The sequence below is a fragment of the Streptomyces sp. NPDC033229 genome (assembly GCF_055576875.1).
Genome location: NZ_JBVIQR010000021.1, coordinates 48,023 through 103,440 on the forward strand (window position 1 = coordinate 48,023; position 55,418 = coordinate 103,440).

A 55,418-nucleotide genomic window follows, 5' to 3' on the forward strand; every position below is an offset into this window, starting at 1 on the left:
ATTTTGTTGTTGTTTCCAACGGCTCGGCTATCTTTTAACCCTCCTCCCCCCCCCCCTCCCCCCGCGCCCGCAGGGCGCTCGCCGCCGCAGGCGGCAACGGCCGGCAGCCACGCGGTGATCACGCGTTGAGCTCGGCCAGTACCCGCAGCGTCCGGAGGTCGGGCGCCGTCACCAGCAGATCCGTGACCGGCCCCGCCCGCCATGCCGTCAGCCGTTCGGCGATCCGCTCCGCCGGCCCGACCAGGGAGATCTCGTCGGCGAAGGAGTCCGGCACCGCCTCCACCGCCTCCGCCCGCCGCCCCGCGAGAAACAGCTCCCGCACCCGCCGCGCCGCGTCCCCGAAACCCATCCGCGCCATCAGATCGGCGTGGAAATTACGGGTCGCGTGCCCCATCCCGCCGATGTAGAAGCCGAGCATCTCCTTCACCGGCCGCAACCCCTCGGCGACATCGGCACACACCCGCGCCCGCACCATGGGCGCGACCATGAACCCCGCGGGCACCTCGCCCAGTGAGGCCGTGTAGACGTCCGCGCGCTCGGGCGACCAGTACAGCGGCAGCCAGCCGTCGGCGATGCGCGCGGTCTGCGCGATGTTCCGGGGGCCCTCCGCACCGAGCAGGACGGGCAGTCCGGAACGGAGCGGGTGGGTGACGGACTTCAGCGGCTTGCCGAGGCCGGTGGCTCCGGGACCGGTGTAGGGGAGGGGATGGAAACGGCCGTCGAGTGCGACGGGGGCCTCCCGGCGCAGCACCTGTCGGACGATGTCCACGTACTCGCGCGTAGCGGTCAGCGGGCTCGCCGGGAACGGCCGCCCGTACCACCCCTCCACCACCTGCGGCCCCGACAGCCCCAGCCCGAGCAGCATCCGGCCCCCGGAGAGATGGTCGAGCGTCAGCGCGTGCATCGCCGTGGCGGTGGGCGCGCGGGCCGCCATCTGGGCCACGGCCGTGCCGAGCAGGATCCGTGTCGTGCGGGCGGCGATCCAGGTGAGCGCGGTGAAGGCGTCGGAGCCCCAGGACTCCGACGTCCACACCGAGTGGTACCCCAGCCGCTCGGCCTGCCGGACGAGGTCCACGTGCCGTGGGTCGGGGCCGCGGCCCCAGTAGCCGAGTGCCAGGCCGAGTCGCATGCGGTGCCGCCCCCTCCACTGGAACTGACGAGCCGTCAGGCAGAGTCCGGCGACTGTACGGGCGACCGGCCGCCCCCGCAAGAGGGACCCGCCTCGCGGGCGGTTCCGGCGCGGCGGTCACGAGCGGGGGCGACGGTCACCGGTCGGGGCGGCGGTCAAGAGCCGGGGCGGTAAAGGCGAAGGCCCGCCGGGCAACCCCGGCGGGCCTTCGATGACGGAGCTTCCTCCGGCGCGTGCCTCAGCCGCGCTGGATGCCCGTCGTGTCCTGCAGCACGCCGCGGCGGCCGTCCTGCGTCTGCGCGACGAGCGCCTGACCGCGCTGGTCCACCGCGAGGTACCACGTGCCGGGCGCCAGCTCGGCGATCTGCGTCGGCGAGCCGTCCTCCCCGTACAGGGGGCGGGCCACCGGCACCGCGAACCAGAACGGGGCGAAGTCACCGGCGGGTGCCGCGGCGGGCTGGGCGCCCACCGGGCCGGCGGGCTGCGCCTGAGCCGGCTGGTCCTGCTGCTGGGCCTGCGGCTGACCGGTCTGGCCGGTCTGCGCGCCGTAGGGCTGCTGCTGCGCACCGTACGGGGCCTGACCCTGCTGCATGCCACCCGGACCCGGGTAGCCGTAGCCCGGACCGGCACCGTACGGGGACGGGGCCTGCGGGGCCGGAGCGCCCATCAGCGGGGCCTTCAGCGCCGGGATCCGCTGCGTGAGCAGCGCACCGGCGGCCATCACGAGCAGCGCGATGAGTGCCAGGATGCGGCCGACGCCCGCACCGACCTTGTCGTTGTCCTCCAGAGCGCCGCCGAACATCGTCCACAGCGAGGACCACGCGGCGAACACCGTCAGAGCGGTGCCCCACTGGTCGAGCGTGAGCCCGAGCAGATTGCGGCCCTGGGGCTGGAAGCGGCCCGCGATGATGAGCACCGCGCCGACGATCCCGGCGAGGACGACGGTGGGCAGCACCGGGAAGAGCTTCGAGTCCCACAGGTTGGGCAGGTCCGACTTGTCGCAGAACTGGCCACTGCAATCGACGGAGTAAAAATCGAGGAACGAGGCGATGAACAGCAACACCGCTGCTCCGATCACCACGCCGTCGCCTCGAGTGAGGGAGCGGATGTTCACCTAAAATCCTTTGTCAGAGCTGTCAGAAGTCGTCGCGGTCGCCGATACGCGAGCTGCGGGGGCGCGGGGGTGGCCGCCCCATCGTACGGGTGAACCTATCGCCTGGGCGGTCGGGGCGTCTCCTTCGTATCACCCTCGTGACACGGCCGTGGCCTGCTGGTATCTACCCTCGCAGGAAGTCCGTAATGCCGTCCGCGATCCCTCGCGCCGCCTTCTCGCGCCACACGGTGTCGGTGAGCAGAGCGGCGTCCTTCGGGTCACGCATGTTGCCGCATTCGATGAACACCTTCGGCTGGGTGGAGAGATTGAGGCCGCCCAGATCGGACCGGGTGTCCAGGCCGGTGCCGCCCCCGATGTAGTTGGACGGCGCGCTTCCGGTCGTCCGTACGAAGTTCCCGGCGATCCGCGCGCCCAGCTCCTTCGACGGCCCGACGATGGGCGCGGTGTCCGCGCGGCCGCCGCGCACGGTCGCGGGCAGGATCACATGGAAGCCGCGATTGCCGACCGCCGAACCGTCCGCGTGCACGGACACCACGGCGTCGGCGTGCGCCTTGTTGCCGATCGCGGCCCGCTCGTCCACGCACGGCCCGTACGGCCGGTCGCCGTCGTGGGTGAAGCTGACGGTGACGCCCTGGTCCTGGAGCATCGTCTTGATCCGGTGCGCGACATCGAGCGTGAACGTGGCCTCGGCGTAGCCGTCGTCGGTGGACGTGCCGGTGGTGTCGCACTCCTTGCGCCCGGTGCCGATGTCGACGGAACGGTTGATCTCGGCGGTGTGGTCGCGGTTACGGGTGTTGTGACCGGGGTCGATGACGACGACCTTGCCCTTGAGCGGACCGTCGGCGCGGGGCCGGCCGACCGCCCCCGCCGCCGTCGCCCCGTCGGCGGGACGCGACGCCCCGCCCGTCGGCTTCGACGGCGGCGTCACGAACGGCGAGGGGCGCGCGGACGACGGCTTCCCGGGCCGGCCGGACTGCCCGGACCGGTCCGACGGTGCGGGACCCGTCGCGGAGGAGGCCGCCACCGGGGACTTGGCGTCGTCCGCACCACCGCCCGCGGCGGCGTCCCACAGCAGCCAGCCCGCCAGCGAGAGCGCCAGTAAAGCGGCCAGCGCCACGAGAAGGGGGGTGCGGAGGGTGGTGCCGCCCAGGCGGCCGGGCACGCGGGAATTCCTGCCGTTGGACACCTGGCGATGCTAGCGCCGCGGCTCGCGCTCCGAGACCCCCTCCAGGGAAGTAGGGGCAGCACCACCGCTGCGCGGCGGTGTCCTCAAGCCCGTCCGGCGATTGAGGACGCGCCCGCGGGGCGCCCGCCGCAGGACGGCCCGCAGTTCAAGACCCGCCGGCCAGGCGAGAGGCGCGGGGCCCGGCCACCCGGCGCAGCACGCGCAGCGAGCGCGTCACCGACACCTCGGCGAACTCGCCGGACTCCAGGGCCCGGAGGTAGACGCGGTACGGCGCCTGCCCGCCGTCCGCCGGGTCCGGGAAGACATCGTGGATGACGAGCAGCCCGCCCGGGGCGACGTGCGGGGCCCAGCCCTCGTAGTCGGCGTTCGCGTGCTCGTCGGTGTGCCCGCCGTCGATGAAGACCAGCCCGACCGGCGTCCCCCAGACCGCCGCGACCTGCGGCGACCGGCCGACGATCGCGATCACGTGCGGTTCCAGGCCCGCCTTGTAGAGCGTGCGCCGGAACGTCGGCAGGGTGTCCATGCGGCCCACACCGGGGTCGTCGTCCACGACGGACGGGTCGTGGTACTCCCAGCCGGGCTGCTGCTCCTCGCTGCCTCGATGGTGGTCGACGGTCACGGCCGTCGTCCCGGCCTCCCGCGCGGCGGCGGCCAGCAGCAGGGTGGAGCGCCCGCAGTACGTACCGACTTCGAGCAGCGGGCCGAGCGCCGCGGCCTCCTCGGCGGCGGCGTAGAGGGCGAGGCCCTCGTCGACCGGCATGAAGCCCTTCGCCGCCTCGAAAGCGGCGAGTATCTCGGGTTTGGGGGGCATGCGGTCTCCTCCTGGCGGTGCGGGTCGTGGCGGTCATGCTGCCGCATGTCGGTGACGGGCTCCGTGTCGGGGGCCGGGCCCGGGGCCTCCCGGGGCGGGGCGGCCGTCCGGCCGGGGTGCGGTCGCACATACCAAGCCGTCCGGCGATTGAGGACAGCGCCCTCCGGGCGCCTGCCCGGAGCTACAGCCAACCGTTCTGCCGAGCCGCCCGCACCGCCTCCATGCGGTTGCGGGTCGCCGTCTTCCCTATCGCCGCCGACAGATAATTCCGCACGGTCGCGGGCGACAAGTGCACCCGCGCCGCGATGTCCGCCACCGTCGCCCCGTCCACCGCCGCGGCCAGTACGTCGCGTTCGCGTTGGGTGAGCGGGTTGGGACCGGCGCTCAGGGCCGCCGCGGCCAGGGCCGGGTCGATGACGCGCTCGCCCGCCAGCACCCTGCGGATCGCCGCGGCGAGGTCTTCCACCGGGCCGTCCTTGACCAGGAATCCGGACGCCCCCGCCTCCATGGCCCGGCGCAGATACCCGGGCCGGCCGAAGGTGGTGAGGATCAGCACCCGGCAGTCCGGCAGCCGTTCCCGCAGGTCGGCCGCCGCGTCGAGGCCGCTGCGGCCCGGCAGTTCGATGTCGAGGAGGGCGATGTCCGGCCGGGTCGCCAGGGCCTGGGGCAGGATCTCGTCGCCGTTGCCGACCTGCGCGACGATCTCGATGTCGTCCTCCAGGCCGAGCAGCAGCGCGAGCGCGCCCCGCATCATGCCCTGGTCCTCGGCAAGCAGCACGTTGATGACGCGGCTCATGCGGCCCGGCCCTCCTCTTCGTCGTCCACCGGAAGTTCCGCCACCAGGCGGAAGCCCCGCTTACCGTCGGGCCCGGCGGTAAGCGCGCCGCCCGCGGCGGCCAGCCGCTCGGTCAGCCCCTTGAGGCCCGTACCGCCCTTGGCGCCGCCCGGTTCGGCGGATTCCGAGCCTACGCCGCGACCGTCGTCGGTGATCTCCAGATGGACCCGGTCCGGCTCGCCGCGCACCTCGATGGCGCAGCGGGCCGCGGCGCTGTGCCGGACGACATTGGTGACGCCCTCGCGCACCACCCAGCCGAGCAGCGCCGCGGTCTGGGGTGGCAGGGGCGGACCCGACTGGCGGATGTCGGTGCCGATGCCGGAGGCGTCGAGGAGGGAACGGGCGCGCTCGAGTTCGGTGGTGAGGCTGCCCTCGCGGTAGCCGGTGACGGCCTCACGGATCTCGGTGAGGGCCTGACGCCCCACCGCCTCGATGTCGGCGGCCTGGTCGACGGCCGCGTCCAGGTCGCGCGGGGCCAGCCGCCGTACGGCCTCGGCCTTGACCACGATCACGGACATGGTGTGGCCCAGCAGATCGTGCAGGTCGCGTGAGAAGCGCAGCCGTTCGCGCTCGACGGCGGCGTGGGCCAGCTCCTCGCGGGTGGCGCGCAGCCGTTCCACCGTCTCGAAGAGGTTCAGTAAGGCGGCCGCGACCAGGCCCGAGAGCGCGGTGCCCCAGGCGATGGCCAGGACGTCCTCGGTGTCGTTGTGCACGGCCATCAGCACCCCGACCGTGGTGCCGAGTGTCCCCAGCGCCGCTCCGAGCCGGGGGCCGCTGCCGCGCAGCACGATGCCGGCGGTCAGGGACAGCAGGGGGAAGCACAGCAGCCAGTCGCCGCCGTAGCCGATGGTGAGCGCGTAGGTCACCGCGGCCAGTGCGGCGAGCGAGGCCAGCGGGGCGCGCGTCTCGCGGCGGCGCTCGTCGAGGCCGAGGAAGACGGTGGTGGCGTAGAGGGTGACGAAGGCCGTCAGTCCCGTGGCGCCGAGCCAGGGCAGCGGCAGCCTTCCCCGGCACAGGTCGATGACGTCGCCGGTGAGGATGAGAAGCCAGGGCAGGAACGTCCGCCGGTCCGGCGGCCTCATCCGTTCGATCCGCTGCATCGCTCCGCTCATGCTCCGACCTTAAGGAACAGGGCGGTGAGCTGCGCAGATGCATCTGTCCAAGGCGTGCGGTGACTTTTGTCATGGCATGTGACGCCCCGTCAGGTAGTGCGGTCCGCGGCCTTCCGGCCCTCACGGCGATCGGCTATACAAGGGTCATCGGACCGGCTGGAACGCGTTCCAGTGCCGAGCGCGAGCGGGCCGGCCCGGCAGCGACCCCGGCGCGGCCTGCGGTGCGGATGGCCGGGTCGGGGTCTTCGACCACACCGCGAAGGAGCAGTCGCCCCGATGCCCATCGACGTAAGCCAGGCGGTCGGGGCCGAACCCCGTAGCGTCGAGCTCTCCTGGGACCACAAGGACGTCCTCCTCTACCACCTCGGCATCGGGGCCGGCGCGGCCCGGCCCACCGACCCGGAAGAGCTCCGCTACACCCTGGAGAGCAGGCTCAGTGTGCTCCCCAGCTTCGCGACCGTCGCGGGCGGCGGCATGGCCCTGGCCGGTGGCCTCTCCGCGCCCGGTGTCGACGTCGACCTCGCCCGCGTGCTGCACGGCGGGCAGACCATCGGGCTGCACCGGCCGCTGCCCGCCCGCGGCTGTGCCACGCTCACCTCCCGCGTCGCCGCCGTGTACGACAAGGGCAAGGCCGCCGTCATCGTGCTGCGCGCGGACGCCGCCGACGCCGACGGCCCGCTGTGGACCAGCGACTGCCGGATCTTCGTCCGCGGCGAGGGCGGCTTCGGCGGCGAGCGCGGGCCCGCGGACCGGCTCCCGGCGCCCACCCGCGAGCCGGACCGGACGGCCCTGTGCCCCACCCGCCCCGACCAGGCCCTGCTCTACCGCCTCTCCGGGGACTGGAACCCGCTGCACGCCGACCCGGAGTTCGCCGCCTCCGCCGGCTTCGACCGGCCGATCCTGCACGGCCTGTGCAGCTACGGCATCGTCCTCAAGGCCGTCGTCGACACCGTGCTCGACGGTGACGTGACCCGCGTCCGCTCGTACGCGACCCGCTTCGCGGGCGTCGTCTTCCCCGGCGAGACCCTGCGCGTGCGGATGTGGCGCGAGAGCCCGGAGGCCGGCCGGGTCCAGGTGTCCGTGACGGCCGTCGAGCGCGAGGACGCGCCGGTCCTCACCGACACCGTCGTCGAGCACACCTGAACCACGCCCGTACCGCGAGTCCTCGAATCCCGGAGGGATACGCACCATGCGCGCAGCCGTCCAGCACGAGATCGGCCAGGACAAGCTCGAAGTCCTCGACGACGTCGAGGCCGTGGGCTTCGGCCCGGGGAAGGTCAGACTGCGCCTCCGCGCCGCCGGACTGTGTCATTCCGACCTGTCCGCGATGAGCGGCGTGCTGCCGCAGCCCGCCCCCTTCGTCCCCGGCCACGAGGGCGCCGGCGAGGTTCTCGACGTCGGTGACGGCGTCACCGCCGTCAAGCCGGGCGACCGCGTCCTGGTCTGCTGGCTGCCCTCCTGCGGGACCTGCCCGTCCTGCCGGCGCGGCCAGACACAGCTGTGCCTCGCCGGACTCGCGGCCGCCGGCGCCCCCAACTTCCGGCGTGCGGGCGGCTCCCCGTCCGACGTCTTCGGCTTCGCCGGCACCGGCACCTTCGCCGAGGAGGTCGTCGTCGGGGCCGTGTGCGCCGTGCCGATCCCGGACGACGTGCCCTACGAGATCGCCGCTCTCATCGGCTGCGGCGTCACCACCGGACTCGGCGCCGCCCTCAACACCGCGCGGGTCGCCGCCGGTTCCTCCGTCGCCGTCATCGGCTGCGGCGGCGTCGGTATCAACACGATCCAGGGCGCGCGGGCCGCGGGCGCCGCCCAGATCGTCGCCGTCGACCCCGTCGCCTCCCGCCGTGACGCCGCGCTGCGCTTCGGCGCGACGGAGGCCGTCGCCCCGGACGCCCTGGCCGACGCCAAGAAGCGGATCACCGGCGGCGAGGGTTTCGACTACGTCTTCGAGGTCGTCGGCACGTCCGCCACGGCCCGCACCGCGTACGAGACGACCCGGCGCGGCGGCACTCTGTGCGTCGTCGGGGCGGGCGCCCTGGACGACCACTTCCAGGTCAGCATGTTCGAGCTGTTCTTCGACGAGAAGCGGATCCTGCCGTCCCTGTACGGCGGCGGCGACGTGCTGCGGTCCTACGAGCGGGCCATCGCCCTGTGGCGGGCCGGCCGGATCGACCTCGCCGGGCTCATCACCCACCGGGTCCCGCTCGCCGGGATCAACGACGCGATCGACCAGATGCGCACCGGTGAGGCGCTGCGCACCTGCGTCGAGATCTGACCGATTCGACTCCGGGAGAGGGAGGCGCATGTCAGCGCAAGCGACCCTGCGGGGCCGGACCGCGATCGTCACCGGCGCCGGGCGTGGACTCGGCCGGGCCGAGGCCCTCGAACTGGCCCGGCTCGGCGCCCACGTCATCGTCAACGACTACGGACAACCGGGCCGCGACGGCTCGGGCGAGGCATCCGCCGCGCCCGCCGAGGCGGTCGTGGCACAGATCCGGGCGGCGGGCGGCAGCGCCACCGCCCACCTCGGCGACGTCGCCGACTTCGACGAGGCCCGCGCCCTCGTCCAACTGGCCCTCGACACCGGCGGCTCGCTGGACATCCTGGTCAACAACGCGGGCATCCTGCGGGACCGCATGGTCTTCTCGATGACCGAGGAGGAATGGGACTCGGTGGTCCGGGTGCATCTCAAGGGCCACTTCAACACCGTCCGCTTCGCCGCCGCGCACTGGCGGGACCGGGCGAAGGCGACGGGCCGGCCGGTGTACGGGCGGATCGTCAACACCTCCTCCGAGGCGTTCCTCGCCGGCTCGGCCGGGCAGCCCAACTACGCGGCGGCCAAAGGCGGCATCGTCGGCCTCACCACCTCGACGGCGGAGGCGCTGCGCAAATACGGCGTCACGTCGAACGTGATCTGCCCCCGGGCCCGGACCCGGATGACCGAGGACGTCTTCGAGAGCGTCGAGGCGGCCGGCAAAGGGCTGGATCCGCTGGCGCCCGAACACGTCTCGCCGCTCGTGGGCTATCTCGCCTCACCGGCGGCCGCGCATGTCAGCGGGCAGGTCTTCGTGGTGCACGGCGGCATGGTCGCCGTCGTCGAACGGCCCAAGGTGGCGGCCAGGTTCGACACAGCCGGGGAGGCCTTCAGCGTCGAGGAGCTCGACGGGCTGCTCACCCCTTACTACGCGGGGCGGCCGTCGAGGGAGACCTTCGCGAGCGTGGAGGTGCTGGGCCTGTCCCACCGGACGGACTGATATCGGCTGAGCTCAGCCACATCAAGCCCGTCCGGCGGTTGAGGACGCGCCCGCAGGGCGCCCGCCGCCGCAGGCGGCACAGCGGTCGGCAGTCGAAGGCCCGCCGGGCAGGCCTTAGCGGCTGTCCGTCGCGTCGCGGCGGTGCTTGCCAAGGGCGGGGGCGCCGTGGTCGTTCGGGGAAGCCGGGCCGCGGTGCCTGCCGGAGCCGGTGGCTGCGGCCTGGGCCAACGCCTCGCGGGGGCGCGCCTCGGTCGTGTCGGTTCGGGCGTCGGGCATGGGAAGAGTCACTCCGTGGGAAGGGGATGCGTGCACTGCGCGTCGGGGGCCGTGCCCAGTGGCGCACGGCATCGACGGACGTCAACACGCTGCACACGCTTCTCACGCGCGACCGTTCGGTTCACCGCCGGTGCCCGGCCGGTACAGCCGCACAGCCCCCGCCCGATTCTAACGGGGACCTTGATCGCGGAGCCACCCGGTTCGCCGAGGTGTTCGGATTTTCGCGGCGTCGGAACCGGGCGGAACGGCGGTGCCGGAACCGGGCGGAACGGGCGCGGACAGACGGGCGCCCGGCAACGCGACCAAGCGCGGTGCCGGGCGTCGTGGGCCCGTGGGGTCCGCCGGGGAGGAGCGGTTAAGGGGTCCGCCCCAGGGGTGCTTGCTGGAGTGGGACCGGCCGGGGCGCGGCGCCCGGATCCGGCTCCGGGAACCCGGTGCAGCCTTCCGTGAGCGTCGGCTGCACCGCCTGCCAGGGCGGCGGCGCCGATGCCGTGTGCGGCGCGGGCCGCGGCGCCGCCCCTGCCTCCCAGGCCGTGGGATGCGCGGGCTCGTCGGGCCCGTCCGGTTCGTCGTGCGCGATCGGCCCGGTCGGCCCGGTCGGTCCGTCCGGCTCGGTCGGCACCGTGGCGTCCGGTGGGACGCAGACCGGCCCCTGCGGTGGGCCGCCCGGCTCCTGCTCCCCGTCCTCCTCGCGGGGGCCGCGCTTGCCGTCCGCGCCGGGGAGCCGCAACCGCGCCAGCCCGCAGGGCACGTACGGCGTGACGTACGGCAGCCGCAGCTCGCCGTCGGCGGTCCACAGGCCCGCGCCCGCCAGCCACCCCACCGGCGCCGGGAACTGCTGCACCCGCCGCGCCGACGGCCGCCACACCCCCACCCAGCTGCCCGCCGCCCCGTCGATCCGGAGCGCCACCGCACAGCTCTCGGGCATCAGCACCTGACCGGGCTGCGCGGCGAAAGGGGTCACCGCCACGTCGGCCATCCGCAGGCACTCGGGAAAACGCACCGGCCGTGCCGAGCCGAGCACCCCCCAGCCGAGCCGGTCCTGCCCGGGCGCGTCGGACCGTACGAGCAATAGACCGCTGTCCGGATCGGCCAGCAGCAGCCGGTCGTTGCTCTCCTCCGTGATCTGCAGCAGCGGGCTCGTCTCGCCGCCCCGGCCCAGGTCGACCACGACGGCCTTGGTGCGCCCGTCCAGCTCGCGGTCGAGGGCGAGCATCCGGCCCGTGCGGTCGAGCCAGGCGCCGCCCGAGCAGCGGCCGGGCAGCTCGGTGACCCGCTCGGGCCCGTAGGCGCCGCCGTGCACCCGCCACAGGGTGGTCGACCGCTCGCCGTGCACGAGGGCGAAGGCGGACGAGCCGTCGGGCGCGGGGGGCAGCAGGGACAGCCGGGGGCACTCGATCGAGCCGAGCGGCAGCTCGCCGGTGCCGGGCCCGGTGGGATAGAGCAGCGAGAGCGTGTACCGCTCGGCGACCCGGCGGCGGATCAGCACCCGCCCGTCGGAGAGCGGCAGCACCTCGCTGTCGGGCTCCTCGGGCTGGCTGCCGGGCAGCGGGACCGCGTAGGGCTCGGGGCCGCCGAGCGTCCAACGCTCCGGAAACCAGCCACCGGTGCCACGGCCGAGAGCCAGCCGCGCGGCGTACGAACCGTCCGCCGTGACCGTGAACGGAGTGCGGCCGCGGTCCTTCGGCGGGCCGGATGGGGTGCTCGGTGGAGCGCTCTGGGGGACACAGACCGTCATGAGAAACGTCACCTCCGGCACTGAACGTAGTTATCGCACTACGTCCCGAACCTTGAGAGTGAGGCCGCTTCACGCGTAAGGGTGATGTTGGTCCGTATTGCCTGAGGGGCCGGGGGTGGATGTGCTCCTCACCGGACGTCTGTTTAAAGTAAGGCGAACCTAAGTGGCCGCGGGAGTGGCCGAGCAGGCTCCCTTGACCACCCTGCCGCCTGGCGCGTTTTCCGCCTACGGCTCTTCCGCCCACGGCCGGCCGGTCACCGCCTTCCCACCGACCAGGAGCACCACATGTCCCTCCGCCGCCGCGGCACCGCCGCCGTCGCCCTTTCCGTAGCCGCCGCGCTCTCGCTCGCGGCCTGCGGTTCCTCCGACGGGAAGGACAGCGGGGCGGGCAAGGACGGCAGCGGCTCCAAGTCCGTCGCGCAGGGCGGCAAGGACTTCGGCAAGGCGGCCGAGCAGACCGCGAAGATGGGCACGGACGCGAAGCCGGGCCAGTTCCCGCGCACGGTCACCCACGCGCTCGGCAAGACCGAGATCAAGGAGATGCCCAAGCGCGTCGTCGTCCTCGACGTCGGCGAGCTGGACAACGTCGTCTCCCTCGGTATCAAGCCGGTCGGCTGGGCGCCGAGCGAGGGCAGCCAGGAGATCCCCGAGTACCTGAAGAAGGACGTCGGCGCCCCCAAGAGCGTCGGCACCATCAGCAACCTCAACCTCGAGGCCATCAACGAGCTCAAGCCCGACCTGATCCTCGGCAGCAAGCTGCGCGCGGAGAAGAACTACAAGGCCCTCTCGAAGATCGCCCCGACGGTGTTCTCCATCCGCCCCGGCTTCACGTGGAAGGAGAACTACCTCCTCAACGCGGCCGCCCTGGACAAGACCGCCGACGCCAGGAAGCAGCTCGACGCGTACGGGGCCAAGGCCAGGCAGCTCGGCGAGGACATCGGCGAGAAGAAGCCGACGATCACCATGCTCCGCTACCTGCCGCAGTTCACGCGCCTGTACGCGCAGCAGTCCTTCATCGGCACGATCCTCAAGGACGCGGGCCTGCCCCGCCCGAAGAACCAGCAGGCCGACAAGCTCGCGGAAGAGATCAGCCCCGAGAACATCGACCAGGCCGACGCGGACTGGATCTTCACCGGCGTCTACGGCGACCCGGACAAGACCAAGCGCGACAGCGCCCAGGACAACCCGCTCTGGAAGAACCTCAAGGCGGTCAAGGACGGCCGTGCCAAGGACGTCCAGGACGAGACCTGGTACCTGGGCCTCGGTGTCACGGCGGCGAACAGTGTCCTGGACGATCTGCGCGGGTACCTGGTGAAGAAGTAGCGGGTCGCTCGCCGCGGGCTGTGAACGTCCGCCCGCCGCGCGGGCCTCGCCCGGAGCGGGCCTGCCGGGTGTCGGCGTCCAGCCGTCCCTCCCGGGCGGCAGCCCGACTTCCCCCCGGCGGCAGCCCGGCTCCCCCTGGGCGCAGCCCGGCTTTCCCCCGGGCGGCAGCCCGACCCGCTTCGGCCGGACCGACCAGCCGGCCCGGTGGTCGGATATTCGGCACCCCGCCCAGGGGACCCGTGGGGGCACGAGGGGCAGGTAGCCTTTCCCCGTGCCCGTACTGTCTGAAGTCATCGCCGCCCTCGAGGCCCTCTGGCCCCCGGAGCGGGCCGAGCAGTGGGACGCCGTCGGTACGGTCTGCGGCGACCCCGACGCCCCCGTCGGCCGGGTCCTGTTCGCCGTCGACCCCGTTCAGGAGGTCGTCGACGAAGCCGTGGAGCTGGGCGCGGACCTGCTCGTCACCCACCACCCGCTCTATCTGCGCGGAACGACGACGGTCGCGGCCTCCACCTTCAAGGGCCGCGTCGTGCACACCCTCATCAAGAACGACGTCGCCCTCCACGTCGCGCACACCAACGCCGACCGCGCCGACCCCGGTGTCTCCGACGCCCTCGCCGGCGCCCTCGACCTGCGCGTCACCGGCCCCCTCGTACCCGACCCGAGCGACTCCGCGGGCCGCCGCGGCCTCGGCCGGATCTGCGAGGTCGAGCCCCCGCTGACCCTCGCCGCGTTCGCCGCCCGTGCCGCCGAGCGGCTGCCCGCCACCGCGCAGGGCATCCGCGTCGCGGGCGACCCCGAGCGCCTCATCCGCACGGTCGCCGTCTGCGGCGGCTCCGGCGACTCCCTCTTCGACGAGGTACGGGCCGCGGGCGTCGACGCCTACGTCACCGCCGACCTGCGCCACCACCCCGCGTCCGAGGCCCAGCACCACAGCCCGCTCGCCCTCGTCGACGCGGCGCACTGGGCCACCGAATGGCCCTGGATCGAGCAGGCCGCCGCTCAGCTCGACGAGATCTCCGACCGCCACGGCTGGGGGCTGCGCACCCACATCTCCCGTGCGGTCACCGACCCCTGGACCGCCCACGCGGCGTCGTCCGCTTCCTCTTCCCACCACTAATCAGGAGCTTCCACTGAACGCCGCGCCCGCCGACCAGATCCGTCTTCTCGACCTCCAGACCCTGGACACCCGCCTCGCGCAGCTCGCCCACAAGCGCAGGAGCCTGCCCGAGCACGCCGAGATCCAGAGCCTCGAAGGCGATCTCACGCAGCACCGCGACCTCCTCGTCGCCGCGCAGACCGAGGAGAGCGACACCACCCGCGAGCAGACCAAGGCCGAGCAGGACGTGGACCAGGTGCGCCAGCGCGCCGCCCGCGACCAGCAGCGCCTGGACTCCGGCGTCGGCATCTCCCCGAAGGATCTGGAGAACCTCCAGCGCGAGATCGTCTCGCTCGCCAAGCGCCAGGGCGACCTGGAGGACGTCGTCCTCGAGGTCATGGAGCGTCGTGAGTCCGCCCAGGAGCGCGTCACCGAGCTGACCGGCCGCGTCGAGTCCGTGCAGGCCAAGGTCAACGACGCCGTCGCCCGCCGCGACGCCGCCTACGCCGAGATCGACGCCGAGGCCGCCTCGGTCACCAAGGAGCGCGAGATCGTCGCCGGCTCCATCCCGGCCGACCTGCTCAAGCTCTACGACAAGATCCGCACCAAGGAGGGTGGCGTCGGTGCCGCCCGCCTCAACCAGCGCCGCTGTGAGGGTTGCCGCCTGGAGCTCGACATCACCGGGCTCAACGAGGTGCGCGCCGCGGCCCCGGACGAGGTCGTCCGGTGCGAGAACTGCACCCGCATCCTCGTCCGCACCCGCGAGTCGGGCCTGTAAGCCCCATGGCGAATCGCTTCATCGTCGAGGCGGACGGCGGTTCCCGGGGCAACCCGGGCCCCGCCGGGTACGGCGCCGTCGTCCTGGACCCGGTCACCGGTGAGGCCCTCGCCGAGGCCGCCGAGTACATCGGCACGGCCACCAACAACGTCGCCGAGTACAAGGGCCTCATCGCGGGCCTCAAGGCGGCGAAGGCCCTCGACCCGGAGGCCACGGTCCAGGTCCGGATGGACTCCAAGCTCGTCGTGGAGCAGATGTCCGGCCGCTGGAAGATCAAGCACCCGGACATGAAGCCGCTGGCCGCCGAGGCCCGGAGCGTCCTGCCGGCCGGCCAGGTCACGTACCAGTGGATCCCGCGCGAGAAGAACAAGCACGCGGACCGGCTCGCCAACGAGGCCATGGACGCGGGCAAGGCCGGCAAGCGCTGGGAGCCCGGGGCGTCGGCCGCGGGTCTCCACACGCGGATGACGCCGGAGCCGGCCGCCCCGGCTTCCGCCGCACCCCTTTCCGTCTCCGCGGACACCTCCGGCACGGCGGCGCTCGCCGAGCCGAAGGCCGTGCCCGTCGGGTGGGCCGCCCCGGCCGACCTGGGCGCGCCGACGACGTTCGTCCTGCTGCGGCACGGCGAGACGGCGCTGACACCCCAGAAGCGGTTCTCCGGCAGCGGCGGCAGCGACCCCGAACTCTCGCCCGCCGGACGCCGTCAGGCGGAGCAGGCCGCGGCCGCCCTCGCCGCGCGGGGCACCGTCCAGGCCGTCGTGTCGTCGCCGGTGCGCCGCTGCCGGGAGACCGCGGCGGCCGTGGCCGCGCGCCTCGGACTGGAGGTCCGGATAGACGAGGGGCTGCGCGAGGCCGACTTCGGTGCCTGGGAGGGACTGACCTTCGCCGAGGTCCGCGAGCGCTACCCCGACGACCTCGACGCCTGGCTCGCCTCCTCCAAGGCCGCGCCGACGGGCGGCGGCGAGAGCTTCGCGGCGGTCGCCCGCCGGGTCGCGCTCTCGCGGGACAAGCTCATCGCCCGCTACGCGGGCCGGACGGTCCTTCTGGTCACCCATGTGACGCCGGTCAAGACGCTGGTACGGCTGGCGCTCGGGGCCCCGCCGGAGTCGCTGTTCCGCATGGAACTCTCCGCGGCCTCCCTGTCCGCCGTCGCCTACTACGCCGACGGCAACGCCTCGCTCCGGCTGCTGAACGACACGTCCCACCTGCGCCACTGACGTGACGGACCACCCGCGCCGGTGACATGGCGAAGGGCCCCCGCCGCATGGCAGGGGCCCTTCGCCGTACCCGCCGGGTGCCCGCCGGGTACCCGCCGGGCCTATTCCGCGCACAGCCCGATGGCGCGTTCCAACAGGGCGAGCGCCTCCAGACGCTGCCGTTCACGGTCCTCGATGTCCTGGGCGCTCTCCCCGGTGGCCGCGACCCGCGGGCAGTCCGGGCACTGCCACCGGTCCGGAGCGCCGAGAGGCGGTGGCCGCATGGCGATGCGGCAATGGGGGCACTCCACGATCACTCCTTCCACATGGCCGCACGACGCGCAGACCCAGACCGGGCCCTCGGCATCCTGCTGCCGCCAGGCGGTGCGGTGGCACTGCGGGCAGCCGGTCGTGACGATCCCGGCCCGGCTCATGACCGGCGGTTCCGGGGTGGTGTCGGCGTACTCGATGATCCGTGCCCGGACCCTGTCGTCGGTCGTGTTGGCCATCCGGAGCAGGTGGGCGACTCGCGAGCGTGCTTCGTCAACGAAATCGTTCATGGCAGCGGCAGGCTATGGCAGCCGGACCGGCCCCCGGTGCCAGTCCCCGGCCGATCACCCACGGGCCGGGGGTGCGTTCACCGGATGGAGTGGCGGGCGTTCGCCGTGCCTTCCCCGGGCGGTGTGAAGGGTGGCGCAAAGGGCGGTGTGAACGGTGGTGTGAAGGCCGGCGTCACGGGCCGCGCAACGCCGACGCCGCACGGGCGAGTTCCTCGATCCGCGCCCAGTCCCGGTCCCGGATCGCGTCGGCGGGCAGCATCCATGTCCCCCCGACACAGCCGACGTTGGGCAGCGCCAGATACGCGGGCGCCGAGCCGGGCCCGATGCCGCCCGTGGGACAGAAGCGGGCGGTGGGCAGCGGCGCGGACAGCGACCGCAGGTAGGCCACCCCGCCGGCGGCCTCGGCGGGGAAGAACTTCATCTCCCGCACGCCGCGCTCCAGCAGCGTCACGACCTCCGAGGCCGTCGACACCCCCGGCAGGAACGGCACCCCCGCCGCCCCCATCGCGTCCAGCAACCGGTCCGTCCAGCCGGGGCTCACCAGGAACCGCGCTCCCGCCCCGACCGCCGCGCTCACCTGCCCGGGGGTGAGGACCGTGCCGGCGCCCACCACGGCACCGGGCACGTCCGCCGCCACGGCCCGTATCGCGTCGAGCGCGGCTTCCGTGCGCAGCGTCACCTCGATCGCGGGCAGACCGCCGGCGACGAGGGCGCGGGCGAGCGGGACCGCGTCGGCCGCGTCGTGGAGGACGACGACGGGGACGACGGGCGCGACGTCGAGGACGGACACGGGCGAGGTGGGTGCGGCGGCGCGGGTCACGCAGGCATCCTCGTCGCGACCGAAACACACCGCAACATTCGTTGCACAGTGTGCAACGAGCTCGTGTCTACAGCTCGGTGACCACGACGTCCAGCGCCCAGGGCTTCCCGCCCTTGGCCGGAGCCCCGCCCTCCACCGCGTAACCCAGCTCCCGCAGCGCCGCGGCCAGCTCTCCCGGCCCGGCCGGCTCGACGCCGGCCGTCAGCAGGTCCCGTACGAGCCGTCCCTTCGTGGCCTTGTTGAAGTGGCTCACGACGGACCGCTTCTCCACCCCGTTCACGACCTTCGACTGGAGCACCCGCACGGTCGCCGTCCGCTCGGCGACGTCACCGGCCGGCTTCCACGCGGAGGCGTACGCCGCGGACCTGAGATCCAGCACCAGCCCGTCGCCCGCCGACTCGGGCAGCTCCCGCGCCATCGGGCCGCGCCAGTACGCGCCGAGCGCGCCCAGCCCCGGCAGCTTCACCCCCATCGAGCAGCGGTAGGAGGGGATCGCGTCGCCGATCCGCACCGCGCCCCACAGCCCGGAGAACACCAGCAGCGACCGCTCCGCCCGCCGCCGGGCCGCCGGGTCCAAGGTGGCCAGGCCCAGCGCGTCGTACAGCACACCCGTGTAGATCTCCCCGGCGGGCCGGGTGCCGGCGCCCGGCAGTGCGGCGTTCTTGGCGATCTCGCCCCGCAGCCCCGGGCTCAGCCCGAGGACCTCCGCCGCCTTCTCCTCGTCGCCCGCGCACAGCTCCACGAGCTCCGCCAGCACGGCCCCGCGCGCCTCGGTCAGCCCCGGCAGGGACAGCGAACCGAGCTCCAGCGGGGCACCGCCGGAACCGCCCTCGACGGGCGCGGCCTTCCCCTCGGACGGCGGCAACAGCACGAGCACGGTCGTTTCTCCTTCAGTACGTACGCCCGCGCGCCGTGGGCGACGCGGAACGGGCAAGGGCCCCGTCGAGCCTAACGCCGCCCGCCGCGCTCACCGTGCCGCGTGCCCGCACGCCGCCTACGCTCGGTGCCATGCCCCGTCGCCACATACATGTGACGGATACGGACGGCGCCCCCCTGCGCGCCGCGCTGCGCGAGCTGCGTGCGAAGTCGGACGTACCCGCCGAGTTCCCCGAGGCTGCCCTCAGCGAGGCGGAGCGGGCCACGCGGCGACCCCGCCTTCCCGCGCACGACGCCACGGACATCCCCCTGTTCACCATCGACCCGCCCGACTCGATGGACCTCGACCAGGCCATGTTCCTGGCCCGCCGCGACGCCGGCGGCTTCCGGGTGTACTACGCCATCGCCGATGTCGGCGCGTTCGTCCTCCCCGGCCGGGCCCTCGACGCCGAGGCGCACCGCCGGGTGACGACCCTCTACTACCCCGACGGACGGATCCCCCTGCACCCCGACATACTCGGCGAGGGCGCCGCCAGCCTCCTCCCCGACCACACCCGCCCCGCCCTGCTCTGGCAGCTCGACCTCGACACGGACGGCCGTGTCGTACGGGCCGACGTCCGCCGGTCCCTCGTCCGCAGCCGGGCCAAGCTCGACTACGCGGGCGTCCAGCGGGCCATCGACTCCGGCACGGCCGAGGAACCGCTGGCGCTGCTGCGCGAGATCGGGATGCGCCGGGAGGAGCTGGAGCGGACGCGCGGCGGCATCTCGCTGAACGTCCCCGAGCAGGAAGTCGTCCGGCGCGGCGACCGCTACCGGCTCGCATACCGCGTCCCGCTGCCCGCCGACGGCTGGAACGCCCAGATCTCCCTCATGACCGGCATGGCCGCCGCCGAGCTGATGCTCACCGCCGGCACCGGCATCCTCCGCACCCTGCCGCCCGCCCCCCAGACCGCCGTCGAACGGCTGCGCCGCGTCGCCCGCTCGCTCGGCGTGAACTGGCCCGAGGGCATGCCGTACGCCGTCGTCCTCCGGGCCCTCGACCCCCGGCACACCCAGCACGCGGCGTTCCTCCAGGAGTGCACCTCCCTCCTCCGCGGCGCCGGCTACACGGTCTTCGACCGCGACCGCCCCACCGACCACCCCCTCCCCATCAGCCCCGACGTCTCCTTCCACGCCGCCCTCGCCGCCCCGTACGCCCACTGCACCGCCCCGCTGCGCCGCCTCGTGGACCGCTACACCGGCGAACTCTGCCTGGCCGCGGCCGCGGGCACGGACGCGCCGGAATGGGTACGGTCCGCGCTGGACGCCCTCCCGCAGGAAATGGAGTCCGGCGCCCGCCGCGCCACCCGGGCCGAACGCGACTGCGTGGACCTGGTCGAGGCGGCGCTGCTGCGGGACCGGATCGGCGAGGTCTTCGACGCGTACGTCGTCGACGTCCGCGAGGACCGCCCGACGGCCGGCACGGTGCACCTGTACGAACCGGCCGTCGTCGGCCACGTCGAGGGCGACGGTGACGGACCCCCGCTGTCCCTGGGCCACCGGCTGCGGGTCCGCCTGATCGAGGCGTCCCCGGGCCGGGCGAAGGTCTGGTTCGCCCCGGCGTGACGGGGACGTCACGCCTGCCAGGTAGCATGGTCGACACGGCGGACGAGCCGGCCGGGCGGCCGCGTGGGATCTTCGGATCCCCCGAGGAACGTCCGGGCTCCATACGGCAGGGTGGTGGGTAACGCCCACCCGGGGTGACCCGCGGGACAGTGCCACAGAAAACAGACCGCCGGAGGCCGCGAGGCTTCCGGTAAGGGTGAAACGGTGGTGTAAGAGACCACCAGCGTCCGAGGTGACTCGGACGGCTAGGTAAACCCCACCCGGAGCAAGGTCAAGAGGGCCGTCGCAAGACGGCCTGCGCGGACGATCGAGGGCTGCCCGCCCGAGTCCGCGGGTAGACCGCACGAGCCTGCCGGCAACGGCAGGCCTAGATGGATGGCCGCCTCCCCGCGGGCCGCGAGGCCCTCGGGAGACAGAACCCGGCGTACAGGCCGACTCGTCCGCCCCTCACCCCGTCTGACCTGCGAAAACAGGCTCCGGCGGGGCTTCTTTTCGGCTGCTGGGGGGTTTTCTGGGGGTTTCCCGTCGGGACGCTCGCCGCAGCACTCTCCTGACACTGTCGTCGCCCCACCCGCATCGGTGGGGCCCTACCGGTTCGACTCCGGGCCGGACCACCGGGGGGCCGCACCGCCCACTGGTAACCGGTCCTCGGCCCCGCCGCCGAGGGCGAGCGACCGCCATCACCCTCACGGCCCTCCTGCCCGCATGGCTGCGCACCGCCCACCCCGACGACCAGCGCCCCGCCATCCCGCGAGGGCAGCGCATGACCGATTCTTCCCCGACGACGGCCTATCTGGTCGCCACCACGTTCGACCGCGGGCTCACGTCCGGCGCCAGAGGCGACTACGGGGACCAGGCGCGGTTCACGGACCGGGCCGGGTAGTACGGGCATTCCCTGAGGACGCGCCGCGGGTCAGCAGGGAACGTCGACCTGGTACGTGCGCTCGCCCGAGTTGATGTCGTAGTCGCTGCCGGTCCAATAGGGGCCGCTCTGGTGGAAGTTCAGAGTGACCGTGGCCGCGCCGCACTCGCCGGCCCGGCAACTGTCCTCCGCCGACCCAGCCGTTGGCGGACGCCTGGCGGAGTGCGGCCGAGTAGTTCGCCGTCTGGCCACCCTTGCTCACGGTGCCCTCGGCCTTCCATTCGGCCGGGTAGCTCGCGCTCGCGTTGTACCAGCCGCCCCAGTAACAGCTGTTGTTGTGCGTGCTCACCCGTACCTCCGGGGGGCCGCCGTCTTCGAAGTGCAGACACACCTGCACCTCGGCGTAGGTGTACCGGCTGCCGCCGTAGAAGCTTTCCTGCGCACCGCAGTAGTCGCCTGGCGGCACGGCGGCGGCACGGTGTTCTGCGGCTGTGGCGGCAGGCGCGAGGAAGCCGACCGACAGTGCCATCATCGCGACGACGGGCTTCCAGAGACGTCTGATCACCGATCGAGCCATTGTGTGGACTCCTCTCGCTGGCGGCGCGCCCTGATTCCGGGAGCATCGCCAGGAGAGCGCGGTTCGTCACCGGGGCATAGACGTGCCGCACGGGCTTCACTCGATGGGGTACACCACGCCACGTGCAGGGCCGTTGCAAGGGCACCGGTGCGCAGGAGCGGACGGCAGTGCGACGCCTTGCGTGGCCGCGACGGGGGTTGAGTGCCAGCCCCGTCGAGGAAGCGTTTCCTGATCGACATACGATACGAGAAAAGCATTCCTTGCTCGGAAAAAGTGGGTAATAGCGCATGAATCGCGCCCGTGTTCTCGCCCTCGTCGCCGCTGCCGCGATCGCGTCGGCCGTGCTGGTTTCCTCTCCGGCAGCTGCGGCCGGGCTTCCTCAGCCTCTCAGCGCCTCGGTGCTCGACCGGGCGACGAACGTCGAGGCGGGTGGCGATCGGGCCGCGATCCTCGCGATCCTCACCGACAAGAACTCGGGCGAGATCGTCCGGGAAGCGGCGCAGAAGGCACTCGACGGCACCCCTGAGGACATGCGCCGCTTCCTCGACCACGGTCTGTCGGTCGCCCGGCTGACGGACGACCGGCTCCGCGTCTCGCGTCTTGTGGCTTCCGGTGGGCCGACGATGAAGGAGATGGCGTGGAAGGCGTTGCGGGGAAGCGAGGAGGACCTGCGCCGCTTCCTCGACGAGGGCCAGCACTTTGCCCGTCTGACCGACTACCGGATCAGCGTGACCCGGATCGGCGGCACCGGTGGTCCCGCCGTGAAGGCCGCCGCGAGGAAGGCGTTGATGGGTACCGAGGCAGACCTCCGTCGTTTCCTGGACACCGGTCAGTACGAAGCCCTTGCCAAGGACGCGGCGAATGTGAACGCAAAGGCGAAGGCAAAGACAGTGGCGAAGGCGGGCAAGAAGTAACCCGTCGGATACTCGACATGGAAAGAAATCCCGAACCGTTTCTCATGCCCGTCGAGGACGTCTTCAACCGGCCCGGCCGCCGTGGCAGGTTCTTCTTCGCCGGTCGCGTCGAACGCGGCACGGTCCGGCCCGGCGACGCGGTTGAGATCGTCGGCTTCGGGCGGACGGGGAGCGGTGAGGTCGCGGCCGTCGAGGGGCGGCCCGGCGAGTTGCTCGGTGAGGCGGCGGCCGGGGCGAACGTCGCTGTGTGGCTGCGGGGGCTTCGAGCCGAGGACGTTCAGCGGGGGCAGGTCGTCGCCGCGCCCGGTACCGTCACCCAGCACGCCGGGTTCGAGGCCGAGGCTCACATCTTGAGCGAGGAGGAGGGTGGGCGCGCCGACACCCTTGCCGCCGAGGGCAAGCGCGAGGCGCAGTTCTACTTCCGCACCACCCATGCGACCGGCCATGTCCACACCCTCCTGCGGGACGGCGCGGACGGCGCGTACGCGCTCATGGCCGTCCGGCTCACCGAACCCGCCCCCATTGCGGTGGGGCAGAGGTTCGCCATCCGCGAGCGGGGCAAAGCCGTCGGGTCCGGTGTCGTCACGAAGGTTCTTGGCTAGAGGCGGTCAGGAGACCTCCAGCGGCACCTCGTGGATCTCGTCGGCCGGGTGGCCGGCCCGCTCGTGGATGCGCTTGACCGCGTCCGCCGAGGGGGCGTCGGACAGGCAGTAGACGGTCCCCGACTTCGGGTCGGCCCATGCGTGTTCGAAGCGCACGCCTTCGTCGCCCTGGATCGACGTGTCAGCCCGGTGCGCGGCGTTGAGCTGGTCGGGTGTGATGCCCTTCATGCCGTGATGGACATCCATGTACTTGGTCATGTCCCGGCACCTCCGGTGTCGTCTGTCGTCACCCCGGTGGGGAGCCCGGGGGCCCTCCCCCTTCCATCGTCCGCTCGTGGTGGCCCCGGCGCGACCCCGGTGGCTCGTTCTCGTCCGGTCCGGTTGCCGTGGTCACCCCGTGAGGACATGATCACGTGCCGTAGCGACAACGTCACCGAAAGAACGTCATCGAAAGGGAGAGAAACGTGTCAGTTCGTACCGCGTTCCGTGCCACGGCGATAGTCATGGCCACTGCGGCCCTCGGCCTCGGTCTGGCGTCGGGCGCGCAGGCCGGGACGGCCGTCGCTCCGGCCGCCCGGGACGTCGCCGCCGTGGCCCCCGCCGCCGACCACCCCTTCGAGGCGATGGAGCTGGACGGGTTGAAGGTCAAGCGGCTCACGATGTGGCCCGCGGGGCACCCCGTGTCGTTCTGGGCGCTGGTCCTCGACGAGAAGCGTGCCGGTGAGAAGTACTCCGGCGGGAAGTTCTTCGTCTACGCCCCGGCCACCAAGGAGTACGGGTGGTTCCTCAACATGGACATCGTCCGGCGCACCGTCTCCCACCCCGGTCAGGTGGTCATCGTCGACAGTGAGTTCCTGAGGTCGCACCCCCGGGTGGAGGTCCGTTACGGCAACCCGGACCGTCCCGAGCAGGCACGTTTCGTCGCCTCCGCCACCACCTGGATGTAGCGGGGCGCCCCGCGGGATCGGGTCAGCGGACCGTTCGGGTCAGCGGACCGTGACCGTGAACTCCGGGGATATGGCGCCGCCGCCCGCGACGCGCAGGGCGTTCTTGCCCTTGATGCCGAGCTTGACGCGCATCGAGTACGCGGAGTCCTTGTTGGTCGTCACGCTCGCGGGAAGCGAGACCCACTTGGCGCCCTGCTTCTGCTGGAGCGTGACGCGCGTGCCGGACTTGATGCCGGTCGCCTTGCCGCTGACGCGGAACTCCTGCCAGGCGGCCACCGTGCCGGTGCTCGGCTGCGCGGTCAGGGCGGGCTTCGGCGCGGGGGCCTTGGCGGAGGCCGCCGACTGGGCAGTCGGTGCGGCTGCCGTGGCGGTGGCCGCGGCTCCCGCGACGAGGGTGGCGGCGAGGGCCGCTGCGGTGGTGAGGCGGTATGCACGGTTCATGTCGTGTTCCTCCCTGGTGGGCCGTTTGGGGCCTGCACTGAGGAACACGTGAAAAGTGGGGCTCTGGTTGCACTGTCCATCGAATTTTCGTGCTGCTGCCCGAACAAGCTGCCCGAACCGGCTGCTCCGAACCAGCTGCTCCGAACCGACTGCTCCGAACTAGCCGCCGAACGTGAAGTTCGAGTGGTTCGTCGCCAACTGCCTGCCGTCCGGGCCGTACGCCGTCACCTGGAGCTGCCACCGCACGGCCGGGTTGCTGACGACGAACGTGGGGTGCCAGTTCGTGCTGTCCCACTGGAAGACGGGGGACGGAATGGTGCTGACACCGCTCATGACCTGCTTGGTCGCGTCGTTGTAGAGGTACCACCGCAGATAGCCCGTCCGGCCCTTGAGCCCGTTGAACACCGCGTTGACCTGCACTTTGGTGACGGACGACGTGACCGGGCCCAGGGCGCGCACCTCGGCGATCCGTGCCGAGACCGGCACCGGCGCCGAGGCCGACAGCGACGGGCCGGCCGATGGCGACACACGGACCGTGGGCGGCGATGGCGGGCGTGTGGAGACGGCCGGGGTCGTCGTACGCGGTCGTGGTGTCGGTGTGTCGTCGCCCTTGGGGTCGGGATTGTCTTCGTCCCCCGAGGGGGACGGGTCCTCGACCGGCTTGGTGGCCGGGGGTGGCATGGGCGGGTCCGAGCCGCCTCCGGCGAAGGGGCCCGCCTTCACGAACACCGGGATCACCGCCGCCACGACCAGCGCCAACCCGGCGGTCACCCAGTACTTCCAGACGTGCGCCCAGAAGGGACTGCCGGGTGGTGAAGGAGGAGGGTCACCGTCCGAGCTCACACCGCCCCACCCCCCAAGGTGTCGCTCCTCGTCTGGGAGGACGCTACACCGGGAACCGGACATTCAGGCAGGAGCGTGCATGCCGCCACGGGCGCACGGTGGACGCCGTGCGCCGGTCCCTGACCGGCCTGCCCGATGGGGGCAGTTCAGACGAGCCGGGTGGCCGTTCCGCTGACCCTGACCCGGGGGTCGCCCGCGCGCAGCCCGACCTCCAGGAGCCCCGGCCGACCGAGGTCCTCGCCCTGATGCAGAGTCACCACCGCGTCGGCGCCCACCAGTTGGTACTCCCGCAGATACGCACCGAAGGCGGCGGCCGCGGCCCCCGTCGCCGGGTCCTCGACGACCCCGCCGACCGGGAACGGGTCGCGGACGTGGAAGACGCTCTCCGACTCCCGCCACACGAGCTGCACCGTGGTCAGGTCGAGGGAGCGCATCAGGGCGCCGAGCCGGTCGAAGTCGTAGTCGAGGTCGGCCAGTCGCTCCCGGGTCGCGGCGGCCAGCACCAGGTGGCGGTTGCCCGCGAAGGCGATCCGTACGGGGAAGTCGGGGTCGAGGTCGGCGGCGGGCCAGGCCAGTGCCGCCAGGGCCTCGGTCAACGTCTCAGGGGTCACCTCCTCGGTGTGCGGCTCGACACTGGTGAGGGTGGCGCGCAGGGTGCCGCCGCTCTCGGTCACGGTGACCGGGACCGTGCCCGCCGGGGTCGCGAAGACGAAGTCCCCCGCGCCGAGCCGTTCGGCGAGCGCCACGGCCGTCGCGACGGTGGCGTGGCCGCAGAACGGGACCTCCGCCAGCGGGCTGAAGAACCGCAGCGTGAACGCCCGTCCGGGCTCCCCGAGTCCCTCGGGCGGCGCGGTCAGGAACGCCGTTTCGCTGTACCCGACCCCGGCGGCGATCGCGAGCAGCGCCGCGTCGTCGAGTCCCGTGGCGTCCGGCACGATCCCGGCCGGGTTGCCCCCGGCCGGGTCGTGGGAGAAGGCCGTGTAGCGCAGCACTTCGACGCCGCTTGTGGCGTCCGTAGTGTCGCTGTCCGATGGGTTGTTCGTCGTCATGGCCGCTCCAACCACCCACGTCCCGCTCGCATTCCCGCGCCTCCCCCCGCCCCACGGGTATTTGGCGCGGGGCGTCTTCCCAGTCGCTCCACCCGCGCGCACATTGAGAGCATGACCCCCCAGAGCAGCACCGAGAATCCGTTCACGCTGGGCGTTGCCTCCGGTGATCCGCTGCCGGACTCCGTCGTGCTGTGGACCAGACTCGCCCCCCGCCCGCACGAGCCGGGCAACGGGCTGCCGCGCGAGGGCGCGATCCCCGTCGACTGGGAACTCGCCCGCGACGAGAACTTCCGCCGCGTCGTACGGTGCGGCACGGCGCGGGCCCGCGCGGAGGACAGTCACACCCTCCACGTGGACCCCCGCGGCCTCGACGCCGACAGCGTCTACTGGTACCGCTTCCGCACCGGCTGCTGGACCAGCCCCGTCGGCCGTACCCGCACCGCCCCCGAGCCCCACGCCGCCGTCGGCTCCGTGCGCTTCGCCGTGGTCTCCTGCCAGCAGTACGACGAGGGCTACTACACCGCGCTGCGCCACCTCGCCGACGAGGACCTCGACGCCGTCTTCTTCCTCGGCGACTACATCTACGAGAACGCCATCGACGCGCGGGCGGGCGTCCGCGACTACACCGACCACCCCCTCCCCGACTTCTACAACCATTGGCTGATTGACGTCGACGACTTCCGGCAGCGCTACGCCCTCGGCAAGACGGACCCCGACCTCCAGGCCGCGCACGCCGCCCACCCCTGGTACGTCACCTGGGACGACCACGAGGTCGAGAACAACTACGCGGGCGACATCTCCCAGGGCAACCTCCCGCCCGAGCAGTTCCGCGCCCGCCGCGCCGCGGCCTACCGCGCGTACTGGGAGAACATGCCGCTGCGCAGAGCACAGCGGCCCACGGGCGCCGATCTGCGGCTCCACCGCCGCTTCCAGTAGGGGCGGCTGGCGCAGTTCGACATCCTCGACACCCGCCAGTACCGCTCCGACCAGGCCTACGGCGACGGCTGGAAGTACCCGGGCCCCGAATCCGAGAACCCCGCCCGCACCCTCACCGGCGCCGAGCAGGAGCGCTGGCTCCTCGACGGCTGGCGCGAGTCCACCGCCACCTGGAACGTGGTCGCCCAGCAGGTGGTCTTCTCGCAACGCAAGAACACCACCGCCGCCCGCTCGAAGGTCTCCATGGACGCCTGGGACGGCTACCCGGCCTCCCGCGCCCGTGTCCTCGCGGGCGCCCGGCAGGCGGGCATCGAGAATCTCGTCGTCCTCGCCGGCGACGTCCACGTCAACTACGCCATGGACATCAAGGAGGACTGGAGCGCCCCCGAGTCGCGCACCCTGGGCGTCGAACTGGTCGGCACCTCGGTCTCCAGCGGCTTCGACGGCGAGGACAGGCCCGACGACTGGTCCGGCATGCTCGCCGCCAACCCGCACATGAAGTTCTACAACGGCCGCCGCGGCTATGTGATCGTCACCCTCGACCCCGAGCGGCTGCGCGCCGACTTCCGCACGGTCTCCGGGGTCGTCGTACCCGGCGCGCCCGTCACCACGGCCGCCTCCTTCGTCTCCCTGGCCGGTGCCCCCGGATTCCGGCCCGCCTGACCCCTACCGGTGCGTAAGGGCCGGGAGCCGTCGTCACCCATGACAATATGTATGTACTTTCAATCAAAACCATGGAGCGACGCATGACGGATCCCGGCCCCCGTACCGCCGAGCCCGTGACGGACGCGGGACGGATACCCGCCGCCCGCCGGACGAGCCTGTTCGTCACGCTCGTCCTCGGCGGCCTCTCCGCCCTTCCGCCGCTCTCCATGGACATGTACCTCCCGGCCCTGCCGCAGGTCACCGACTCCCTGCGCAGCCCCGCCGCGACCGTTCAGCTGACCCTCACCGCCTGCCTCATGGGCATGGCCCTCGGCCAGCTCGTCGTGGGCCCCATGAGCGACAAGTGGGGACGCCGCCGCCCGCTGCTCGCCGGCATGGTGATCTACGTCCTCGCCACCGCTGTGTGCGCCTTCGCCCCCACGGCCGAACTGCTCATCGCCTTCCGCCTGATCCAGGGCCTCGCGGGGGCGGCCGGCATCGTCATCGCGCGCGCCGTCGTCCGCGACCTCTACGACGGCGTGGCCATGGCCCGCTTCTTCTCCACCCTCATGCTCGTCTCCGGCGTCGCCCCGGTCATCGCACCCGTCATCGGCGGCCAGGTGCTGCGGCTGACCGACTGGCGCGGCGTCTTCGTCGTCCTCACCGCCGTCGGAGTCCTCCTGACCCTCGTCGTCTGGCGCCGCCTGGACGAGACCCTGCCGCCCGGGCGACGGCAGACCGGCGGCCTCGGCGAGGCCCTGCGCACCATGCGCGGCCTGCTCGCCGACCGCGTCTTCACCGGCTACATGCTCGCGGGCGGCTTCGCCTTCGCCGCGCTCTTCGCCTACATCTCCGCGTCGCCCTTCGTCGTCCAGGACATCTACGGCGCCTCCCCGCAGACCTTCAGCCTGCTCTTCGGCGTCAACTCCATCGGCCTCGTCCTCGTCGGCCAGATCAACGGCAAGGTGCTGGTCGGCCGGGTCAGCCTCGACAAGGCCCTCGCCGCCGGGCTCGCCGTCGTCGCCCTGGCCTCCGTCGCCCTGCTGCTGATGACCTCGGGCGTCTTCGGCAAGGCCGGCCTGCTGCCGATCGCCACCGGCCTCTTCGTTCTGATGTCCGCGATGGGCCTCACCCTGCCCAACACCAACGCCCAGGCACTGATGCGCTCCCGCGACGCCGCGGGCTCCGCGTCGGCGCTGCTCGGCACGTCGACGTTCCTGCTCGGCGCGATCGCCTCACCGCTCGTGGGCATCGCGGGCTCGCAGACGGCTGTGCCGATGGCTGTCGTCCAGGTGGGGTGCGCGGCCGCGGCGATCGGCTGCTTCCTGGGGTTGTGCCGGCCGTTCGCCGGCGGCGGGCGGTAGGGGTTTGGGCCGTCGGCCCTTGTGCGGGCCCGGCCATTGGTCGGGCCCGTGCCGCTCCGGTGGGTCGCGGGGCTGCTTCGCTTTACGCCCCGCGACCCACCTGCGCGTCCCGAGCCCTCACGTCCGTGGGCCTGCAGCGCCTCCGCCCCTGGGTGGGGAGGAAGGATCGGGCACCCCGGACGTCTGACGCGGCCGTTTCGGCGGCGGCATAGAATTCCTCAAATGCACGCCCCCGAATACGCGCCGACCGGCGAGAACCTGCGCGCCGCGCTCGCCGACCTCCTCGACGGGCTGCCGCCCAAGCAGGCGGCACAGGCGGTCGAGCGGCTCATCGCCAATTACCGGGGGCGCACTCCGACCGACGCCCCCGTCCTGCGGGACCGCTCCGATGTCGTCGCGTACGCCGCCTACCGCATGCCCGCGACCTTCGAGGCCGTGCGGTCCGCGCTGGAGGCGTTCCGTGACCGACTGCCCGAGTGGGAGCCCGCCTCGCACGTCGACATCGGCGGCGGTACGGGCGCGGCGAGCTGGGCGGTGGCCGCCACGTGGCCGGCGGGGGAGCGCAGGACCACCGTCCTGGACTGGGCCGAACCCGCCCTCGCGCTCGGCGCCGAGCTGGCCCGCGCCGCGTCCTCCGTCGCCCTGCGCGCCGCGAACTGGCGCCGCCAGGCCATCGGCGGCGGGCTCACGATCCCGGACGACACCGACCTGGTCACCGTCTCGTACGTGCTGGGCGAGCTGACCGAGACAGACCGGAACGCGGTGGTCGACGAGGCGGCTCGTGCCGCGCGGACCGTCGTCCTCATCGAGCCCGGCACCCCCGACGGCTATCTCCGCATCCGGCACGCGCGCGACCGCCTGATCGCGGCCGGTTTCCAGATCGTCGCGCCGTGCCCGCACAGCGCGGAGTGCCCGATCGAGGTGGGCGCGGACTGGTGCCACTTCTCGGCGCGGGTGAGCCGCTCCTCACTGCACCGGCAGGTCAAGGGCGGTTCGCTGCCGTACGAGGACGAGAAGTTCTCCTACGTCGCCGCGGTGCGCGGCCTCGACGTCCCGGCCGCGCCCGCGCGGGTCGTCCGCAAGCCGCAGATCCGCAAGGGCCAGGTCCTCCTCGACCTCTGCATCCCTTCGGACGCCCTCACCAGGGAAACGGTGACCAAGCGCCACGGCCCCCTCTACCGAGCGGCCCGCGACACGGACTGGGGCGACGAATGGCCCCCGGCCGATGCCGACGACTGACCGGCCGTGACTGTTCCCCTTCCCCCGCCCAGGGGCGGAGGCGCCGTCGGCCCACCGACGTGAGGGCTCGGGACGCGCAGGTGGGTCGCGGGGCGTAAAGCGGATGCCTTAGGCGGCGGGCATGACGGTCCGCTGGCGTGATGGCGTGCCGGGTTTCCATCCCCCTCCCACCCGGGGGCGGAGGCGCCGTCGGCCCACCGACGTGAGGGCTCGGGACGCGCAGGTGGGTCGCGGGGCGTAAAGCGAAGCAGCCCCGCGACCCACCGGAGCGGCACGGGCTCGACCTCCGGCCGGGCCCGCACAGGGGCCGACGGCCCGAACCCCACCAGCCCGCCGCAGGCGAAACGGCGCGGCACGGGGCCGACGGGCCGGACCTCAACAGCCCGCCGCAGGCGAAACCGCGAACAGGCCCGCCCGGGGAACCACTAAGCCGAGCGCAGCTCAAGCGTGCAGCACTTCACGCTCCCGCCCCCCTTGAGCAGTTCCCCCAGGTCCATCCCGATCGGCTCGTACCCCCGTTCCCGCAGCGGGGCGAACAGGCCCACCGCCGCCTGCGGCAGCAGCACATGGCGGCCGTCGCACACGGCGTTGAGTCCCAGCGCCGACGCGTCCTCCTCCGTGGCGATCAGCGCGTCGGGGAACAGTCGCTCCAGCACGGCCCGGCTGCCCGGGGAGAACGCGTCCGGGTAGTACATGACCTCGTCCCCGTCGAGCACGGACAGCGCCGTGTCGAGGTGGTAGTAGCGCGGGTCGACGAGGTCGAGGCCGATGACGGGGCGGCCGAAGAATTCCTGTGCCTCCGGGTGGGACAGCGGGCTGCTGCGGAAACCGCGTCCGGCCAGCAGCCAGGAGGCGGTGACGGCGAAGTCGCCTTCGCCCTCGTTGATGTGTTCCGGCTCGCGCACGTCCCGGTAGCCGTTCGCCCGGAACCACTCCGTGTGGACGGCCGCTTCGGCGGCCCGTTCGGGGTGCGCGAAGCGGGCGCCGAGGACCCGGCCGTCGACGACCGTGGCGCCGTTGGCGGCGTAGACCATGTCGGGCAGGTCCGGGCGGGGGCGCAGCTCGGCGACGGTGTGGCCGAGGGCGCGGTAGCGGTCGCGCAGGTCCTCCCACTGCGCGAGGGCCAGCGGCAGGTCGACCGGCTTGTCCGGGTCCATCCACGGGTTGATCGAGTACGTGACCCTGAAGTGCGTCGGGGGGCACATCACATAGTGGCGCGGGGTGGCGGCACGAGCGGCACGAACGGCACGAGCGGCTGTACGCAAGGAGCGCTCCTCACAGGGGCGTTGGGCACGTACGGAGGTAGCCGTACGTGCCCAAATAGTCCACGCTCACCGCCCACCGCGCATGAACCGTACGGGTGGTTTAGCGGTGGCTCGTTCACGCTCCCGTGGTTCCGGTTCGGCCTTCCCGCAACTTGCGCAACAGCTCCCGCTTCTGCGCGTTCGCATCGGCGCCGCCTCCGGCCCGGCCGCCCCGGCCGCCGCCGCGGAGCGCCGTGCGGGAGAGGTTGCTGCGCGTACCGCCGACTCCGAGCATTCCGCCCGCGTTGCCCCGGCTCATGGGGGTCTCCTTTCACTGGAGGGGGCGAGACGGTTCGTCTCGCGATGACTCCACTTTGAACGAGACGGTTCGTCTTGTCAACCACTTGGAGACGATACGGTTCGCCTCGAACCCCGCTAGACTGCCGGGCATGGCCACCACCAAGACCCCCGACGCCACCCGCCGTAGTGAACGATCCCGGCGCGCGATCTTCGACGCAGCCCTCGAACTCGTGGGCGAGGTCGGGTACGACAAGCTCACGATCGAAGGCATCGCCGCCCGCGCGGGCGTGGGCAAGCAGACGATCTACCGCTGGTGGCCGTCGAAGGCCGCCGTGCTGCTCGACGCGTTCACCGCGGAGGCGAGCGACGCCGAGTACGAGCTGCCCGTCACCGGCGACCTGGCGGCCGACCTCAAGCTCGTGCTGCGCGCGACCGTCGATGAATTCAACGATCCCAAGTTCGAGGCCCCCTACCGCGCGCTCGCGACCGCCGGGGCGAACGACCGTGAGCTGTCCGAACAGTTCGTGGCCAAGCTCCAGGACACGGGCGTGAAGGCCTACGTCGACCGGCTGACCAAGGCCAAGGAGGCGGGCCACATCGCCGAGGACGTCGATGTGCGGATCGCCACCGAGATGCTCCTCGGCCCCTTCACTCAGCGCTGGCTCATGCGTACGGGTCCCCTCACTTACGACTTCACCGACACCCTCGTCGACCTGCTGATGCGGGCCGTCACCCCCCGCTGACACCACCGCGGAGCCCCGCCGCACGGCGGGGACGCGTCCGGTCTCACACCCCCCGGATGCATCCGGCGGTCACACCGGGAGCAGGATGGTGGCAGCATTGACCGGAGACCGCGGTCGAAGTGAGGGGATAGATGGAACGCATGAGCAGGTTCTCCCAGTGGCTGCGCCGTCCCAGGGGAGCGGGCGGCGATGCGGGCACGGGGGCGGCCCTCGCGGCCGCCCGCGAGGAGCTGCTCCTGGCCGCGGCCGCCGCGGGGTACCCCCTGGCCCCCGCCGCGCACCCTTCCGGGTACGGCTGTTCGTGTGAGCGCATCGGCTGTCCCACCCCGGGCCGGCACCCCGTCTCCTTCGCCTGGCAGACCCTCGCCACGACCGACGCCGAGAAGGTCACCAAGTGGCTGCGCGCCCAGCCGGAGGCGAACTTCATCACCGCCACCGGCATCGCGCACGACGTTCTCGACGTACCGGCCGAGGCGGGCCGGCAGGCCCTGGCCCGGCTGGAGGAGGCCGGCGTCGACGTCGGCCCCGTCGCCACCGTCACCCCCGACCGCATGCTGTTCTTCACCGCCACCCGCGGCACCCCGGACGACGAGGACGAGTGGTGGCCCTGCGAGCTCGACAGCCATCCCGAGACGATGGACGAGCATCCGGGGCTGCGCTGGCACTGCCGGGGCAGCTATGTGCTGCTGCCGCCGTCACTGCTGCCCGATGACGGCAAGGTGGCCTGGCTGGCCGGCCCCGAGCGGCCGCTGCCCGACCCGCTGACGCTGCTGGAAGCCCTCACCGACGCCTGCGCGCAGTACGTGGGGGACCGCCCCGACCACGATCACCACGACTCCGCCGCCTGGCCGATCGGCCGCTGACGCCTGTCCGGCGGACTGGTTGGCGCTGAGCCCGGCCGCATCAAGCCTGTCCGGTGGGCAGGTTCGTGCCAAGCCCGGCCCCATCAAGCCCGTCCGGCGTTTGAGGACGCGCCCGCAGGGCGCTTGCCACCGCGGGCAGGCGGGAAAGAACGGGCCTGTTGCCGAACTCCGCCGGCCAGGCGAGTGGCGCTCGCCGCCGCAGGCGGCAAGGACGGGCGTATCGCCGAAGTCCGCCGGCCAGGCTATTCGCCCTTCGCGGCCGTCAGGCTCTCGATGCGGTTGAGGAAGACGACCCGGCGGTCCGCCGACTTCGGCGGCACCTTCACCGCCGACTCGGAGACCCGCACGAAGGTGACCGCGCTCTTGAGGTCGCCGGACAGCAGGGCCTTCGTGCGCCGCTCGGTGAGCGTGGGCCGCAGGCCCTTGGCCATGGTGCGCTTCTCCCGGTGGTGCGCGGTGAAGAACACCAGCGCACCGCCGTCGTCGGTGCGCAGTGCGAACGAGGGGAAGCCGGGGGCCCGCTCGGGGGTGTCGATGAACCCGGTCCAGTAGTTCGGGGTCCGGACCCGCTTGCCCCGGTCCTCGCGGAGCGCAGTGGTCGCCCTGCCCGGGGCGAAGACCGACCCCCGGCCGGTGCGCAGATAGTCCGTGTACGCCGTGCTCACCGCGGCGGGATCCGTGCTCAGGCCCGCGGCCGCGCCCGCTTTGCCGTCCGGCCCGCCCGCGGCCGGTACCGGCTCGGCCCAACCGTCCTTGTCGGTGGTGAACTTCGGTATCTCGTGGTCGCTGAGGATCGACAGATACGCGGCCTTCCACGGCTCCTTCGCCCCCGCGCGCGTGAACACCACGAACCAGCGGTTCTTGTCGCGGTTGCTCCGGGCGTCCGCGACGAAGAACTTCGGCCACCCCGCCATCTTCGGGATGGTGAAGCGGGCGTCCGCCAGCGTCAGGGCGGGATAGCCCGGGTTGCCGTCCGGGGTCGCCGCCCGCTGGGCCGCGACGTCGGCCTTGCCGATCTCGGCCAGGGCGCCGGTCTCGACCCGCTCCACGGCGGCCGGGTCGAGCTTGCGGTACGCCTCGTTGTAGCCCTCGGTGAAGCGCTCCAGGACCTTCGGAGCCTCAGCCCTGCTCACCGACGGGATGATCTCCCGTTCGCCGTGCACCGTCATGCACCCGGTCGCCGTCAGCAGCGTCGTCGCCGCCAGAGCTGTGAACAGTCGACGGGGCAACCGGCGTCTCATCGCGCTTCGACTCCTTGAGGGCTGCTTGGGACGGCGCAACCCTACCCGGGGCGAAGAAGAAGACAAGGGTGGGGACCAGATACAGCGCCCACACCGCGACCTGGACCCACGTGGGGTCGGGCTGGAAGTTGAAGATGCCCTTGAGCAGCGTGCCGTACCAGCTGTCGCTCGGGATCTGGTCGCTGATGTCGAAGGCCCGGTCGTGCAGCCCCGGCAGGAACTCCGCCTCCTGCAGATCGTGGAAGCCGTAGGCGAGCACGCCCGCCGCCACGACGATCAGCATCGCGCCGGTCCACGTGAAGAACTTCGCCAGGTTGATCCGGACCGCGCCGCGGTAGAACAGCCAGCCCAGCACCACCGAGGTGAGCAGCCCCAGCACCGCGCCGACCAGGGGCCGCACACCGTCGTCCGTGGCCTCCACCGCGGTCCAGATGAACAGCGCGGTCTCCAGGCCCTCGCGGCCCACCGCCAGGAACGCCGTGACGACCAGGGCGGTCGTGCCCATCGCCAGTGCCGCGTCCAGCTTGCCGTGCAGCTCCCGCTTCAGATGCCGCGCGGTGCGCCGCATCCAGAAGACCATCCACGTCACCAGACAGACCGCGACGATCGACAGCGAGCCGCCCAGCAGCTCCTGCGCCTCGAAGGTCATGGTCCGGGAGCCGAACTGCAGCAGCGCCCCGAAGGCCATGCTGAGCAGCACGGCGGCGCCGATGCCGAGCCAGATGGGCAACAGCGCGTCCCGGCGCCCGGTCTTCACCAGGTAGGCGACGAGGATGCAGACGACCAGGCTGGCCTCCAGCCCCTCGCGCAGGCCGATCAGGTAGTTGCCGAACACGCGGCTTCCCCTTCCGTTTTTGTGGAAAGACCGTCGAACAGGCCGTTGATCACGCCGTCGGTCACGCCGTCGGTCACGAGAAGAGCGCCTTGCCCCACCAGTCGCCCTTGTCCCGGACGCCCGGTGGCACGGCGAAGACCGCCGAACCCACGTGCTGGATGTACTCGTTGAGCGCGTCGCTCCGCGAGAGGCGGGTCTGCACCGGCACGAAGCCGTCGCGCACATCGCGCTGGTAGGCCAGGAAGAACAGGCCCGCGTCCAGCCGGCCCAGCCCGTCCGTGCCGTCGGTGAAGGAGTAGCCGCGGCGCAGGATCGTCGCCCCGCCGTTGCTGTCGGGGTGGGCGAGGCGCACGTGCGCGTCCGGCAGCATCGCCTTGAGGTTCGGCTCGTCGCGCTCGCGCTGCTTGCCCTGCGGGGCACCCTCGACCTTGTCGCGGCCGAAGATGTCCTCCTGCTCCTTGAGCGAAGTCCGGTCCCAGGTCTCGATGTGCATCCGGATGCGGCGGGCGACGAGGTAGGAACCGCCGACCATCCACTCCGGTCCGTCCTTCTCGCCGACCCAGACGTGCTTGGCGAGGGCCTTGGTGTCGGTGCCCGAGACGTTCCGGGTGCCGTCCTTGAAGCCCATCATGTTGCGCGGGGTCTGTGCGTCGGGCGTCGTCGAGGACGTCTTGCCGAAGCCGAGCTGCGACCAGCGGATCGCGACCTTGCCCATGCCGATCCGGGCGAGGTTACGGATCGCGTGCACCGCGACCTGCGGGTCGTCCGCGCAGGCCTGGACACACAGGTCGCCGCCGCTGCGGGCCGCGTCGAGGTTGTCGCCGGGGAAGGCGGGCAGGTCGATGAGGGCCTTCGGCCGCCGCGACTTCAGCCCGAAGCGGTCCTTGCCGTCCTTCTCGAAGAGGCCGGGTCCGATGCCGAAGGTCAGCGTCAGCCGGGAGGGCTTGAGGCCGAGCGCCTCGCCGGTGTCGTCCGGCGGTGCCTCCGGCTGGGTGCCGGCCGTGCCCTCGCCGACCTCGTGGCCGGCGGTCATGAGCGCGGCGGCCGCGGTCCACTCCTTGAGCAGGGCGATCAGCGCGGCACGGTCGCCGGTCGTCACGTCGAAGGCCGCGAAGTGCAGCCGGTCCTGAACGGCCGTGGCGATGCCCGCCTGGTGGGTGCCGTGGAAGGGCACCGCGTCACCGCTCATGGCGGCCGGCTGGGCGTCACCGCCGGTGCGCAGCGCGGCCGCGGTGCCGCCGGCGGCGACGGCGCCGAGCGCGAGCCCGGCACCGCCCCAGCCGAGCAGCGAGCGGCGCGAGGGCGCCGCCCCCGACTTCGCGGCGGTCTTGTCTGCGGTCTCCACGGTGGTCTCCGCGGTCGTCTCTTCCGGCATTCCGGGCCCCCCTTACTTGGCGACGGCGGCGGCGAGCTTGGACAGCGGCTCCGCGAGCGCGTTGACCGCGTCGGAGAGCTTCTTGCGGTCGTCCTTGCCGACGGTGTCGGTGTCGTACGACTTGAAGCCGTCGCCCTCGCGGTACTCGTCGAGCAGCTTCTTCAGCTCGGCGAACTGCTTGTCCAGCTCCTTGACCAGCGCCCCGTCGTTCTTCGCGGCGACCGGCTTCAGCAGCTCGTAGGACTTCTCGGCGCCCTCCACGTTGGCGTGGAAGTCGACCAGGTCGGTGTGGCTGTAGCGCTCCTCCTCGCCGGTCACCTTGCCGGTGGCCACCTCGTCGAGCAGCTCCTTGGCGCCGTTGGCCATGCTGGTCGGGGTGATCTCGGCGGTGCCGACGCGCTTCTGCCAGTCCTTGAGGTCGGCCATCAGCTGGTCGGCCAGCTTCTTGTCGTCCTCAGTGATCTTCTTGTCGTCCCACAGGGACTTCTCCAGCTTGTGCCAGCCGGTCCACTTCTGGCCCTTCTCCAGGCCGTCCTCGCGGACGTCGACCTTCGGGTCGATGTCGCCGAAGGACTCGGCGACCGGCTCGGTGCGCTCCCAGCCGACGCGGGAGGGGGCGTAGAGCTTCTTCGCCTCGTCGAGGTCGTCCTTCTTGACCGCGTCGACGAACTTCTGGGCGGCGGGGATCGTCTCCTCGGCCTGCGCCAGGACGTACTTGCGGTACTCCGCGACGGCCTTGTCCAGCTCCGGGTCGCGCTTCTTCGCCGCGCCGCCGCCGGTGGCGGTGACCTTCTGCCGGATGCCGTCGCCCTTCATGCCGGGCTTGCACGCGATCTCGTACGAGCCGGCCTTGATCTCGGCGGCGATCTCCGCCTTGGTGCCGGGGCCTATGTTCTCGCGCTCGGTCACGATGCGGTCGCCCGGGGCGTAGACGTAGACCTCGGTGACCTTGTCGCCCTTGTTCTTGACGGCGAGCTTCACATGGCCGGCGGGGAAGGAGGTCTTGGAGACCTCGCACTTGTCGTCGGAGGCCGTGATCTGGATCGCGTCCGAGCCTTCGGCGTCGGACTTCTCGGCACAGCCGGACACGGCGGTCAGGGCAGCCACGGCCGAGACGGCGGCGACGACGGAGGAGCGGAGGACGCGCATGGAAGCTCCAGGCTTGGTCGGGCGGGGGCGGAAACGAGGCATGGCCGAATTAAGCCGCCCCAACTTATCTGAGGCTTGCCTAAATAGTTCCCATGGGGGTCCGTGATCCTGCTCTCACGAGGCAAAGTCTCGTCACTCCCGGCACGGGGTCACCAGGGGCCCGCCGGTTCATGGAAGCGGAATCACTACTACCGGTTGTTGGTATACACGACCGAGCGGCTCCGGCGCGAAGATACGACCGGACGGGCCGCCGGCGGTGACGCGGCCTCAAGCGCCTCGCAGGGTGCTGTGCCGCGCCCTCAAGCGCCTCACGGGCTGCATTCAGCCCGTGAGGCGCTTGAGGACGAAACGGCGCGGGTGAGTCGTCGGCCGAGCCCGGCCGGCCAGGCCTACGCGCTCAGCGGGAACTCCCGCCCCAGCTCCCGGAAGACCGCCGTGTTCAGCGCGAAGGCGCGCTTGCACTCGTCGACCACGCGCTGCTTCTCCAGGTCGTCGACCGGCAACGCGTCCAGCAGTGCGCGGTATTCGCGCTTGAAGGCGGCGGGGTTGCCGATGGCCTCGAAGACGTAGAAGCGGACGCCGTCGCCCTTGCGGGCGAATCCCCAGGTCTTCTCGGCGGTGCCGCGGATGATCTGGCCGCCGGACAGGTCGCCCAGGTAGCGGGTGTAGTGGTGGGCGACGTAGCCGGCCGGCCAGGTGCGGGCGCACTCCTCGACCCGGGCCGCGTAGGCCGTCGTCGCGGGCAGCGGCGCGAGCCCCGCCTGCCAGTCGGGCCCCCCGAGATGGGCCAGGTCCCGCTCCAGCTGGGCGGTGCGGGCCAGCTCGGGCCGTATGAACGGGCCAGCGACGGGGTCGGCGGCCAGCAGGGCGGAGGCGGACTCCAGGGCGCGGTAGACGAACCAGAGCTGTTCGGTGTAGCGGCGGTACGCGGCGACCCCGAGCCTGCCGCCGAGCATGTCGCTCATGAACGACGAGTTCTCGGCTTCCGTGTGCTGCTCGTGCGAGGCGGTACGGATCAAGGTGGAGAACGGCGTCGTGACGGGCGAGTCCAAGGCGGACCTCCGGTGACCGAGAGGGGCGGGAGGGGACGGCGCCGGGGGCGCGCGAGCGCGCCGACACCGCCGATTCTCTCTAGTTAGGCTGACCTAAGTCAATCTCTTCCCGACGTGCTGTCGGCAAAACCCTACCGCCCTCGGCCGCGCTACGGGAGGGTGAGGATCTCCGCTCCCGTGTCGGTCACCACCAGCGTGTGTTCGAACTGAGCCGTGCGCTTGCGGTCCTTCGTGACGACCGTCCAGCCGTCCGCCCACATGTCGTACTCGTACGTCCCGAGGGTCAGCATCGGCTCGATCGTGAACGTCATGCCCGGCTGGATCAGGGTGTCGTGGTGGGGGCTGTCGTAGTGCGGGACGATCAGGCCGGAGTGGAAGGACGAGTTGATGCCGTGGCCGGTGAAGTCGCGCACGACGCCGTAGCCGAAGCGCTTGGCGTAGGACTCGATGACCCGGCCGATGACGTTGATGCGGCGCCCGGGCTTGACCGCCTTGATGGCCCGGTTCAGCGCCTCACGCGTGCGCTCCACGAGCAGCCGCGACTCCTCGTCCACATCGCCGCACAGGTAGGTGGCGTTGTTGTCGCCGTGCACGCCGCCGATGAACGCCGTCACATCGAGGTTCACGATGTCGCCGTCGCGCAGCACCGTGGAGTCCGGGATGCCGTGACAGATGACCTCGTTCACGGACGAGCACAGCGACTTGGGGAAGCCGCGGTAGCCGAGCGTCGAGGGGTAGGCGCCGTGGTCGCACATGTACTCGTGCGCGACCCGGTCCAGCTCGTCCGTCGTGACGCCGGGGGCGATGTGCTTGGCCGCCTCCTCCATCGCCCGCGCGGCGATGCCACCGGCGATCCGCATCAGCTCGATCGTTTCGGCGTCCTGGATCTCGGGGCCGGAATAGGGGGTCGGGGCGTCCTTACCGACGTACTCGGGCCGCGGGATCGAGGCGGGGACGGGGCGGGCGGGGGAGAGGGTCCCCGGGGCGAGAAGCGACTGGCCAGACATGTCAGCGAGTGTAGCCAGCGGCATTCGGGGACCATGTGATCGAGCACCCACGCTGGAGGAGAGACCTGATGGCACTGTTCAAGCGGCACACGGCCGGCAAGCCCGGTGAGTGGTACTACTGCCTCAAGCACGGCACGGTGGAGGAGGGCCCCCAGTGCCGGGCCGCCGACCGCTTCGGCCCGTACGACTCCCAGGAGGAGGCGGCCCACGCGATGGAGACGGCGCGCGAGCGGAACGAGGAGTGGCGCGAGGACCCCCGCTGGAACGACGAGGACAAGAAGAGCTGACCGCTGCGGGGCGGTGTCCTCAATCGCCGGACGGGCTGCTTTCAGCCCGTCCGGCGCTTGAGGACAAGGCACAGCAGCCCGTCCGGCGATTGAGGACGCGCCCGCAGGGCGCTCGCCGCCGCAGGCGGCAACGACGGCCCGCAGTTGCGGCTACGCCGCTTCCACCACATCCGCGCTGCGCGCGGCCCGCATCCGCACCGCATGCTCATCCGTCCGCTCGTCGTACGACATCAGCTTCGGCAGCGTCAGGGCCAGCAGCCCCACCGAGGCGACGCACGCCAGACCGCCCGCCCACACCGAGGTGCGGACGTTCGTCAGGGTGGCCGTGCCGCCCGCGCGGACCTGGCCGAGCTGGGGGCCGACCGAGTACGAGAGCAGTTCGATGCCGGCGAGGCGGCCGCGCAGCTCGTCCGGGATCGTCTGGTCCCAGATCGCCGAGCGGAAGAGGCCGCTCACCATGTCGCAGCCGCCGGCCACGGCCAGGAACACCAGCACCAGCCAGACGTTGTGCATCCAGCCCGCCAGCGCCATCGCCAGGCCCCAGCCGCCCGCCGCCAGCACCACCATCCGCCCGTGCCGGTGGATGCGCGACACCCAGCCGCTGGTCAGGCTCACCACGAGCGAACCGACCGCGCCGGCCGCGTACATCAGGCCCAGCGCCCAGGGGGCGCCCAGATCGTCGGCCAGGAACGGGAAGATCGCGGTCGGCATGGCGAAGAACATCGCCGCCATGTCGACCGCGTATGTACCGAGCAGCTCCTTGCGGCGCCACGCGTAGCGCGCGCCCTCCAGGACGCCGCGCAGCGACGGCTTGTCGGCGTCGTGGGAGGCGGGCGACGCGGCGAGGCCGACGGTGAGGGCGAGCGAGACCGCGTAGGTCACGATGTCCAGGACGTACGCCCAGGGCAGCCCGGCGAAGGCGATGATCACGCCGGCCAGGGACGGTCCCGCGATGGCGCCGACCTGCCAGCGCATCGAGTTCAGGGCGATGGCGGCGGGCAGTTGCTCGTGCGCGACGATGCGCGGCACGATCGCCTGCAGCGCCGGGCGCTGGAGCCCGGTCAGCGCGCTGACCAGCGCGGCCACCACGTACAGGGGCCAGACCAGGGGGTGCGGCAGCAGGGTGTTGAGCAGCAGGATCCCGGACAGGACACCGAGCCCGGCCTCGGTCCACAGGATCAGCTTCCGCCGGTCCATGGCGTCGGCGAGCGCGCCGCCGTAGAGACCGAAGACGATCAGCGGTACGAGTTCGACGGCGCCGACCGCGCCGACCGCGAGCGCCGAGCCGGTCAGCTCCTTGAGTTGCAGCGGTACCGCGATGAAGGTCAGAAAGCTGCCGAAGACCGTCACCAGCCCCGCCAGCCACATGCGGCGGAAGTCGGGGGAGGCGTGCCAGGGGGTCAGGTCGGGCAGCAGGGCGCGCAATCCGCCGGAGGGGGGCGCGGAGGCGGCGGAGGTCTCGGAGGGCGCCGGGGGCTCGGAGGGGGGATGGTGCTCGGTCACGGGGGACCATGGTCCGCGCCGGGACGAAGGGGAGCAAACGAATTTCCGGGTCGCCGTCGCCCCCGGCCGCCGCTACCAGCGGGTCGGCGGCGGTGCGGACAGTTGCTCCGCGAGCCGGGCGAGCCGGTCGAGGAAGCGGTGGCGAGCACGCGGCGCGGGTGGGGCGTTCTCCCCGGCGGCGGCGCTGACCAGGTGCTGGACGGTGTCGAGATCGAGCTCCGCGGCGGCCGGCACGGGCAGTGCGTCGTGCGCGAGCGCCCGCAGGTCGCTGCCCTCGTCGTCGCCCGCGCCGTCCAGGGCGAGCACGGTCGCCCCGCCGCGCCGCGCGTCGTGCACCCGCTCCAGCAGCCCCTCGCCGGGATCCTCGGCGGTCACCACCAGCAGCGTCTCCCCGCGCCGCGCGGCCTCCAGCCGGCCCAGCCCGACCGCCAGATGCGCGGGGACGCCGTCCGGCACCCGGTGCCGGACGAGCGTGGGGGACAGCTCCGGCAGCCCGGACCAGGCGGCCTCGTCGTCCAGGTGCGCGGCGAGGTGCCACGGCTCGTACCGCGGGCTGCCGACGAGGAGCAGCCCGCCGCCGTGCCGGGTGACCGACGTCCGTAAGGTCCCCGCGAAGTGGCGCGTGGTGCGCAACCACTCGGTCCCGGCGAGCGCTTCGCGCAGCAGCGCGACCCGTACGGCGTCCATGCGCCCGCATCCTGCCGTAGCCGCTGCGCGGGCCAAGCGGTTTCGTGGCGGCCTCACCCGTATGTGCGTCTCGCCTGGCCGGCGGGTCTTCGGCTGCGAGCCTGTCTTGCCGCCTGCGGCGGTGGCGCCCTGCGGGCGCGTCCTCAATCGCCGGACGGGCTTGATTCGGCTGAGCTCAGCCGAAACCAGACCGCCCGGCGGTGGTGCGGACGACACGGCCACCCTCGCCGGAGGCGAAATCGCAGCGTGACAGTATCGCTGTCATGACTACTCCTGATGACGTGAAGAAGGCCCCCGCCAAGGACCCTTGGGACCTCCCCGACGTTTCCGGCCTCGTCGTCGGCGTGCTCGGCGGCACCGGTGACCAGGGCCGCGGCCTCGCCTACCGGCTGGCCAAGGCCGGCCAGAAGGTGATCATCGGCTCCCGCGCCGCCGACCGGGCGCACACCGCAGCCGAGGAGCTCGGCCTGGGCATCGAGGGCGCCGACAACGCCGAGTGCGCGCGGCGCAGCGACGTCGTGATCGTCGCCGTGCCGTGGGACGGCCACGCCAAGACCCTCCAGTCGCTGCGCGCGGACCTCGTCGGGAAGCTCGTCATCGACTGCGTCAACCCGCTCGGCTTCGACAAGCAGGGCGCCTACGCCCTCAAGCCGGAGGAGGGCAGCGCCGCCCAGCAGGCCGCCGCCCTGCTGCCCGAGTCGCGCGTCACCGCCGCCTTCCACCACCTGTCGGCCGTGCTGCTCTCCGACCCGGAGATCGCGGAGATCGACACCGATGTGATGGTGCTCGGCGAGAAGCGGGCCGACACGGACATCGTCCAGGCCCTGGCCGGCCGTATCCCCGGTATGCGCGGCGTCTTCGCCGGGCGGCTGCGCAACGCCCACCAGGTGGAGTCCCTGGTCGCCAACCTGATCTCCGTGAACCGCCGCCACAAGGCGCACGCGGGCCTGCGGGTCACCGACGTATAGAGGCGTGCCCGGTGGGCAGGCCCCGTGAGCCCGGCAGGACCTGCCGGGCACGCCCTGGGCCGCCCGGGGGCGTGGGGGACACCTGGGAGATAATGGGCGGGATCCACGCATCCGCGTCCGCCGACCAGGAGCCGCCCCCATGCCCCGCCTCGCCCTCTACGCCATCGCCGTCTGCGCCCTCGCGCTCGCGGCGGCCGTCGTCTCCTTCGCGCGGGGCAGCTGGCTCGGCGTCATCTGGATCCTGCTGCTCGGCGTCGCGTCGAACATCGCCTGGTACTACGTGCGCAAGGAGAAGAACGACCGGGCCGCCGAGCAGGCCGGCCGCGCGGGGTGAGCCGCGCGGGTTGAAGGGGTCTCACAGACCGATGTCGACCGAGGTGAGCGGCGGGATGTCCGGCGTTCCCTGCCAGAAGCGGAACAGCTCCTGGCCCCAGTAGGTGTCCCACTCGGTCACGCCCAGGCCGCGCAGAATCGCGTCGATCATGTCGAAGAAGGCGTGGTTGACCCCGGGGATCCACAGGAAACCGAAGACCGCGATCAGACCGAACGGCGCGAAGGGCTCCACCTGCCGCCGCAGCTTGTGCGACAGCCACGGCTCGATCACGCCGTAGCCGTCGAGGCCGGGCACCGGCAGGAAGTTCAAGATCGCCGCCGTCAGCTGGAGCAGGGCCAGGAAGCCCAGCGCGTAGCGGAAGTTGTCCGGCACCCCGTCCAGGGCGTCCAGCCAGAACGGCGCGCTGACCACGGCCGCGAACAGCACGTTCGTCAGTGGGCCCGCCGCCGAGACCAGGCTGTGCTGCCAGCGCCCCCGGATGCGGTGCCGCTCGATGAACACCGCCCCGCCCGGCAGGCCGATCCCGCCCATGATCACGAAGATCACCGGCAGCACGATGCTGAGCAGCGCGTGCGTGTACTTCAAGGGGTTCAGGGTCAGATAGCCCTTGGCGCCGATCGAGATGTCCCCGCCGTGCAGGGCCGTGCGCGCGTGCGCGTACTCGTGGAGACAGAGCGAGACGATCCAGCCCGAGACGACGAACAGGAAGACGGCGAAGCCGGGGCTCGCCGAGAAGTCCGTCCACACCGCCCATATGGAGACCGCCATGATGGCGACGAGGGCGAGGAAGACGGGGCTCACGCGCGCCTCGCCGCGGGTCGCTGTGGATGCCATACCTGATGCTCCTGTGGATCTCGGTGGAACCGCCGGGACGGTGGGGGCGCGGCCCGGGGCGTACGAACGTACCGGCCGACGGTACTTGCTCGACCCGGCGTGTCGTACCGACCCGTGCGCGCCGGGTGAGAATGGGTCCGTGCGCTATGGCATTCTCGGCACCACCCAGGCCCATTCCGCCGACGGCCGGATCACCGCCCTCGGCGGCTCCCGGCTGCGCGGCCTCCTCGCCGCGCTGGCCCTGCACCCCGGCCGGCCCCGCCCCGCCGAAGCGCTGATCGACGAGGTCTGGGGTGACGCGCCGCCCGCCGACGGACCGGGCGCGCTGCAGGCGCTCGTCGGGCGGCTGCGGCGGGCGATCGGCCACGCGGCGGTGGACCTCGTGGCCGGCGGCTATCTGCTGCGGGCCGAGCCCGACGACGTCGATCTGTACCGCTTCCGCAGGCTCGCCGACGAGGGGGCCCGCGCCCTCGACGACGGCGACCCCGCCAAGGCGGCGGTCCTTCTCGACGACGCCCTCGCGCTGTGGCGCGGCCCGGCGCTCGCCGACCTCCCGGACTCAGGCGCCCTGGCCGTCCGCCACGAGGCCCGCCGTCTCGACGCCCGCCGGCACCGCGCAGCCGCGGCGATCGCCCTCGGTGACGCGGCGGCGGTCCTGCCCGAGCTCGCCGACCTCTGCGACGCCCACCCCCTGGACGAACCCCTCCAGGCCCTCCGCCTCCGCGCCCTGCGCGCCGCGGGCCGCCCGGCCGAGGCCCTGGCCGCGTACGAGCGGATCCGCACCTCCATAGCCGACCGGCTCGGCACCGACCCCGGCCCGGAACTGCGCGCCCTGCACGCCGAACTGCTGACGCCGGAGCCGTTGCCCGATCAGGCGCAGGTGCGCGCGGGCGGCCGCGGGCTGCTGCCCGAGGCGGCTGTCGAGGGGGAGCCGACGCGGGGCGGGACGCGGCGAGTCGCCGGGCCCGGTGCGGGAGCGGACCCGGGACCGGGCGCCCGCGAAGCGGCGACGCCCGGCGGGGCGGGCGGCGCCGAGACCACCGCGCCCTACGGTGCCGGGACGCCTGTACCGGCGCCGCCCGTGCTCCCGCCGCCCGGCAATCTGCGCGCCCGGCACACCTCCTTCGTCGGCCGGGAGGACGAGCTCGCGCTGATCCGGGGGGATCTGGCGCGGTACCGGCTCGTCACCCTGCTGGGGCCCGGCGGGGCCGGGAAGACGCGGCTGTCGCAGGAGGCCGCCGAGGCCGCCGCGCGGGCGGACGGGGCCTGGCCCGACGGGGTGTGGTTCGCGGAGCTCGCGCCCGTCGACGACGGCGACACCGTGCCCGAGGCCGTGCTGACCGCGCTGGGGGCCCGCGAGACCGTCGTGCGGGGCACCGCCGCCGAGGGGCTGCGGGCCGCGACCGACGCGACCGCGCTCGACCCCCTGGCACGGCTCGCCGACCACTGCGCGCGCCGCCGCATGCTGCTCGTCCTCGACAACTGCGAGCACGTCATCGACGCCGCCGCCCGGCTCGCCGAGACGCTCCTCACCCACTGCCCCGGCATCACCGTCCTCGCCACGAGCCGCGAACCGCTCGCCGTGCCCGGCGAGTTGGTCCGGCCCGTGGAGCCCCTGCCCGACCCGGTCGCCCTGCGGCTCCTCGCCGACCGGGGCGCCGCCGCCCGCCCCGGTTTCCTTCTCGACGACGACCCCGCGGCGTGCGCCGAGATCTGCCGCCGCCTCGACGGCCTGCCACTCGCCATCGAGCTCGCCGCCGCCCGGCTGCGGCTGCTCACCCCCCGTGGCCTCGCCGACCGCCTCGACGACCGCTTCCGGCTGCTCACCTCCGGCAGCCGCACGGTCCTGCCGCGCCAGCAGACGCTGCGCGCGGTCGTCGACTGGTCGTGGGACCTGCTCACCGGCCCCGAGCGGGCCGTGCTGCGCCGGCTGTCGGTCTTCGCCGGCGGCTGCGAGCTGCCCGCCGCCGAGGAGGTGTGCGCGGCCGACGGCCCCGATGCCGTCCACGCGCGGGACGTCGCCGCGCTGCTCGGCTCCCTCGTCGACAAGTCGCTGGTGGTCGCGGCGCCCGCCGCCGACGGCCAGATGCGCTACCGACTGCTGGAGACCGTGGGGGAGTACGCCGCCGAGCGGCTGGACGAGGCGGGGGAGCGGGCCGCGACGGAACGACGGCACCTGGTCGCCTACCGTGAACTGGCCCGCACCGCCGACCCCTTGCTGCGCGGCCCCGCGCAGCGGACCTGGCTGGAGCGGCTGGAGCGGGAACACGACAACATGCGGACCGCGCTCCGGCACGCCGTCGCGGCGCGGGACGAGCACGAGGCGCTGTGCCTGGTGCTGTCCCTGGGCTGGTTCTGGCAGCTGCGGGACCACCGCACCGACGCCCGGACCTGGGCCGAGGCGGCGGCCGCGCTCGGCCCCGACCCGTTCGCGGCGCCCGTCGCCCCGGCCCCGCCGCTGCTCGTCCCGTGCACGGCCGCGCCGCCGCCGATGCCGCCGGACCTGCTGGAGGAGGCCCGGCGCGGGGTGCGGCTGGTGGCGCTGTCCAACATGGAGAGCGACATGCGGGTGTTCGAGGACCCCGGCATGCAGACCCGGCTGCGCGGCATCGTCGAGGCCTACGGGGGAGGGCAGCCGCAGAACTGCCGTGTCCCGGGCATGGCGTGGATCTACGCGGCCCTCCTGACCGGTCACGCCGAGAACCTCTACACGATGATCGACGAGGGGGTGGAGCGCTGCCGCCGGCTCGGCTACGACTGGGAACTGGCCAACGCGCTCCAACTGCGCGCCAAGCTCTTCAACGACAGCGTGGACCGCTCCGAGCAGGGGGCCCGGGACGCCGACGAGAGCCTGGAGATCTTCCGTCGGCTCGGTGACTCCTGGGGCGTGGCCGAGGCGCTGTCCGGGCGCGGCGAGGCACGCGAACGGCGCGGTGAGTACGAGCTGGCCGCGGAGGACTACGCGGAGGCCGTCGACCACGTCCGGGAACTGGGTTCGACCGCCATGGTGCCGATGCTGCGCGGCCGCCTCGTCGAGGTGCGCACGGAGGCGGGGCTCGTCGACGCGGAGGAGGTCCAGCGCACGCTCCGCGAGGTCATCGCGGAGGCGCAGCGGGTCAGCCCCGACGCCGCCATCTTCGCCCGTCTCCAGCTCGGCGTGCGGTTCGCCCAGCACGGGGACACCGCGGCGGCGCGCGAGATCCTCGAAGGGCTCGAGACGGAGTTCGAGGACCGGGCCATCGAGATCCTCGCGGGCACGATCTGCGGGCTGATCGCCTGGGTCGACACGCTGGAGGCCCGCCCGGCCGAGGCACTGCCGAGGCTGCGCAGGGCACTGGTGAAGGGGACCGAGCCGCTGTCCCGGCTGATCGCACCGCACCTGGCGATGGTGCAGTTGCTGTACGCCGCCCACGCCCACGTCGCGCTCGGCGGCGAGGAGCACGCCCTGACGGCGGCCCGGCTGCTCGGCGCCAGTGCCGCGCTGCGCACCCCGGGCGTCCATGTCGCGTCCGTCGAGCGGGAGGTGCGGGCGGCGACGGAGACCGCGACGCGCGCCGCTCTGGGCGATTTCGCGTACGAGCGCGCGTACGCCGAAGGCGGCGGCCTCACGCTGGAGGAGGCCACCGCCCTCGTATGACGCGCCCCCCGGGGCGCCCCCTGGCACCGCCGGCTCGGCCGTGCGACTCAGTCGGTCTTGTTGCGGAACTTGGAGATCGCGATCGGCGCGGTCACCAGGGTGATGGCCGCGGCCCAGGCCAGCGTCATCCACACCGAGTCGGCGACCGGGCCGCCGTTGATCAGATTGCGGGAGGCGTCGGCGAGGTTGGACAGCGGGTTGTAGTCGGTGAACGTCTCCAGCCAGCCCGGCATCTTCTGGGTCGGTGCGAAGATCGAGCTGCCGAACTGCAGTGGCATCAGGACGATCATGGCAACCCCCTGGACGGCCTGCGCGGTCTTCAGGGTCAGCCCCAGCAGGATGAAGATCCACATCAGTGAGGCGCCGAAGACCATGGCGAGCGCCACCGCCGCGAGCAGGTGAAGGACCGAGGTGCTGATGGTCAGGCCCAGGATGAAGCCCATGACCAGCAGGATCGTGGTCGCGATGAGCATCCGCCCGACCTCGACGACGATCTTCGCGATGAGGACGGACGACCGGGCTATCGGCATCGTCCGGAAGCGGTCCATCACCCCCTTCTTGAAGTCGTCGTTGACTCCCGTGCCGACCGCCATGGCGATGTTCATGCCCATCATCGCCATCAGGCCCGGCACGAGATAGCTGACGTACTGCTGCTCATTGCCCTTGCCGGCGATGTTGCCGCCGAAGACGTACGTGAACAACAGGATGAAGATGATCGGCATCAGCACGGCGTCGAACATCGACTCCGGGTCCTGCTTGATCTGGAGCAGATTGCGGCGGGCGAGGGCCCCGATGTGCCGCATATTGCCCCGCAGGCCGATCCGGCCCTCGTCGGTCGGCGCCTTCGCGGGCGTCTGAATCGTCGCCGCGCTCATGCCGCGACCTCCTGGAGTTCGTCGGTACGGTCCTGCGGCGCGCTGCTCTCGGAGGTCTTCTGGCCGGTGACGGCCAGGAACACCTCGTCGAGGCTGGGCAGATGGGTGCTGATGCCGGCGATGGCGAAGCCCCGCTCGCCCAGCAGCCCGATCACGGCGGTCAGTTGCTCGTCGCTGACGATCGGGACGTTGACCACGCCCTCGGCGGCGTCGGCGGTCGCGCCGGCGATGCCGTCCAGCCCGGCCTGGGCCACCGCGCCCACCATCCGGGGCAGTTCGGCCGGGTCGGCCGGGCGGATCTGCAGGGTGCGCCCGCCGACCTTCGCCTTGAGCTCGTCGACCCCGCCGCCGGCGATGACCCGGCCGCGGTCGATGACGGTCAGCTCGTCGGCGAGCTGCTCCGCCTCCTCCATGTACTGCGTGGTGAGCAGCACGGTGACCCCCTCGGAGACCATCCGCCGGACCTCTTCCCACACCTCGTTGCGCGTGCGGGGGTCGAGGCCGGTGGTGGGCTCGTCCAGATAGAGCACCGACGGCAGGCCGATCATCGAGGCGGCCAGGTCGAGCCGGCGGCGCATACCGCCCGAATACTGCATGGCGGGCCGCTTGGCGGCCTCGGTGAGCGAGAAGCGCTCCAGCATCTCCGCCGCGCGGCGCCGGGCGTCCTTGCGGGAGAGGTCGAGCAGCCGCCCGATCATGTAGAGGTTCTCGATGCCGGACAGCTTCTCGTCGACCGAGGCGTACTGCCCGGTCAGGCCGATGACCCGGCGCAGCTGCCGGGGCTGGGTCACCACGTCGTAGCCCGCGACGCGGGCGCTGCCCGCGTCGGGCCGGATCAGGGTGGACAGGACTCGCGCGAGCGTGGTCTTGCCCGCGCCGTTGGGGCCGAGGACACCGAGGACGGTGCCCTCGCGTACGTCCAGGTCGACCCCGTCGAGGGCTTTGGTCTCGCCGTAGTGCTTGACCAGCCCCCGGACCTCTACGGCGTTCTTGCCGCTTCCAGGGATGTCGTTTCGCGTCATGGAAGCCACAGTGCCAGGGGGCACTGACAGCGCGCCGATATTTAATCGACAGCCCGCCGACATCTCGCCGATGGGGCGTCGGTGTGTCCGCACCACCGCTGCGCGGCGGTGTCCTCGAGCGCCGGACGGGCTCGAAAAGCCCGTCCGGCGACCCCGTTAATGGAAGGCGTGCTCCTCCGCCGGGTACAGGCCGCCGACCACGTCGTCCGCGAAGGACTTCGCCGCGTCGCCGAGCACCTCGCGCAGATTCGCGTACTGCTTCACGAAGCGCGGCACCCGGCCCGCCGTCATGCCCGCCATGTCCGTCCACACCAGCACCTGGGCGTCGCACTCCTGGCCCGCGCCGATGCCGACCGTCGGGATGTGCAGCGTCCGGGTGACCTCGGCGGCCAGCTCGGCCGGGACCAGCTCCAGGACGACGGCGAACGCGCCCGCGTCCTGGACGGCCTTGGCGTCGCGCAGCAACTGCTGCGCGGCCTCCTCGCCGCGGCCCTGCACGGGATAGCCGCCGTAGGCGTTGACGGACTGGGGGGTGAGGCCGATGTGGGCCATGACGGGGATGCCGGAGCGGACCAGCAGATCGATCTGGTCGGCGGAGCGCTCGCCGCCCTCCAGCTTGACCGCGCCGACGCCCGCCTCCTTCACCAGCCGGGTGGCGTTGCGCAGCGCCTGGACCGAGCCTTCCTGGTACGAACCGAACGGCAGGTCGCCGACGATCAGGGCGCGCTTGGTGCCCCGTACGACGGCGGCCGAGAGAAGGGCGATCTCGTCCATCGTGACGGGCACGGTGGAGTCGTAGCCGAGGTGACAGTTGCCCATGGAGTCGCCCACGAGCAGGACGGGGATGCCGGACTCGTCGAAGACCGAGGCGGTCATCGCGTCGTAGGCGGTGAGCATGGGCCACTTCTCGCCGCGGTTCTTGGCCGCGGCGATGTCGCGGACGGTGACGCGCCGGGAACTCGTACCGCCGTACAGCGCCTTCGGGTTGGCGGGGCTGCTGTCGGGCCGGCTCGCGGCATTCAAGGCATGCGTCATGGCAATGGCTCCTGTGAAGTGTCTCGAGGCGCCCTCACGGCGTCCCCGGATCACCTCCCATGCTGACACGCCGCACGCGGGCGGGGAAGGGAACCCCCCTGCCCCGGTTGCCTAGGGCGGGCACCCGTTCGTAAAGACTTTCCAATACGAGACGGGCTCGTATCGAAAAGGTCTATGGTGGTGTGCATGGCAGCTCCTTCCGGCACCCCCGACCCCTCGGCGCCTTCCAACCCCTCCGATTCCTCCGGCGCGGCGCCGCCCCGCCGGGTCCCCGAGGCGATCCACCGCAGACGCTGGGCGATCCTCACTGTCCTGCTGTTCAGCCTGCTGATCGTGGTGCTGGACAACTCGATCCTCAACGTGGCGATGAAGACGATCGCCGCACCCGCCCCCACCGGACTCGGCGCGACGCAGAGCCAGTTGGAGTGGGCGATCAACTCCTACACGCTCGTCTTCGCCGGCATCCTCTTCACCGCGGGTCTGCTGGGCGACCGGCTCGGCCGCAAGAAGGTGCTGCTCTTCGGCATGGTCGTGTTCGGGATCGGCTCGGTGCTCTCCGCGATGGCCGGATCGCCCGGTGAGCTGATCACCTTCCGCGCGGTGATGGGCTTCGGCGGCGCCTTCGTGATGCCCGCGACCCTCGCCATCATCATGAACGTCTTCGAGCGGGACGAGCAGCCCAAGGCCATAGGGATCTGGGCGGGCGCGGTCGGCCTCGCCATCGCCATCGGCCCGGTCACCGGCGGTGTCCTGCTCGACCACTTCTGGTGGGGCTCCGTCTTCCTCGTCAACGTGCCCATCGTGATCGCCGGTCTGATCGCCATGGTGCTGCTCGTCCCCGACTCCAAGGACCCGAAGCCCGGCCGTCTCGACCCGATCGGCGTGCTGCTGTCGGTCGTCGGCCTGGTCCTGCTGGTCTACGGCATCATCAAGGGTGGCCAGCTCGCCGACTTCTCCGACCCCGAGGTCTTCGGCACCGTCGGCGGCGGTGTGCTCGTCCTCGTCCTCTTCGTGCTGCACGAGCGGCGCAGCGCGCACCCCGCCATCGACGTGCGCTACTTCCGCAACCCCGCCTTCTCGGCGGCCGTCTCCTCCATCGCGCTGGTCTTCTTCGCGCTGATGGGCACGACGTTCTTCATCGTCTTCTACACCCAGAGCGTGCGCGGCTACAGCCCGCTGCAGAGCGGTCTGCTGCTCCTGCCGATCGCCGTCGCCCAGATGTTCTTCGCCCCGCGGGCCCGGCTGGTCGTGGAGCGGTACGGCGCCCGCGTGGTGTGCACCCTCGGCATGCTGCTGGTCGCCGCGACCACGGCGGGCTTCCTGCTGCTCGACCGGGACACCCCGATCTGGGTCCTGGAGGTGCTGTTCTTCTGCCAGGGCACCGCGATGGCGCACATCATGCCGCCCGCCACCGTCTCGATCATGCAGTCGCTGCCGCGGGAGAAGGCCGGCTCCGGCTCCGCCGTGAACAACACCTTCCGGCAGGTCGGCGGCGCGCTCGGCGTCGCCGTGCTCGGCTCGGTGCTCTCCACCACCTACCGTGACGGCATCTCCGGCGCACTCGACGACGTCCCCGGCCTGTCCGACTCCGCCCGGCACGCGGCGGGCGAGTCCATCGAGGGCACCCTCGGCCTCGCCGAGAAGCTGGGACCGGCCGGCAAGGGGCTGATCGCCCCCGCCCAGGACGCCTTCATCCACGCCATGCACGTCACCGTCATCGGCTCCACCGCCGTCGCCCTGCTCGGCGCGGCCGTCGTCGCGCTCTTCCTGCCGGGCAAGGCGGCGGCCGCGGCGGCCGGAGCGCCCCGGCCGGAACCCGAGAAGGAGCAGGCGGGAGCGGACGCGTGAACGGGCAGGGCGAAGGAAAGCCGGGGGAGGGCGTCAGCGCGGTGGCCGAACGGCGGGGCCGTCCACGCAACGCCGCCGTCGACACCACCGTCATCGAAACGGTGCTGCGGCTCCTGGAGGAAGGCGTCACCATCGGCGATCTGTCGATGGAGCGGATAGCCCGCGAGGCGGGCGTCGGCAAGGCCACCGTCTACCGCCGCTGGGCGGGCAAGGAGGCGCTGATGCTCGACGTCATGCGCTCCCTCGACGCCGTCCGGCAACCCCCGGCCGCCGGGGAATCCGTCCGGGACGACCTCGTCACCATGCTGGAGTTCATGCGCCGCCGCGGCCTCGCCAAGCGCTCCTCGGCGCTGCTGCGCACGGTGGTCGCGCAGATGCAGGCGCAGCCGAAGCTGTGGAAGGAGTACCACGACACCGTCGTCACGGCCCGCCGCGAGGCGCTGCTCGCGGTGCTGCGCCGCGGGACGCTCACCGGGGAGATCCGCGCCGACCGGGACCTCGATCTGCTCGCCGACCTGTTCGTCGGCCCGATGCTCACCCGGGCGATGCTCCACGAGTGGAAGGAGATGCCCGAGGGGCTGGCGGAGCAGATCGTCGACACCGTCCTGGAGGGCGCACGGCCACAGGGGGAGCGTCCGGGGGAGAGGTGACCGCCCCGCGGTCGTCCCCCGACCGCGGAACGCGGCGAATATGCCCGTTGTGTCACAGCACGCCCGCACAGCCGCTCGACAGGAACCCGGGCGGCCCGCGCCCTCGTCCTCCAGACCGACGCCCCTGCCAGGGGCGCCGCGGAGAAACCCGGCCCACGGTGATCACTTATCGTCAGGTGGCGGGGACGCAGCAGCTGAAGAGTTAAGGACGACGGATGTCGCAGGCGTACATGGAGGAGACGGGCCACGAGGGGCCGGGCCCGGAGCGCACCGGATCCAGCTTCGAGCGCTTCGTGAGCCAGTGGCGGGACCGGGGCGTCTGGCGGCGCGGGCTCGTCGTCGCCGCCTTCGCCGCGCTGCTCGGGCTGCTGATGCTGTTCCACTCCGGGCTCCCCAACCGCGTCGGCAACCTCGGCAGCCTCACCGAGACGTTCCTCCCCTGGCTGGGCCTCGGCGTCCCGGTCCTGCTCGTCCTCGCCGTGCTGCGCCGGTCGGCGACCGCCCTGGTCGCGCTGCTGCTGCCCATCGTCGTCTGGACGAACCTCTTCGGCGGGCTGCTCAGCGACAAGTCGGGCAAGGGCGGCAACCTCACGGTCGTCAGCCACAACGTCAACGCCGAGAACCTCGATGCGGTCGGCACCGCCCGCGCCGTCGCCGCCTCGGGCGCCGACATCATCGCGCTGGAGGAGCTCAGCGACGCCTCACGGTACGAGCGGGCCCTGGCGGGCACGTATAAATACCACTCCGTGCAGGGCACCGTCGGGGTGTGGAGCAAGTACCCGCTCGCCGACGCCCGGCCGGTCGACATCCACATGGGCTGGACGCGCGCCCTGCGGGCCACGGTCAACACCCCCCAGGGTCCCGTGGCCGTCTACGTCGCGCACCTGCCTTCCGTGCGGGTCAAGTTCAACGCGGGCTTCACCGCGGGTCAGCGCGACAACAGCGCCGAGGCGCTCGGCCAGGCCATCGCGCGGGAGCCGGTGCGCAAGGTCGTCCTGCTCGGCGACCTCAACGGCACGATGAACGACCGCTCGCTCGCGCCCATCACCTCGCAGCTGCGCTCGGCGCAGGGCGCGGCGGGCGACGGCTTCGGCTTCAGCTGGCCCGCGAGCTTCCCCATGGCCCGCATCGACCAGATCATGGTGCGCGGCATGGACCCCGTCTCGGCCTGGACCCTCCCCGAGACGGACAGCGACCACCTGCCGGTGGCCGCCCGGGTAAAGATCTGACCGGCTGTTCACCTTCCCGTCCGGGGGCGGGAACATTTGACCTGAGAGGCTTTGTTCCGGAAGGGAACATCCTCTGAAAGGTCTGTCCTCCATGCCCCTGGCGCTGCTCGCCCTGGCGATCTCCGCGTTCGGTATCGGCACCACCGAGTTCGTGATGATGGGCCTGTTGCCCAACGTCGCCGACGATCTCGGCACCTCGGTGCCCACCGCCGGATACCTGGTCTCCGCCTACGCCCTCGGCGTCGTCATCGGCGCCCCGCTGCTCACGGCACTGGGCTCGCGCATCCCGCGCAAGCGGATGCTCGTCCTGCTCATGGGCCTCTTCACCATCGGCAACCTCGCCTCCGCGCTGGCCCCCACCTTCGGGCTGCTCGTCGCGGGGCGGGTGCTGGCGGGGCTGCCGCACGGCGCGTTCTTCGGCGTCGGGGCGGTGGTCGCCGCCCGGCTGGTGACCGAGGGACGGCAGGCCCGGGCGGTCGCGACGATGTTCCTCGGCCTGACGGTCGCCAACATCGTCGGCGTACCCACCGCCACCCTGCTCGGCCAGCACCTCGGCTGGCGCGCCACGTTCC

At 72.4% G+C, this 55,418-nt stretch carries 53 protein-coding genes, 1 other RNA gene and 1 pseudogene (1 of these 55 cut by a window edge); 25 read left to right on the plus strand and 30 right to left on the minus strand.

The annotated features are described in order from the left end of the window. Window positions 1-118 precede the first annotated feature (118 nt). The 6 genes from ACZ53N_RS19650 to ACZ53N_RS19675 all read right to left on the minus strand — a co-directional run bounded on the left by ACZ53N_RS19650 (window position 119) and on the right by ACZ53N_RS19675 (window position 6,187). The gene (locus tag ACZ53N_RS19650; protein ID WP_469142099.1) at window positions 119-1,129 is read right to left on the minus strand and encodes an LLM class F420-dependent oxidoreductase; all 1,011 of its coding nucleotides are present in this window, start codon (window positions 1,127-1,129) and stop codon (window positions 119-121) included. 238 nt (window positions 1,130-1,367) lie between these two features. After that, window positions 1,368-2,243, minus strand: coding sequence for a hypothetical protein (locus tag ACZ53N_RS19655; protein WP_469142100.1), 876 nt, complete (start codon window positions 2,241-2,243; stop codon window positions 1,368-1,370). Window positions 2,244-2,406: 163 nt separating this feature from the next. Further along, complete coding sequence (locus ACZ53N_RS19660) at window positions 2,407-3,429, minus strand: N-acetylmuramoyl-L-alanine amidase (protein ID WP_469142101.1); 1,023 nt, start codon at window positions 3,427-3,429, stop codon at window positions 2,407-2,409. A gap of 145 nt (window positions 3,430-3,574) precedes the next feature. Then, window positions 3,575-4,240, minus strand: coding sequence for a class I SAM-dependent methyltransferase (locus ACZ53N_RS19665; RefSeq protein ID WP_469142102.1), 666 nt, complete (start codon window positions 4,238-4,240; stop codon window positions 3,575-3,577). Window positions 4,241-4,421: 181 nt separating this feature from the next. Then, entirely contained in the window at window positions 4,422-5,036 is a 615-nt protein-coding gene (locus ACZ53N_RS19670) for a response regulator (RefSeq protein WP_469142103.1), read from the minus strand. Then, on the minus strand, window positions 5,033-6,187 hold the full coding sequence (locus ACZ53N_RS19675; protein ID WP_469142104.1) for a sensor histidine kinase: 1,155 nt from the start codon (window positions 6,185-6,187) through the stop codon (window positions 5,033-5,035). The genes ACZ53N_RS19670 and ACZ53N_RS19675 overlap by 4 nt, the downstream gene beginning before the upstream one ends. A gap of 276 nt (window positions 6,188-6,463) precedes the next feature. On the opposite strand from ACZ53N_RS19675, the gene ACZ53N_RS19680 reads away from it, so the two are divergent. Genes ACZ53N_RS19680 through ACZ53N_RS19690 form a run of 3 tightly spaced genes read left to right on the plus strand, consistent with a single transcriptional unit; the run spans window position 6,464 to window position 9,441 of the window. After that, window positions 6,464-7,330, plus strand: a complete 867-nt coding sequence (locus ACZ53N_RS19680) for a MaoC/PaaZ C-terminal domain-containing protein (RefSeq protein WP_469142105.1) — start codon at window positions 6,464-6,466, stop codon at window positions 7,328-7,330. A gap of 46 nt (window positions 7,331-7,376) precedes the next feature. Continuing rightward, complete coding sequence (locus ACZ53N_RS19685; RefSeq protein ID WP_469142106.1) at window positions 7,377-8,462, plus strand: alcohol dehydrogenase catalytic domain-containing protein; 1,086 nt, start codon at window positions 7,377-7,379, stop codon at window positions 8,460-8,462. A 28-nt stretch (window positions 8,463-8,490) separates the two neighbouring features. Next, entirely contained in the window at window positions 8,491-9,441 is a 951-nt protein-coding gene (locus ACZ53N_RS19690; RefSeq protein WP_469142107.1) for a 3-oxoacyl-ACP reductase, read from the plus strand. 114 nt (window positions 9,442-9,555) lie between these two features. Here ACZ53N_RS19690 and ACZ53N_RS19695 read toward each other — a convergent pair whose 3' ends face one another. Beyond that, entirely contained in the window at window positions 9,556-9,717 is a 162-nt protein-coding gene (locus ACZ53N_RS19695; RefSeq protein WP_469142108.1) for a hypothetical protein, read from the minus strand. A gap of 355 nt (window positions 9,718-10,072) precedes the next feature. Then, window positions 10,073-11,455: a hypothetical protein gene (locus tag ACZ53N_RS19700; protein ID WP_469142109.1), complete on the minus strand. Its 1,383-nt coding sequence runs from the start codon at window positions 11,453-11,455 to the stop codon at window positions 10,073-10,075. Between the two features lie 285 nt (window positions 11,456-11,740). Between ACZ53N_RS19700 and ACZ53N_RS19705 the strand changes: the two genes are divergently transcribed. The 4 genes from ACZ53N_RS19705 (at window position 11,741) to ACZ53N_RS19720 (ending at window position 15,869) form a co-directional block, all read left to right on the plus strand. After that, entirely contained in the window at window positions 11,741-12,778 is a 1,038-nt protein-coding gene (locus tag ACZ53N_RS19705; protein WP_469142110.1) for an ABC transporter substrate-binding protein, read from the plus strand. Window positions 12,779-13,049: 271 nt separating this feature from the next. Beyond that, complete coding sequence (locus ACZ53N_RS19710; protein WP_469142111.1) at window positions 13,050-13,895, plus strand: Nif3-like dinuclear metal center hexameric protein; 846 nt, start codon at window positions 13,050-13,052, stop codon at window positions 13,893-13,895. A 13-nt stretch (window positions 13,896-13,908) separates the two neighbouring features. Further along, window positions 13,909-14,652 (plus strand): zinc ribbon domain-containing protein, encoded by a 744-nt coding sequence (locus tag ACZ53N_RS19715; protein WP_469142166.1) that lies wholly within the window; start codon window positions 13,909-13,911, stop codon window positions 14,650-14,652. A 5-nt stretch (window positions 14,653-14,657) separates the two neighbouring features. Beyond that, window positions 14,658-15,869 (plus strand): bifunctional RNase H/acid phosphatase, encoded by a 1,212-nt coding sequence (locus ACZ53N_RS19720; RefSeq protein WP_469142112.1) that lies wholly within the window; start codon window positions 14,658-14,660, stop codon window positions 15,867-15,869. A 101-nt stretch (window positions 15,870-15,970) separates the two neighbouring features. On the opposite strand, the gene ACZ53N_RS19725 is transcribed toward ACZ53N_RS19720, so the two are convergent. The 3 genes from ACZ53N_RS19725 to yaaA form a co-directional block, all read right to left on the minus strand. Beyond that, window positions 15,971-16,408, minus strand: a complete 438-nt coding sequence (locus ACZ53N_RS19725; protein WP_469142113.1) for a hypothetical protein — start codon at window positions 16,406-16,408, stop codon at window positions 15,971-15,973. Between the two features lie 172 nt (window positions 16,409-16,580). Next, window positions 16,581-17,228, minus strand: a complete 648-nt coding sequence (eda, locus tag ACZ53N_RS19730) for a bifunctional 4-hydroxy-2-oxoglutarate aldolase/2-dehydro-3-deoxy-phosphogluconate aldolase (RefSeq protein ID WP_469142114.1) — start codon at window positions 17,226-17,228, stop codon at window positions 16,581-16,583. 67 nt (window positions 17,229-17,295) lie between these two features. Then, entirely contained in the window at window positions 17,296-18,105 is an 810-nt protein-coding gene (yaaA, locus tag ACZ53N_RS19735; protein ID WP_469142115.1) for a peroxide stress protein YaaA, read from the minus strand. 131 nt (window positions 18,106-18,236) lie between these two features. On the opposite strand from yaaA, the gene ACZ53N_RS19740 reads away from it, so the two are divergent. Together ACZ53N_RS19740 and rnpB are read left to right on the plus strand one after the other, a co-directional pair. Continuing rightward, window positions 18,237-19,709, plus strand: a complete 1,473-nt coding sequence (locus ACZ53N_RS19740) for an RNB domain-containing ribonuclease (protein ID WP_469142116.1) — start codon at window positions 18,237-18,239, stop codon at window positions 19,707-19,709. 43 nt (window positions 19,710-19,752) lie between these two features. After that, an RNA gene (gene rnpB, locus ACZ53N_RS19745) (RNase P RNA component class A) lies at window positions 19,753-20,152 on the plus strand. Between the two features lie 420 nt (window positions 20,153-20,572). Here rnpB and ACZ53N_RS19750 read toward each other — a convergent pair. Further along, complete coding sequence (locus ACZ53N_RS19750) at window positions 20,573-21,136, minus strand: hypothetical protein (protein ID WP_469142117.1); 564 nt, start codon at window positions 21,134-21,136, stop codon at window positions 20,573-20,575. Between the two features lie 299 nt (window positions 21,137-21,435). Between ACZ53N_RS19750 and ACZ53N_RS19755 the strand changes: the two genes are divergently transcribed. Then, complete coding sequence (locus ACZ53N_RS19755; protein WP_469142118.1) at window positions 21,436-22,062, plus strand: ALF repeat-containing protein; 627 nt, start codon at window positions 21,436-21,438, stop codon at window positions 22,060-22,062. A 17-nt stretch (window positions 22,063-22,079) separates the two neighbouring features. Beyond that, window positions 22,080-22,664, plus strand: a complete 585-nt coding sequence (locus ACZ53N_RS19760) for an EF-Tu C-terminal domain-related protein (protein ID WP_469142119.1) — start codon at window positions 22,080-22,082, stop codon at window positions 22,662-22,664. 6 nt (window positions 22,665-22,670) lie between these two features. On the opposite strand, the gene ACZ53N_RS19765 is transcribed toward ACZ53N_RS19760, so the two are convergent. Continuing rightward, window positions 22,671-22,922, minus strand: a complete 252-nt coding sequence (locus ACZ53N_RS19765) for an SCO4226 family nickel-binding protein (RefSeq protein WP_469142120.1) — start codon at window positions 22,920-22,922, stop codon at window positions 22,671-22,673. A 206-nt stretch (window positions 22,923-23,128) separates the two neighbouring features. On the opposite strand from ACZ53N_RS19765, the gene ACZ53N_RS19770 reads away from it, so the two are divergent. Beyond that, a complete protein-coding gene (locus tag ACZ53N_RS19770) occupies window positions 23,129-23,611 on the plus strand; it encodes a hypothetical protein (protein ID WP_469142121.1) in 483 nt (160 codons plus the stop codon). 39 nt (window positions 23,612-23,650) lie between these two features. Here ACZ53N_RS19770 and ACZ53N_RS19775 read toward each other — a convergent pair whose 3' ends face one another. The 3 genes from ACZ53N_RS19775 to ACZ53N_RS19785 all read right to left on the minus strand — a co-directional run bounded on the left by ACZ53N_RS19775 (window position 23,651) and on the right by ACZ53N_RS19785 (window position 25,944). Continuing rightward, the gene (locus ACZ53N_RS19775; protein WP_469142122.1) at window positions 23,651-24,052 is read right to left on the minus strand and encodes a hypothetical protein; all 402 of its coding nucleotides are present in this window, start codon (window positions 24,050-24,052) and stop codon (window positions 23,651-23,653) included. A gap of 159 nt (window positions 24,053-24,211) precedes the next feature. Then, the gene (locus ACZ53N_RS19780) at window positions 24,212-24,895 is read right to left on the minus strand and encodes a hypothetical protein (RefSeq protein ID WP_469142123.1); all 684 of its coding nucleotides are present in this window, start codon (window positions 24,893-24,895) and stop codon (window positions 24,212-24,214) included. Between the two features lie 146 nt (window positions 24,896-25,041). After that, a complete protein-coding gene (locus ACZ53N_RS19785; RefSeq protein ID WP_469142124.1) occupies window positions 25,042-25,944 on the minus strand; it encodes a PhzF family phenazine biosynthesis isomerase in 903 nt (300 codons plus the stop codon). Window positions 25,945-26,055: 111 nt separating this feature from the next. On the opposite strand from ACZ53N_RS19785, the pseudogene ACZ53N_RS19790 reads away from it, so the two are divergent. The 3 genes and pseudogenes from ACZ53N_RS19790 to ACZ53N_RS19800 all read left to right on the plus strand — a co-directional run bounded on the left by ACZ53N_RS19790 (window position 26,056) and on the right by ACZ53N_RS19800 (window position 30,128). Beyond that, a pseudogene (locus ACZ53N_RS19790) lies at window positions 26,056-27,543 on the plus strand (alkaline phosphatase D family protein). Window positions 27,544-27,626: 83 nt separating this feature from the next. Beyond that, a complete protein-coding gene (locus ACZ53N_RS19795; RefSeq protein WP_469142125.1) occupies window positions 27,627-28,889 on the plus strand; it encodes a multidrug effflux MFS transporter in 1,263 nt (420 codons plus the stop codon). 222 nt (window positions 28,890-29,111) lie between these two features. After that, entirely contained in the window at window positions 29,112-30,128 is a 1,017-nt protein-coding gene (locus ACZ53N_RS19800) for a small ribosomal subunit Rsm22 family protein (RefSeq protein WP_469142126.1), read from the plus strand. A gap of 425 nt (window positions 30,129-30,553) precedes the next feature. On the opposite strand, the gene ddaH is transcribed toward ACZ53N_RS19800, so the two are convergent. Further along, window positions 30,554-31,393, minus strand: a complete 840-nt coding sequence (ddaH, locus tag ACZ53N_RS19805; protein WP_469142127.1) for a dimethylargininase — start codon at window positions 31,391-31,393, stop codon at window positions 30,554-30,556. A 115-nt stretch (window positions 31,394-31,508) separates the two neighbouring features. Then, window positions 31,509-31,691 (minus strand): DUF6243 family protein, encoded by a 183-nt coding sequence (locus ACZ53N_RS19810; protein ID WP_469142128.1) that lies wholly within the window; start codon window positions 31,689-31,691, stop codon window positions 31,509-31,511. Between the two features lie 130 nt (window positions 31,692-31,821). Here ACZ53N_RS19810 and ACZ53N_RS19815 point away from each other — a divergent pair, with 130 nt between their 5' ends. Both ACZ53N_RS19815 and ACZ53N_RS19820 read left to right on the plus strand, forming a co-directional pair. Next, on the plus strand, window positions 31,822-32,415 hold the full coding sequence (locus ACZ53N_RS19815) for a TetR/AcrR family transcriptional regulator (RefSeq protein ID WP_469142129.1): 594 nt from the start codon (window positions 31,822-31,824) through the stop codon (window positions 32,413-32,415). A 131-nt stretch (window positions 32,416-32,546) separates the two neighbouring features. Next, entirely contained in the window at window positions 32,547-33,278 is a 732-nt protein-coding gene (locus ACZ53N_RS19820) for a bifunctional DNA primase/polymerase (RefSeq protein ID WP_469142130.1), read from the plus strand. A gap of 242 nt (window positions 33,279-33,520) precedes the next feature. Here ACZ53N_RS19820 and ACZ53N_RS19825 read toward each other — a convergent pair whose 3' ends face one another. From ACZ53N_RS19825 to map, 6 genes are all read right to left on the minus strand, one after another. Continuing rightward, on the minus strand, window positions 33,521-34,507 hold the full coding sequence (locus ACZ53N_RS19825; protein ID WP_469142167.1) for an SCO2278 family lipoprotein: 987 nt from the start codon (window positions 34,505-34,507) through the stop codon (window positions 33,521-33,523). Continuing rightward, on the minus strand, window positions 34,398-35,354 hold the full coding sequence (gene efeU / locus ACZ53N_RS19830) for an iron uptake transporter permease EfeU (RefSeq protein ID WP_469142131.1): 957 nt from the start codon (window positions 35,352-35,354) through the stop codon (window positions 34,398-34,400). Before efeU ends, ACZ53N_RS19825 begins: the two co-directional genes overlap by 110 nt. Window positions 35,355-35,427: 73 nt before the next feature. Beyond that, a complete protein-coding gene (gene efeB, locus ACZ53N_RS19835) occupies window positions 35,428-36,729 on the minus strand; it encodes an iron uptake transporter deferrochelatase/peroxidase subunit (protein ID WP_469142132.1) in 1,302 nt (433 codons plus the stop codon). A gap of 12 nt (window positions 36,730-36,741) precedes the next feature. Then, window positions 36,742-37,878 carry an iron uptake system protein EfeO gene (gene efeO, locus ACZ53N_RS19840; RefSeq protein WP_469142133.1) on the minus strand — a complete coding sequence of 379 codons (1,137 nt, stop codon included), beginning with the start codon at window positions 37,876-37,878 and terminating at the stop codon, window positions 36,742-36,744. Between the two features lie 389 nt (window positions 37,879-38,267). Next, on the minus strand, window positions 38,268-38,930 hold the full coding sequence (locus ACZ53N_RS19845) for a biliverdin-producing heme oxygenase (RefSeq protein ID WP_469142134.1): 663 nt from the start codon (window positions 38,928-38,930) through the stop codon (window positions 38,268-38,270). A gap of 149 nt (window positions 38,931-39,079) precedes the next feature. Then, the gene (gene map, locus ACZ53N_RS19850; RefSeq protein WP_362218261.1) at window positions 39,080-39,937 is read right to left on the minus strand and encodes a type I methionyl aminopeptidase; all 858 of its coding nucleotides are present in this window, start codon (window positions 39,935-39,937) and stop codon (window positions 39,080-39,082) included. A gap of 68 nt (window positions 39,938-40,005) precedes the next feature. On the opposite strand from map, the gene ACZ53N_RS19855 reads away from it, so the two are divergent. Continuing rightward, window positions 40,006-40,224 carry a hypothetical protein gene (locus ACZ53N_RS19855; RefSeq protein ID WP_469142135.1) on the plus strand — a complete coding sequence of 73 codons (219 nt, stop codon included), beginning with the start codon at window positions 40,006-40,008 and terminating at the stop codon, window positions 40,222-40,224. A 150-nt stretch (window positions 40,225-40,374) separates the two neighbouring features. Here the strand turns inward: ACZ53N_RS19855 and ACZ53N_RS19860 are convergent, their stop codons facing one another. Together ACZ53N_RS19860 and ACZ53N_RS19865 are read right to left on the minus strand one after the other, a co-directional pair. Further along, window positions 40,375-41,727: an MFS transporter gene (locus tag ACZ53N_RS19860; protein WP_469142136.1), complete on the minus strand. Its 1,353-nt coding sequence runs from the start codon at window positions 41,725-41,727 to the stop codon at window positions 40,375-40,377. 72 nt (window positions 41,728-41,799) lie between these two features. Further along, entirely contained in the window at window positions 41,800-42,414 is a 615-nt protein-coding gene (locus tag ACZ53N_RS19865) for a hypothetical protein (RefSeq protein WP_469142137.1), read from the minus strand. A 263-nt stretch (window positions 42,415-42,677) separates the two neighbouring features. On the opposite strand from ACZ53N_RS19865, the gene npdG reads away from it, so the two are divergent. Together npdG and ACZ53N_RS19875 are read left to right on the plus strand one after the other, a co-directional pair. Further along, window positions 42,678-43,382, plus strand: a complete 705-nt coding sequence (gene npdG, locus ACZ53N_RS19870) for an NADPH-dependent F420 reductase (protein ID WP_469142138.1) — start codon at window positions 42,678-42,680, stop codon at window positions 43,380-43,382. 139 nt (window positions 43,383-43,521) lie between these two features. Next, window positions 43,522-43,716 carry a hypothetical protein gene (locus ACZ53N_RS19875; RefSeq protein WP_362218231.1) on the plus strand — a complete coding sequence of 65 codons (195 nt, stop codon included), beginning with the start codon at window positions 43,522-43,524 and terminating at the stop codon, window positions 43,714-43,716. A 21-nt stretch (window positions 43,717-43,737) separates the two neighbouring features. Here the strand turns inward: ACZ53N_RS19875 and ACZ53N_RS19880 are convergent, their stop codons facing one another. Beyond that, window positions 43,738-44,550, minus strand: coding sequence for a site-2 protease family protein (locus ACZ53N_RS19880; RefSeq protein ID WP_469142139.1), 813 nt, complete (start codon window positions 44,548-44,550; stop codon window positions 43,738-43,740). Between the two features lie 139 nt (window positions 44,551-44,689). Here ACZ53N_RS19880 and ACZ53N_RS19885 point away from each other — a divergent pair, with 139 nt between their 5' ends. Continuing rightward, on the plus strand, window positions 44,690-48,187 hold the full coding sequence (locus ACZ53N_RS19885) for an AfsR/SARP family transcriptional regulator (RefSeq protein ID WP_469142140.1): 3,498 nt from the start codon (window positions 44,690-44,692) through the stop codon (window positions 48,185-48,187). Window positions 48,188-48,234: 47 nt separating this feature from the next. Here ACZ53N_RS19885 and ACZ53N_RS19890 read toward each other — a convergent pair whose 3' ends face one another. The 3 genes from ACZ53N_RS19890 to panB form a co-directional block, all read right to left on the minus strand. Continuing rightward, window positions 48,235-49,062, minus strand: a complete 828-nt coding sequence (locus ACZ53N_RS19890; RefSeq protein ID WP_469142141.1) for an ABC transporter permease — start codon at window positions 49,060-49,062, stop codon at window positions 48,235-48,237. Then, a complete protein-coding gene (locus ACZ53N_RS19895; protein WP_469142168.1) occupies window positions 49,059-50,147 on the minus strand; it encodes an ATP-binding cassette domain-containing protein in 1,089 nt (362 codons plus the stop codon). The genes ACZ53N_RS19890 and ACZ53N_RS19895 overlap by 4 nt, the downstream gene beginning before the upstream one ends. A gap of 93 nt (window positions 50,148-50,240) precedes the next feature. Next, complete coding sequence (gene panB / locus ACZ53N_RS19900) at window positions 50,241-51,119, minus strand: 3-methyl-2-oxobutanoate hydroxymethyltransferase (RefSeq protein ID WP_469142142.1); 879 nt, start codon at window positions 51,117-51,119, stop codon at window positions 50,241-50,243. 186 nt (window positions 51,120-51,305) lie between these two features. On the opposite strand from panB, the gene ACZ53N_RS19905 reads away from it, so the two are divergent. The 4 genes from ACZ53N_RS19905 to ACZ53N_RS19920 all read left to right on the plus strand — a co-directional run. After that, window positions 51,306-52,967 carry an MFS transporter gene (locus ACZ53N_RS19905; protein WP_469142143.1) on the plus strand — a complete coding sequence of 554 codons (1,662 nt, stop codon included), beginning with the start codon at window positions 51,306-51,308 and terminating at the stop codon, window positions 52,965-52,967. After that, window positions 52,964-53,617: a TetR/AcrR family transcriptional regulator gene (locus ACZ53N_RS19910; RefSeq protein WP_469142144.1), complete on the plus strand. Its 654-nt coding sequence runs from the start codon at window positions 52,964-52,966 to the stop codon at window positions 53,615-53,617. Before ACZ53N_RS19905 ends, ACZ53N_RS19910 begins: the two co-directional genes overlap by 4 nt. A 215-nt stretch (window positions 53,618-53,832) precedes the next feature. Beyond that, entirely contained in the window at window positions 53,833-54,846 is a 1,014-nt protein-coding gene (locus ACZ53N_RS19915; RefSeq protein ID WP_469142145.1) for an endonuclease/exonuclease/phosphatase family protein, read from the plus strand. Window positions 54,847-54,937: 91 nt separating this feature from the next. Further along, window positions 54,938-55,418, plus strand: the 5' portion of a protein-coding gene (locus tag ACZ53N_RS19920; RefSeq protein ID WP_469142146.1) for an MFS transporter. Its footprint extends 728 nt past the window's final position; only the first 481 of its 1,209 coding nucleotides appear in the window; its start codon is at window positions 54,938-54,940; the stop codon falls past the right edge of the window.

Bases quoted from the DNA above. Each gene is read 5' to 3' on its own strand.
- ACZ53N_RS19650 (WP_469142099.1), bottom strand. From the start codon at position 1,129: ATGCGACTCGGCCTGGCACTCGGCTACTGGGGCCGCGGCCCCGACCCA.
- ACZ53N_RS19665 (WP_469142102.1), bottom strand. From the start codon at position 4,240: ATGCCCCCCAAACCCGAGATACTCGCCGCTTTCGAGGCGGCGAAGGGC.
- ACZ53N_RS19670 (WP_469142103.1), bottom strand. From the start codon at position 5,036: ATGAGCCGCGTCATCAACGTGCTGCTTGCCGAGGACCAGGGCATGATG.
- ACZ53N_RS19675 (WP_469142104.1), bottom strand. From the start codon at position 6,187: ATGAGCGGAGCGATGCAGCGGATCGAACGGATGAGGCCGCCGGACCGG.
- ACZ53N_RS19680 (WP_469142105.1), top strand. From the start codon at position 6,464: ATGCCCATCGACGTAAGCCAGGCGGTCGGGGCCGAACCCCGTAGCGTC.
- ACZ53N_RS19685 (WP_469142106.1), top strand. From the start codon at position 7,377: ATGCGCGCAGCCGTCCAGCACGAGATCGGCCAGGACAAGCTCGAAGTC.
- ACZ53N_RS19690 (WP_469142107.1), top strand. From the start codon at position 8,491: ATGTCAGCGCAAGCGACCCTGCGGGGCCGGACCGCGATCGTCACCGGC.
- ACZ53N_RS19695 (WP_469142108.1), bottom strand. From the start codon at position 9,717: ATGCCCGACGCCCGAACCGACACGACCGAGGCGCGCCCCCGCGAGGCG.
- ACZ53N_RS19700 (WP_469142109.1), bottom strand. From the start codon at position 11,455: ATGACGGTCTGTGTCCCCCAGAGCGCTCCACCGAGCACCCCATCCGGC.
- ACZ53N_RS19705 (WP_469142110.1), top strand. From the start codon at position 11,741: ATGTCCCTCCGCCGCCGCGGCACCGCCGCCGTCGCCCTTTCCGTAGCC.
- ACZ53N_RS19720 (WP_469142112.1), top strand. From the start codon at position 14,658: ATGGCGAATCGCTTCATCGTCGAGGCGGACGGCGGTTCCCGGGGCAAC.
- ACZ53N_RS19725 (WP_469142113.1), bottom strand. From the start codon at position 16,408: ATGAACGATTTCGTTGACGAAGCACGCTCGCGAGTCGCCCACCTGCTC.
- ACZ53N_RS19740 (WP_469142116.1), top strand. From the start codon at position 18,237: ATGCCCCGTCGCCACATACATGTGACGGATACGGACGGCGCCCCCCTG.
- ACZ53N_RS19755 (WP_469142118.1), top strand. From the start codon at position 21,436: ATGAATCGCGCCCGTGTTCTCGCCCTCGTCGCCGCTGCCGCGATCGCG.
- ACZ53N_RS19760 (WP_469142119.1), top strand. From the start codon at position 22,080: ATGGAAAGAAATCCCGAACCGTTTCTCATGCCCGTCGAGGACGTCTTC.
- ACZ53N_RS19765 (WP_469142120.1), bottom strand. From the start codon at position 22,922: ATGACCAAGTACATGGATGTCCATCACGGCATGAAGGGCATCACACCC.
- ACZ53N_RS19775 (WP_469142122.1), bottom strand. From the start codon at position 24,052: ATGAACCGTGCATACCGCCTCACCACCGCAGCGGCCCTCGCCGCCACC.
- ACZ53N_RS19785 (WP_469142124.1), bottom strand. From the start codon at position 25,944: ATGACGACGAACAACCCATCGGACAGCGACACTACGGACGCCACAAGC.
- ACZ53N_RS19795 (WP_469142125.1), top strand. From the start codon at position 27,627: ATGACGGATCCCGGCCCCCGTACCGCCGAGCCCGTGACGGACGCGGGA.
- ACZ53N_RS19800 (WP_469142126.1), top strand. From the start codon at position 29,112: ATGCACGCCCCCGAATACGCGCCGACCGGCGAGAACCTGCGCGCCGCG.
- ACZ53N_RS19810 (WP_469142128.1), bottom strand. From the start codon at position 31,691: ATGAGCCGGGGCAACGCGGGCGGAATGCTCGGAGTCGGCGGTACGCGC.
- ACZ53N_RS19815 (WP_469142129.1), top strand. From the start codon at position 31,822: ATGGCCACCACCAAGACCCCCGACGCCACCCGCCGTAGTGAACGATCC.
- ACZ53N_RS19820 (WP_469142130.1), top strand. From the start codon at position 32,547: ATGGAACGCATGAGCAGGTTCTCCCAGTGGCTGCGCCGTCCCAGGGGA.
- efeB (WP_469142132.1), bottom strand. From the start codon at position 36,729: ATGCCGGAAGAGACGACCGCGGAGACCACCGTGGAGACCGCAGACAAG.
- efeO (WP_469142133.1), bottom strand. From the start codon at position 37,878: ATGCGCGTCCTCCGCTCCTCCGTCGTCGCCGCCGTCTCGGCCGTGGCT.
- map (WP_362218261.1), bottom strand. From the start codon at position 39,937: ATGTCTGGCCAGTCGCTTCTCGCCCCGGGGACCCTCTCCCCCGCCCGC.
- ACZ53N_RS19855 (WP_469142135.1), top strand. From the start codon at position 40,006: ATGGCACTGTTCAAGCGGCACACGGCCGGCAAGCCCGGTGAGTGGTAC.
- ACZ53N_RS19865 (WP_469142137.1), bottom strand. From the start codon at position 42,414: ATGGACGCCGTACGGGTCGCGCTGCTGCGCGAAGCGCTCGCCGGGACC.
- npdG (WP_469142138.1), top strand. From the start codon at position 42,678: ATGACTACTCCTGATGACGTGAAGAAGGCCCCCGCCAAGGACCCTTGG.
- ACZ53N_RS19875 (WP_362218231.1), top strand. From the start codon at position 43,522: ATGCCCCGCCTCGCCCTCTACGCCATCGCCGTCTGCGCCCTCGCGCTC.
- ACZ53N_RS19880 (WP_469142139.1), bottom strand. From the start codon at position 44,550: ATGGCATCCACAGCGACCCGCGGCGAGGCGCGCGTGAGCCCCGTCTTC.
- ACZ53N_RS19890 (WP_469142141.1), bottom strand. From the start codon at position 49,062: ATGAGCGCGGCGACGATTCAGACGCCCGCGAAGGCGCCGACCGACGAG.
- ACZ53N_RS19895 (WP_469142168.1), bottom strand. From the start codon at position 50,147: ATGTCGGCGGGCTGTCGATTAAATATCGGCGCGCTGTCAGTGCCCCCT.
- panB (WP_469142142.1), bottom strand. From the start codon at position 51,119: ATGACGCATGCCTTGAATGCCGCGAGCCGGCCCGACAGCAGCCCCGCC.
- ACZ53N_RS19905 (WP_469142143.1), top strand. From the start codon at position 51,306: ATGGCAGCTCCTTCCGGCACCCCCGACCCCTCGGCGCCTTCCAACCCC.
- ACZ53N_RS19915 (WP_469142145.1), top strand. From the start codon at position 53,833: ATGTCGCAGGCGTACATGGAGGAGACGGGCCACGAGGGGCCGGGCCCG.